The following is a 43,309-nucleotide window of genomic DNA, read 5'->3' on the forward strand; positions in this document are numbered from 1 at the left end:
CCTAGGCAGCGGAGTCGAGGAACTTCCGGGCCTGGGTGACCAGATCCCTGGTGAGCTCGTGTGGCGACGCCGACTGGCCGTCCTCGTAGAGGAGCACGGCGGTCAGCAGCGGGGTGAGCGCGTCGACGGGGCCGAGGTCGTAGAGGGGCCAGTAGAGGCGTTCGGCGGCGTCGTCCGGGGTGAGCGTGCCGTCGAGCAGCATGCCGGACCAGAGACGCAGGAGAGCCCGGTTCCGCTCGGCGGGATCGTCGGGGAGATCCCAGGTCAGACCCAGCTCGTCGGTCACCCGGCGGAACAGGGCGGTGGCTTCCGGCTTCTCCGCGCGGGTGAGACCGGCGAGCTCGGCCAGCGTGGGTGAGCCGACCCCGGCGAGCAGCGCCTCGACGCCCAGCCGGATGAGCTGATCCGAACCGGGCGCGTGCCCGGTGATCACGGCGAGCTCGGCCAGGCGGATCCGGGTGAGCACCTCGTCGCGGCTCTCCGGGCCGGTCATCAGCCCGGCCCGCGATCCTCGGCCCGCAGGAGCGTGCGGGCCTCTGCGACGAGGTGGCCGGCGAGTTCGGCCAGGTCGCGGGTGCGGTCCGCGTCCATGATGTCGAACGACGACACCCGGTCCTCGTAGCGGACGACGGCCGTCAGCAGATCGCTGAGCGACTCGGGGTGCCCCAGGGCGGAGATGGCCCAGTAGAGACGGGCGGCGGCGTCAACTGTGTCGAGCGTCCCGTCCAGCAGCAGCTGCGCCCAGAGGAGCAGAAGGGCCCGGTCGCGCCCCGCCGAGGTCACCGGAAGGCTCACCGCCAGGCCCAGCTCGTCGGCCACGCGACGGAACAGCTCGGTGGCCTCGGGTTCCTCGGCGCGGGTGAGACCCGCCAGCTCGGCCAGGGACGGCGAGTCGACGCCGGCGAGCAGCGCGTCGAGGCCCAACTCGATCAGCTGAGCCGAGTTGATCAGCTGACCCGTGCGGAAGCCGTAGCCGGTCACGATGGCTGTCTCGGTCAGCCGGATGCGCCGGAGAACGGTGTCACGGGTCTGGCCAGGGGTCACGGGATCATCGTGGCGGGTCGCGGGCCGGGGCGCATCCGGGTTTGCCGGGCCGCCGGGCCGGGTGCCTCGGGGTGCGCAGTTGCCGTTGGGTTTGACGGGGTGACCATTTACGCAGGCCGAGGGCCTGGGGAGCCCGGTCTGGCGCCGCCAGGCGCCTGGGGTCGCCGGGACCGACCTCGGCGGGAGCGGCGGTCTGTACACACCACCCGGCTACGACAGCCAGGTATTGATGTTGATCTTTCCCTGCCGCCGGATATGGGGGCGGCCCGGAGATGGTCCGGGCCGCGGCGGGTGGGAAAGGGTGCGAGAGCCAGGTTGGCAAAGTCAGGTCGGCAAAGTCAGCGCGCCATGCTGCGGCGGGACATCGACCGCCAGAGGTCGTTGCTGGGGCGCATCTGCTCGAGGAGCTCGCGCTCCCATTCGTTCTCGACCTGGACGCCGGCTGCGTCGCAGGCCTTGCGGGCCACGTCCGTGCCGCCGGCGGCGAACTGGTCGGTCCATTCACCGTCCTCGCCCACGAGGACGATGCGGGCTCCGCGCTTGCCGACGTACTCGATGACCGCCTTGGCGCCGCCGTGACCGGTGGCGAAAGACTTGATGCCCGCGCTCAGTGTCGTATCGGAACCTTCTGCCATGCCTGAAGCGTAGGCACGCTTTTGGCCGTAGCAAGTAGTGACCGGGCGCTTTTGTGATGGCTATTACCTGCGGGTTTACCAGGACGAAGCATTGTTATGACCCGATATTGCCCGGTTTCACCCTGGTCACGCTTTCCACCTATTGAGTGACGATGCGTTACCGCTACGGGGTTCAAAAACGGGCACGGTGTGCGACGTCACTCCATTGTCGTCACTCAATGTAAATCTCAGATCAGTGCGTCGACTGCCACTGCGATGAAGAGAATCGTCAGGTACGTGATGGACCAGTGGAACAGGCGCATTGCCTTGAGGGGTTCACCGCGGCGGGAACGGCCGGCCAGCCTCAGGGCCTCGAGGAGGAAGAAGGCGCCCGAGACGATGGCGGTGATGCCGTAGATCGGGCCCATGCCGTCCTTCGCGCCCAGCGGCCAGGCGGCCAGGGACGACACGAGCGTGAGGACGGTGAAGAGCAGGATCTCGGTGTTCACCCGGCGGGCCGAGCGGACCACGGGCAGCATGGGGATGCCGGCGCGGGCGTAGTCGTCCTTGTACTTGATGGCCAGCGGGTAGAAGTGCGGCATCTGCCAGAAGAAGACGACCGCGAAGAGGGCCCAGGCGACCGGGCCGACGGTGCCGGTGACGGCTGCCCAGGCGATCAGCACGGGGGCCGCGCCGCAGATGCCGCCCCAGAAGGTGTTCGCCGGGGTGCGGCGCTTCAGCCAGATGGTGTAGATCACGTCGTAGTAGAAGATGGAGGCCGCGGTCAGTCCGGTGGCGAGCCAGTTGGTGAACGTCGCCATGAGAGTGAGCGACACCACCGTGAGGATCGTGCCGAAGATCAGGACCGCGCGCGGGGTGATCGTGTGCGACGGCAGCGGGCGGCGCTTGGTGCGGCGCATGAGCTGGTCGATGTCACGGTCGATGTAGCAGTTGAATGTGCTGGCCGCGCCGGCGGCGAGACCGCCACCGATGAGGACGACCGCCATCAGGCCGAGATCCGGCCAGCCACCCGCGGCGAACATCATCGCCGGGATGGTCGTCACGAGGATCAGCTCGACGATCTGCGGCTTGGTCAGCGAGAGGTAGCCCGCGAAGAGGGCGCGGAAACCGGGGCGCGGCCTCGCCTCATCCGGGCCCGGCGGCTGCTCCTGGGCGAGTCGCTCGGTGATCATGCTCACGGACAGCCACCTTCCGGCATCGGCGAGGGGGTATTGCGTAAACCGTTGCCGGTGCGACCGGGCGGTACGTCGGGACAGACTACGCGCAGCCTGGGCAGCTCTTCGGTCGCCCCGTCGTGGGTGCACGCCGTCACAGCGCGGGGCGGGGGCTGTCCGCTCTCAGCGTATGGGCCTGCACCGTTCCGCTGACGGGGGTTTACGAGGACTGGATAGGGTCAACCTCAAAAGGGTTCCCACACCATGCCCCGAGGAGCACAGCCGACGTGGCCAAAGACGACTTCAACTGGACTGATCTCGACCGCCGTGCGGTCGACACCGTAAGGGTCCTGGCGATGGACGCCGTGGAGAAGGCCGGGAACGGCCACCCCGGTACCGCCATGAGCCTCGCCCCCGCCGCATACCTGCTGTTCAACAAGGTGATGCGGCACGACCCCACGGACCCGCACTGGGCCGGCCGGGACCGCTTCGTGCTGTCCTGTGGCCACTCCAGCCTCACCCTCTACATCCAGCTGTTCCTGAACGGCTTCGGCCTGCAGCTGGACGACCTGGCGTCGCTGCGCCAGTGGGACTCGCTCACCCCGGGTCACCCCGAGTACGGCCACACCCCCGGTGTCGAGATCACCACCGGCCCGCTGGGCCAGGGCATCGGCAACGCCGTCGGCATGGCCATGGCCGCCCGCCGCGAGCGTGGCCTGTTCGACCCGACCGCCGAGGGCGACTCGCTCTTCGACCACCAGATCTTCGCGCTGTGCTCCGATGGTGACATCGAAGAGGGCGTCAGCCACGAGTCGAGCGCGGTCGCCGCCGTGCAGAAGCTCGGCAACCTCACGGTGATCTACGACGACAACGAGATCTCCATCGAGGACGACACCCGGATCGCCAAGAACGAGGATGTCGGCGCGCGTTACGCCGCCTACGGCTGGCACGTCCAGACCGTCGACTGGCGCAAGGGCGACCCTGAGAAGGGCGAATACAACGAGGACGTCCCCGAGCTGTGGGCCGCGATCGAGGCCGCCAAGGCCGTGACGGACAAGCCGTCGTTCATCGTGCTGCGCACGATCATCGGCTACCCGGCGCCCAACAAGCAGAACACCGGCAAGATCCACGGCTCCGCGCTCGGCGCCGACGAGGTCAAGGCCACCAAGGCGATCCTCGGCTTCGACGTCGAGAAGACGTTCGACGTCGCTCCCGAGGTGCTCGAGCACGCCCGCACGGTCGTCGAGCGGGGCCGCGCGGCGCACGCCGAGTGGACCAAGTCGTTCGAGTCCTGGGCCGCGGGCAACGCCGACGGCAAGGCGCTCTTCGACCGGCTCGCCGCGAAGAAGCTGCCCGAGGGCTGGACCGAGGCGCTGCCGGTGTTCCCTGCCGACGCCAAGGGCATCGCGACCCGCGCCGCCTCCGGCAAGGTGCTCGACGCGCTCGCGCCGGTGCTGCCGGAGCTGTGGGGCGGCTCGGCCGACCTCGCGGAGAGCAACAACACCACGATGAAGGGCGAGCCGTCCTTCATCCCCGCCGAGTACGCCACGAAGGCGTTCCCCGGCAACGAGTACGGCCGCACGCTGCACTTCGGCATCCGTGAGCACGGCATGGGCTCGATCCTGAACGGCATCACCGTGCACGGCGGCACCCGCCCGTACGGTGGCACGTTCCTCGTCTTCAGCGACTACATGCGCGGCTCGGTCCGGCTGTCCGCGCTGATGAAGCTCCCGGTCACGTTCGTGTGGACGCACGACTCGATCGGCCTCGGCGAGGACGGCCCGACCCACCAGCCGATCGAGACGCTGACCGCGCTGCGCGCGATCGTCGGCCTCGACGTGGTGCGCCCGGCGGACGCCAACGAGACCGCGTGGGCCTGGCGCGGTGCGCTGGAGCACAACGACCGCCCGACCGCCCTCGCGCTGTCCCGGCAGAACCTCCCCACCATCGACCGCGAGAAGTACGCGTCGGCGGAGGGCACCCTCAAGGGCGGCTACATCCTGTCCGAGGCGACCGGCGGCGAGCCCAAGGTCATCCTCATCGGTACGGGCTCCGAGCTCCAGCTCTGCCTGACCGCTCAGGAGCGGCTCGAGGCGGAGGGCACCCCGACCCGGGTCGTGTCGATGCCGTGTCTCGAGTGGTTCTACGAGCAGGACACCGCCTACCAGCAGGAAGTCCTGCCGCGTGGTGTTAAGGCCCGCGTAACCGTCGAGGCCGGTATCCGGATGAGCTGGGACCGTATCCTCGGCGAGGCCGGCGAGGCAGTCAGCATCGAGCACTACGGCGCGAGCGCCCCCGCCAAGATTCTTTTCGAGCAGTTCGGCTTCACCGCGGACAACGTGGTGGCCAAGGCCAACGCCGCCCTGGCCAAGGTCGGCGAGATCACCGGTCACACGACCGGAAACTGAGGAGTACCGATGACTGACAGGCTGGCTGAGCTCTCCGCCGCGGGTGTAGCGGTGTGGCTCGACGACCTCTCCCGCGTCCGGCTGCAGACCGGTTCGCTCGCCAAGCTGCTCAACGAGCAGCACGTGGCGGGTGTGACCACCAACCCGAGCATCTTCGCCTCCGCGCTGGCCGACGCCACCGCGTACGACGACCAGCTCAAGGACCTCGCCGCGCAGGGCGTCACGGTCGAGGAGGCCGTGCGCCTGCTCACGTCGTACGACGTCCGCTGGGCCGCTGAGGTGCTGCGCCCGCAGTACGACGCGACCAACGGCGTCGACGGCCGGGTCTCCATCGAGGTGGACCCGCGCAGCGCGCACCTGACCGAGAAGACGCAGGCCGAGGCGAAGACGCTCTGGTGGCTCGTCGACCGGCCGAACGTCTACATCAAGATCCCGGCGACCAAGGCGGGCCTGCCGGCGATCACGGCGACCCTGGCCGAGGGCATCAGCGTCAACGTCACGCTGATCTTCTCGCTCGAGCGCTACAAGGCCGTCATGGACGCGTTCCTGGCCGGCATCGAGCAGGCCAAGGCGAACGGTCACGACCTGAGCAAGATCGGCTCCGTCGCCTCGTTCTTCGTCTCCCGCGTGGACACCGAGATCGACAAGCGCCTCGACAAGATCGGCTCGGACGAGGCCAAGGCGCTCAAGGGCAAGGCCGCCGTCGCCAACGCGCAGCTCGCGTACCAGGCGTACGAGGAGGTCTTCGCGACCGACCGCTGGAAGACGCTGGCCGCCGCCGGTGCCCTGCCGCAGCGTCCGCTGTGGGCGTCGACCGGGACCAAGAACCCGGCCTACAAGGACACCATCTACGTCGAGGAGCTCATCGCTCCCGGTGTGGTGAACACCATGCCGGAAGCGGTCATCCGCGCGTACGAGGACCACGGCGACACCCGGGGCGACACCGTCACCGGCTCGTACGCCACGGCCCAGAAGGTCATGGACGACGTCGCCGCCATCGGTGTCGACCTGGAGGACGTGTTCAAGGTCCTCGAGGACGAGGGTGTGCAGAAGTTCGAGGCCAGCTGGTCCGAGCTGCTCGAGGACGTCAAGGTGTCCCTCGAGGCCGCCGCCAAGGGTGCGAGCAACCCGAGCGACGCCGCTAAGTGATCACTGACCTGCCCGCGGCCGGGTCGCCCCGGCCGCGGGCAGGTCATGCACCACCCGGCGGCCGCACCACTTAGACGGGGCGGTCCCAACAAGTTGCGGACCCGACCCTTGCTTGTAACCCTTCGGGACGACAAAAAGCTGGCAGGATGGGACACGTGGGTAATCCGCTGCGCACAGCACAGGACCGACGGCTGCCCAGGATCCCGGAGCCGTGTGCTCTGGTGATCTTCGGAGTCACCGGTGACCTGTCACGAAAGAAACTGATCCCGGCCGTGTACGACCTCGCGAACCGGGGTCTTCTGCCGCCGGGCTTCGTCGTCCTCGGCTTCGCCCGGCGCGACTGGGGTGACGGCGACTTCGAGTCGCTCGCCTACGCCGCCGCCAAGAAGGGCGCCAGGACGCCGTGGCGGGAGGATGTCTGGCAGCGTCTCGCGAGCCAGTTCCAGTTCGTCCCCGGCTCGTTCGACGACGACGAGGCGTTCGACCACCTCGCGGAGACCCTCGACGACCTGCGCGAGCGCAACGGCATCGCGGGCAACGTCGCGTTCTACTTCTCCATCCCGCCGGCCGCGTTCCCGCTGGTGCTCAACCAGCTGAACCGCACCGGGATGGCCGACAACGCGAAATCCGGTGGCTGGCGCCGGGTCGTGGTCGAGAAGCCGTTCGGCAACGACCTCGCCACCGCCAAGTCGCTCAACCAGCTCGTCGACGAGGTGTTCACCCCGGAGGACGTCTTCCGGATCGACCACTACCTCGGCAAGGAGACGGTCCAGAACATCCTGGCGCTGCGCTTCGCCAACAGCCTGTTCGAGCCGGTCTGGAATTCCAAGTACGTCGACTCCGTGCAGATCACCATGGCCGAGGACGTCGGCATCGGCACCCGGGCAGCGTTCTACGACGCCTCCGGTGCCGCCCGCGACGTGCTGCAGAACCACCTTCTGCAGCTGCTCGCCCTGGTCGGCATGGAGGAGCCCACGAGCTTCGACTCGATCGACATCGGCGCCGAGAAGCTGAAGGTCCTCAAGGCCATCAGCCTGCCCGCCGACATCCACGAGGGCTCGGTCCGCGGGCAGTACCTCCCCGGCTGGGTCGCCGGCGAGCGCGCGGTGGGCTACCTCGAGGAGAAGGACATCCCGGCCGACTCCAAGACCGAGACGTACGTCGCGGTCCGGCTGGGCATCCAGAACCGTCGCTGGGCCGGGGTCCCGTTCTACGTCCGCGTGGGCAAGCGCATGCCGCGCCGGGTGACGGAGATCGCGATCCTGTTCAAGCAGGCGCCGCACCTGCCGTTCGACCCGGCCGACGTGGAGATGCTGGGCAACAACCAGCTCGTCATCCGCGTGCAGCCGGACGAGGGCGTCGTGCTCAAGTTCGGCTCCAAGGTCCCGGGCACCACCATGGAGGTCCGCGACATCGCGATGGACTTCCAGTACGGCGAGGCGTTCACCGAGTCGAGCCCCGAGGCGTACGAGCGGCTCGTCCTGGACGTGCTGGTCGGCGACCGGTCGCTGTTCCCGGACGCCGCCGAGATCGAGCAGAGCTGGAAGGTCATCGACCCGCTCGAGGCGGCCTGGGCGGGCACCAAGCCCGAGCCGTACCGTTCGGGCGAGTGGGGTCCGCGGGCCGCGGACGAGATGCTGGCCCGCGAGGGCCGTGCTTGGAGGCGAGCATGATCGGCTTGTGGGACACCACCGGCAACGAGGTCGTCAAGGCCCTCGCCGCCGAACGGCGCAGCGCGGGCGGTGTGGCCTCCGGGCTCGCCCTCACCCTGGTCGCCGTGGTCGAGGAGAAGCAGGTCCGCGAGGCGGAGGCAGCGGCCACCATCGCCGCCTCGGCCCACCCGTGCCGGCTGCTCATCGTGGTCCGCTCCGACCTGGAGGGCCGCAGCCGCCTCGACGCGGAGATCGTCGTCGGTGGCCGGCTCGGCCCGGCCGAGGCCGTCGTGATGCGCATGTACGGCCGGCTGGCCCTGCACGCCGAGTCGGTCGTCATGCCGCTGCTGGCCCCGGACGTCCCGGTGGTCACCTGGTGGCACAGCGCCCCGCCGGACGTCATCGCCAACGACTTCCTCGGCGTCGTCGCCGACCGCCGCATCACCGACAGCAAGCTCGCCAAGGACCCGGTCGCGGCCCTGAAGCAGCGTGCCCTCGACTACGCCCCGGGCGACACGGACCTCACCTGGACCCGGATCACCCTGTGGCGCACGCTGGTCGCCGGTGCGTTCGACACCACCGACGAGCGGGTTGTCGGTGCCACCGTCACCGCCCCCAAGGACGACCCGACGGCCGCCCTGATGTGCGGCTGGCTCAAGTCCCGCCTGGGCATCGAGCCGGTCTGGGAGCAGACCGACCGCGCGCCGCGCATGCACTCGGTCGAGCTCAGGTGCGCCAACGGCGACTGCGTCTCGGTCACCCGCGACGAGGGCACGGCGCTGTTCAGCCGCACGGGCCAGGAGCCGCGCTACATGCCGCTGCCGAAGCGCCCGGTCGGTGACGAGCTCGCGGAGGAGCTGCGCCGCCTCGACGCCGACCAGATCTACGGCGAGGCCCTGGGTGCGATGGCGAACGTCCGCAACCTCGACGCGAAGCCGCCGATGCGCGTACACGTGTGGAAGGACCCGGCCCTGGCCGCCCGCGCGGGCGACGAGGCCGCGATGGCCGGCCCTGGCGGCTCTGCCGCTTGACGTGGGCCGCCTGAAGCACCGCCGCAAACAGCGATAACTAAGATCGATAGGGCCGTTCCGCCTGGGCGGGGCGGCCCTTTCAACGTTCCGGAGGATTCTTTTATGAGCGAGACCGTTGTCGTGGTGGTTCCCGACGCCGACGTGCTGGCGTCGTCCGTGGCCGCCCGTCTGGTCACTTCCATCATCGACGCGCAGGCGGTCCGGGGCCGTGCCGACGTCGTCCTGACCGGCGGCCGGGTCGCGGCGAAGGTGCTGCGCGCCGTCAAGGAGCTGCCCGCTTCGGCCGCGATCGACTGGTCCCGGGTGGACCTGTGGTGGGGCGACGAGCGTTTCCTGCCGTCCGGCGACCCGGACCGCAACGAGACCCAGGCCCGCGAGGCCCTGCTCGACGCGCTCCCGCTCGACCCGGCCCGCGTGCACGCGATGCCCGCCTCGGACGGCCCGGACGGCGACGACGCGGAGGCCGCAGCCGCCCGTTACAGCACCGAGGCCGGCACACCCCAGTTCGACGTGCTCATGCTGGGTGTCGGCGAGGACGGCCACGTCGCGTCGCTCTTCCCCGGCCACCCGGACGCCGAGAAGGCCGGCACGGCGATCGCGGTCCACAACAGCCCGAAGCCCCCGCCGACGCGCATCTCGCTGAGCCTGGCGACGATCCGGTCGGCCAAGGAGGTCTGGCTCGTCGCGGCCGGCCCCGACAAGGCGGTCTCGGTCGGCGCGGCCCTCGGCGGCGACCAGTCCCTCCCGGCGGCCCGCGCGACAGGCACGTCCCGCACGCTCTGGCTGCTCGACACGGCAGCAGCCGCCAAGCGTTAGGGCCGGCAGCGCTCCCGGCAGCCCCTATCCTGTCGCGATGACCGACGACTTCACCGCGACGTTGCCCCGCAAACGGATGGCTGCCGGGTTGCTGCTGACGGACGACGCCGGCCGGGTGCTGCTGGTCGAGCCGGCCTACAAGGACGACTGGGAGATCCCCGGCGGCGGGGTCGAGGCCGGCGAGTCGCCGTACGCCGCGGTGGTGCGGGAGCTCCAGGAAGAGCTCGCCCTGCCGGTCAGGCCCGGCCTTCTGCTGGTCACCGACTGGGTGCCGCCACGACCGGACCGCACCGAGGGCCTGATGCTGGTGTTCGACGGCGGCGTCCTCACCGCGGAGCAGACCGCCCGGATCCAGCTGCCGCCCGAGGAGCTGCGCAGCTGGGCCTGGTGCACACAGCAGCAGGCCGCCGAGCGGCTCTCGGAGCCGATGGCCCGCCGGGTCGCCGCAGCCGTGCGAGCCAGGGCCGAGGGCATCGCGGCCTACCTGGAGAACGGGTTTGCCGTGACGCGGTAGCGCAGATGGACGTCGATCCTGGCGGGAACACCGACACACCGTTGTCGCGCCGGCGTCCGAGAGTGGATGCATGACCACGAACACGAACCCCACGACCAGCTCCACCGCCCGGCACTCGCTCGACCTGTGGCTGACGATGTGGAACACCGACGGCGACATCGCGCGGCAGATCTGCGCCGACGACTTCCGGATCCACTTCAGCATGACCGAGTCCGACGGGTCGACCCCCGCGGACGCCATCCGCACCGCCGAAGACTTCGCGCGGTATCTCGGCTGGTGGCACGAGCAGCACCCTGGTGTCGTCTTCACGAGCGTCGCCGATGCCATCGACGGCGACCGCGGGCGGCTGCTCTGGGACATGGAGGCGGACGGCAGGCGCGCGGGTGGCGTTGACGTGTTCGACTTCGCCGGGGACGGCCGGATCCGGCGTGTCTGGTCGGTGGGCGGACAGCGGAGCATGCGGAGCTCTTGACCGACGGTCTCTGCCAGACTTGAGGCATGAAGCGAGCCGAGCGGCAGTACGCCCTCGTCGACCTGCTCCGCGGAGCGCGCCGGCCCTGGTCCGCCGCTCGGCTCGCCGGCGAGTTCGGGGTGTCCTCGCGCACCATCGAGCGCGACATCGGATCGCTCCAGCTCGCCGGGGTCCCCATCTACGCGGACCACGGGGCGGCGGGCGGCTACTCGATCCTGCGTGAGTATTCGCTGCCGCCGCTGAACCTGTCCGCCGCCGAGTCACTGGCGGTGCTGGCCGGGCTCGCGCTGCTCGGGTCCTCGCCGTACCAGGGGGCCGCCCGCCGCGCCCACGCCAAGATCGCTGCCGTCATGCCGGAGGAGTATCGCGCACCTGTGCAGGAGATGCTCGGGATGATGCAGGTCATCGACGCCGTCGCCCCGGCGGACGGCGCCGTGCCGCTCGGGATGCTCTCCGACGCGATCGCCGCCCGGCGCTTGGTGCGGCTCACCTACCTGGGCGAGGATCACGCCACCAGCACCGTCCGTGACGTCGAGACGATGGGACTTCTCCGCGCGGGTGATGCGTGGCTGCTCACCGGGTGGTGTCGCCTCCGTGCTGCGATCCGCGGCTTCCGCATCGAGCGGATCACCCGGCTCGAGATCCTCGACGAGGTCCCGCCACCCCGCGACCCGGCGCTCCTCGAGGCGGACCTCGCGCGATGGCCGACGCGGCGTCTCGCATGAACTGGATTGCGCCACTCCACGCCGCGAGGCTATTCGGCCCACGCTTGACGCCTGACGCCGCAGAAGATTGCGGCACACCCGGTTTCGGCGCAACTTCGTGCCCGCGGCCGGACTCAGGACGCTAAAGGTCGATGAGCTCGACGGTGGCGTTCACCGTGTCGCCCGGGTCGAGGTGTTCGGCGGTGCGGACGGCGCGCTTGATCGGGAGCACGTAACTGCCGCGGGCCTTGTCCGGGAAGATCGACGTCTTCCAGGTGCTGGCGCCGACGGTGGCCCGCACCCGCACCGAGCCGAACCCCCGGCGCAGCCCCGACGCCCGCTCCCGGATCTCATCACCGGCCTCGACCGGCAGGCTGACAAACGTCCAGGTGTCCATCCGCCGGGCATCCCAGAGCCACAGCTCAGACTCAAAGTCCACGATCACGCCACGATTATCGCGCGCTGGCCAAACCGGTCGGCACACTCCACACTGGAGCGCATTGACGCGAGGACACGGGGAGTGGTTGACGTGCGACGGTCGGTGCTCATTGTGGGAGGCGGGATCGCGGGGCTCACCCACGCGATCGCCGCGCGGCGGGCGGGTTTCGACGTCGAGGTCGTCGAGGTCCGCCCCGACTGGGCCGTGGCCGGGTGGGGTCTCAGTCTCACCGGTCCCGCGCTGCGGGCGCTGCGGGCCGTCGATCTCGAGGATGTGTGTCTCGCGGCGGGTTACCCCATTTTCCGTACGCTCAACTGCGACGCCGCCGGCACCGTGCACAACGTCATGGAGCTGCCCAGCGTGCTCGGTCCCGGCCGGCCCGCCGAGGCCGGCATGGGCCGTCCCGTGCTGCACGAGATCCTCCGGGCGCGGGCCGCGGAGCTGGGGGCGACCCTCAGAACCGGACTTTCGGTCCAGGCCGTCGAGACCAACGCCGACCAGATTTCGGTACGCCTGGACGACGGCACCACGCGCACCACCGACTATCTCCTCGGCGCCGACGGGGTCCGCTCCCGCACCCGCGAGCAGCTGGGCCTGACCGGCGAACCCCGCTACACGGGTCAGATGGTGTGGCGGGCGCTGGTGGACCGCCCGGAGTGGGCCACGGACATCCACACGTTCGGCGGCCCGACGTTCACCGCCGGCCTGATCCCGATCTCGGCGGACAAGGGCTACGTCTTCCTGACCGAGGGCCTCGACGACCCGGAACCGCTCGCCGGCGACCTGCTGGCCGACCGGATGCGCGAGCTGCTGGCACCGTTCAGCGGCCGACTCGCGGAGGTCCGGGACACCATCACCGAGCCGGGCCAGGTGGTACGCCGCCCGGTGCACGCCCTGTTCGTCGACGGACCGTGGCACGCGGGCCGGGGCGTGCTGGCCGGTGACGCTGCCCACTCCCCCTCGCCCCAGCTGGTGAGCGGTGCGGCGCTGGCCATCGAGGATGCCGTGGTTCTGGCCGGGGAAATGGCTGCTGCCGACGATGTCGAGAAGGCACTCCTTGCGTACGGTGCACGCCGTCACGATCGCGCCCGGGCCCTGGTCGAGACGTCGGTGGCGCTGGGCCGGGCCGAGCGGGAGGGACGCCGCGACGAGTTGCACGCCCTGCAGCGCAAGGGGCACGCCGGCATGGCCGCGCCGATCTAACTCCCGCGGCTCCCGCGGCTCCCGCGGCTCCCGCGGCTCCCGCGTCAGCTTCCGATCAGCTGCGGGATCCGCTCGAAGAGCTGTGTGGTGAAGGTGACCATCTCGTGCAGCATCCAGTTGCCGCTGAACAGGATCGCCGCCCCGACACCCGCCGCCTTGGGGACGAACGACAGCGTCGCCTCCTGGATCTGGGTCACCGACTGGAAGAGCGAGATCGCGAACCCGATGGCCAGCGCCGTCAGCAACACCGGCGCGCACATCTTCGCCGCGATGGTCATCGCCTGCATGCCCAGCTCAACGATCTGCACATCGGTCATGTCCTCCCGTTCGGCCGGTCCCGCCTCCCGGCGAGTGCAGAACGGTTGCAATCAGGTTCGCGCCTCGGAAATCCTAAAGTCTCCTACCCGGATGAGGTCGCTGCCGGGACGGCGGTGCTCGGGGGTGCCTGCGTCGGCCGCGGCGACCGGGCCACGCCGGGCTCGGAGGTCGCCGGTGTCGCCCCGGCCGGCTCGGGCCTGGCCGGTGCGGTGGCGGAGGGTGACCTCGTGTAGGCCGACGGGCTGGCCCGCGTGGGCGAGGAGGACGGTTCCGGCGAGGTGGGGTCCGCGGATGGCGACGGGCTCGGGGCCGGTGGGGTGGAGGGGACGGTTACTCCTGGTGCGTCGGGGCGCTCCGGGCGTACGGGGAGGAAATGGGTGATTGTCGCACCCAGCGTGACCACCGCCAGGGTCCCCGCAGCCAGGGCGAGCAGCCAGCGGTGCCGGACCGGGCGGGCGGGTTGCAGTGTCGGGGGGCGTGCCGGTTGCAGCTGTGTGGCTGTCACCTGCATCGCCCGCGCGGCCAGGGCACCGCGGAGGCGGGCCTCAAGAGTGCTCATCGTCGGTCCCCCAGGTGATCGCGCAGGATCGTGAGGGCGCGACTGGCGGTGGACTTCACCGTGCCGCGCGACACGTGCAGCGTCTCGGCTATCTCTTGCTCGGACAGGTCTGACCAGTAGCGCAGGACCATCACCTGACGCTGGCGGGCCGTGAGCCTGCCCAGCGCGTCCAGCACCGCGCGGTCGCCCTCCCCCAGCAGGACCTGGTCCTCGGCGGCCGGGGCGGTGGCAGGCGGGGGTGGCACGTAGGCGCGGGCGGTCTTACGGCGGCGCAGTGCCGACCGGGCGGCGTTCATCACGCCGGAGGTGAGGTACGCGTCCGGGTCCGTCACAGTACGCAGTTCCGCGCCGTGACGGCGGTAGAGGGCGGCGAACACGTCCTGGACGATGTCCTCCGCGGTGGCCAGGTCGTCGACCATCAGCACCGCGAGGCGTACGAGGCCCAGGCGCCGGGCCTGGTACAGCTCGTTGATCGCGGGCGGGCCCGAACCGCCGGGGCCTGCCGTGTCCCGCACCGGCGTGCCGGATCCGGACATGACCGAGCGCAGCCACCGCACCAGCGGTTGCGGCAGGACCCCGACGAAGTGCATCAACGAGCGGTGGTCTCGACTGAGCGGCTCGGGGTGGGAGCGGCCGTCGCGGAGCGGGTCGGGCTCGGTGCAGCCGTCGCGGAGCGGGTGGGGCTGGGAGCTGCCGTTGCGGAGCGGCTCGGGGTGGGAGCGGCCGTCGCGGAGCGGGTGGGGCTGGGGGCGGCCGTGCCGGGACGGGTCGGGCTGGGAGCGGCCGTCGCGGAGCGGCTCGGGGCGGGCGTGGCCGTCGCGGAGCGGCTGGGGCTCGGCACTGGGGAGGCGGTGGCGGGCAGGGGAGACGCAGTGGCGGTCGCGGCCGTCGGCTTCGGCTTCGGGGTCGGGCCGGACGTGGTGCTCGCGTACGCGGCGGCGGAGATGCCACCAATGACGAGGAACGCGGCGGTGCCGACTGCTGCGGTGACGGTCTTGCGCATCGGGAATCTCCTGCGGGGTCGATGTCGGACTCTCGCATGGAGGGACGCGTGACGGCCAGAAAGGTTGGCGACTGGAGAGTGACGCCGATCACATGGTGGTGACGACCTAGACTCACGGCCGTGCAACCCGTGATCCGCCCCTACCGCCCTGCCGACCTCGACGCCGTCTACGACATCTGCGTGCGGACCGCTGACAGCGGCGGCGACTCCCGCGGGACGACGTCCTCCGACCGCCTCGTCGGCGACATCTTCGCGGTGCCCTACGTGACCCTCGAACCGGAGCACGCCCACGTCCTGGACGACGGCACGGGTGCGGCGGTCGGCTACGTGCTCGGCACCGCTGACACAGCCCGTTTCGCCCGGCGATACCGGGACGAGTGGCTGCCGGCGACCGCGGGACGCTACCCCGAGCCGCAGGATCCGCCCGTCACGGCCGACGACCGGTGGCTGGTGCTGCACCACCACCCGGAGCGCATGGTGATCCCCGCGCTGGCGGATTACCCGGCGCATCTGCACATCGACCTGCTGCCGGAGTGGCAGGGCAAGGGTCAGGGGCGGGGCCTGATCGGCGCGTTCCTGGCCGGGCTGCGCGAGGCGGGCGTGGCCAGGGTGCACCTCGGCATGTCACCGTCGAACACCGGGGCGCGCGCGTTCTACGACCGGCTCGGCTTCCGTGAGCTCACCGTGCCCGACGTCGGCCAGGTCACCTTTCTCGGCCGGACCACCGACCCGCTGTAAACCCGACCGGCAACGCGGCCCAATCACCGACCCGCTGTAAACGCGGCCGGATCACCGATCCGCAGCGCAGCCGGACGCAGGCCCGCCGCACGGGCACGCTGAAACCCGCAGCGGCGGCAGCCACAAGGCCGCCGCCGCCGGGATCGGAATCAGACCGGGATGGGGATCAGGATCCGCCGCGGCGGCGACGGATCTTGGCGAGGGCTTCGGCGAGGATGGCCTCGCCGTCGGCCTCGGAGCGGCGCTCCTTCACGTAGGCGAGGTGCGACTTGTAGGGCTCGTTGCGCGACTTGCCGGGCGGGTTGGCCCGGTCGAGACCGGCGGGCTGACCGCAGCGGATGCAGTCCCAGGTCTCCGGGGGGACGACGTCGGCGGCGAACCGGACCTCGACCTCGTGCCCGGCAGCGCACCAGTACGTCACCTCCCGCCGCGGTGCGGGTTCGCTGCGCTCGTCGGGGCGCATCGGGCTGGACCCGATGCGGCTGCCGCGGATCGCGCTGCCACTGGACACGGATGTCACTCCTGCCTGTCAGGGGCGTCTTCGCCGAGGGAAAGGTCCGGCGGTCGTAGGCGGTGAAAAACAGCCGCGCGGCCCGGAGGGACCGGACCGCGCGGGAGAGTCTACGACTCGCAGGGCGACTCAGGAAGAGTTACCGACACACGGTACGGAACCGTGCGTTAACAATGTGTTTCAGGACACCTGAATCACGAAAAAATGGCGTTACGGGTTCACGAGCCCGGGGTTCAGGAGCTCAGGGTTCGGGAGTTCTGAGTTCAGGAGCTTTGCGCGAGCTTCAGCCAGAGGCCGAGCCCGACGATGCAGGCGAACCAGACGATGCCCACGAGCACCGTGTAACGGTCGAGGTTCTTCTCCGCCACCGAGGAACCGGCCAGGCTGGAGGTGACGCCGCCACCGAACATGCTGGACATGCCGCCACCCTTGCCGCGGTGCAGCAGGATGAGCAGGGTCAGCAGAATGCTGGTGATGAGCAGCAACACGATCAACGTGTAGGCGAACGCGATCGGCATGGTCGGGTCAATCCTCTCGAAGGGCACGGCAGCGCCCCCACAATAGCGGGCGCGCCAAGAACCGGCCGCCCCAGGGCGACCGGTTCTTCACAATAGATCAACGCTTGACATGCTCCCGGAACCGGACGATCGACACGAACTCCTCCGCGACCAGGCTGGCGCCGCCGACGAGGGCACCGTCGACGTCCGGCTGCGCCATGATCGCGGCGATGTTGCCCGCCTTCACGGAGCCGCCGTACTGGATGCGGATCACGTCGGCCACCTCGGCGCCGTGTTTGCCGGAGATCGCGGCGCGCAGGGCGCCGCACACCTCCTGGGCGTCCTCGGGGGTTGCGGTCTTGCCGGTGCCGATGGCCCAGATCGGTTCGTAGGCCACGACGATCTTGCTGACCTGCTCGGCCTTGAGCCCGTCGAGCGCGCCGGTGAGCTGGGCGACGCAGTGCGCCACCTGCTCGCCGGCCTCGCGCACGTCCGGGCCCTCGCCCACGCAGACGATCGGGGTCAGGCCGTTCGCCAGGGCGGCTTTCGCCTTGGCGTTGACCAGGGCGTCGTCCTCGTGGTGGTGCTGGCGGCGTTCGGAGTGCCCGACGACTACGTACGAGCAGCCGAGCTTGGCCAGCATCACGCCGGAGACGTCACCGGTGTAGGCGCCGTTCTTGTGCGGCGACAGGTCCTGCGCGCCGTACTTGATCAGCAGCTTGTCGCCGTCGATCGCGGTCTGCACGGTGCGCAGATCGGTGAACGGCGGCAGGACCACCGTCTCGACATCGGTGAGCTGCTTCGGGGTGAGGCTGGCTGCCAGTTTCTGGACCAGAAGATTCGCCTCGCGGTGATCGAGGTGCATCTTCCAGTTGCCGGCCATGATCGGGGTGCGGGGAGTCGCCCCGGCCATGGTCTCAGCTCTCCAGCGCGGCCAGACCCGGCAGGGTCTTGCCCTCGAGGTATTCCAGGGACGCGCCGCCACCGGTCGAGATGTGGCCGAAGCCGGACTCGTCGATGCCGAGCGTGCGGACCGCCGCCGCCGAGTCGCCGCCGCCGACGACCGAGAAGCCGTCGATTTTGGTGATCGCCTCGGCGACGCCGCGGGTGCCGGCGGCGAACGGGGCGAGCTCGAACACGCCCATGGGCCCGTTCCAGAACACCGTCTTCGCCGTGCCGATCGCCTCCGCGAACAGCGCCACTGACTGCGGGCCGATGTCGAGGCCCAGCTGCGAAGCGGGGATGTCCGCCACGCCGACCACCTCGTGATCGGCATCGGCCGAGAACTCGGTCGCGGCGACCACGTCGACGGGCAGCACGATGCGGCCGTCCGCTTCCGCCAGCAGAGAAGCACAGGTGTCGATCATCTCGGCTTCGAGCAGCGACTTGCCGACCTCGTGGCCCTGGGCCTTGAGGAAGGTGAAGCACATGCCCCCACCGACGAGCAGCTTGTCGACCTTCGGCAGCAGCGCCTTGATGACGGCGAGCTTGTCGGAGACCTTCGAACCACCGAGGACGACGACGTACGGCTTCTCGGGGGTCTCGGTGACCTTGCGCAGCACCTCGACCTCGCGAACGACCAGGCCGCCCGCGTAGTGCGGGAGCCGGGCCGGCACGTCGAACACCGAGGCGTGCTTGCGGTGCACGGCGCCGAACGCGTCGTCGACGTACGAGTCGGCGAGCGCGGCGAGCTGGTCCGCGAAAGCGCCGCGCTCAGCGTCGTCCTTCGAGGTCTCACCGGCGTTGAAGCGCAGGTTCTCCAGCAGCAGCACCTGGCCGTCGAGCAGCGCGGCCGCGGCGGCGGTGGCCGACTCCCCCACGGTGTCCTCAGCGAACACGACGGGCGTGCCGAGCAGCTCACCGAGCCGCGTGGCGACCGGTGCGAGCGTGAACTTGGGGTCCGGCGCGCCCTTGGGACGGCCGAGGTGGGAGGCGACGATCACCTTCGCGCCCGCGTCGCGCAGGGCGACGAGGGTCGGCAGCACCGCCCGGATGCGGCCGTCGTCGCTGATGACTGTGGGATCGCTCTTGTCGAACGGGACGTTCAGGTCGGCGCGTACGAACACGCGCCGACCCGAGACACCCTCGCCGAGCAGGTCGTCGAGAGTCTTCACGTCAGCTCAGCCGACCAGCTTGACCAGGTCGACGAGGCGGTTCGAGTAGCCCCACTCGTTGTCGTACCAGCCGACGACCTTGACCTGGTTGCCGATGACCTTGGTCAGGCCGGCGTCGAAGATGCAGGAGGCCGGGTCGGTGACGATGTCCGAGGAGACGATCTCGTCCTCGGTGTAGACCAGGATGCCCTTGAGGGGGCCCTCGGCCGCGGCCTTGATGGCGGCGTTGACCTCGTCGACCGAGGTCTCCTTCTTCGCCTGGAAGGTCAGGTCGGTGGCGGAGCCGGTCGGGATCGGCACGCGCATCGCGAAGCCGTCGAGGCGGCCCTTGAGCTCCGGCAGCACCAGGCTGACGGCCTTGGCGGCACCGGTCGAGGTCGGGACCACGTTGAGGGCGGCGGCGCGGGCGCGACGCAGGTCCTTGTGCGGGCCGTCCTGCAGGTTCTGGTCCTGGGTGTAGGCGTGGATCGTGGTCATCAGGCCACGCTCGATGCCGATCGTGTCGTTCAGGACCTTCGCCATCGGCGCGAGGCAGTTCGTGGTGCACGACGCGTTGGAGATGATCGTGTGCTTCGCGGCGTCGTACTTGTCATCGTTGACACCGATGACGATGGTGATGTCCTCGTTCTTGGCCGGCGCCGAGATGATGACCTTCTTCGCGCCGTTGTCGACGTGCGCCTTCGCCTTGGTGGCGTCGGTGAAGAAGCCGGTCGACTCGATGACGACGTCGGCGCCCAGGTCGCCCCAGTGCAGGTTGGCGGGGTCGCGCTCGGCGAACGCCTTGAAGGTCTTGCCCGCGACGGTGATCTCGTCGGCGGTGGCCTTCACCTCGTAGGGCAGGCGGCCCAGGATGCTGTCGTACTTCAGCAGGTGGGCCAGCGTCGCGTTGTCGGTCAGGTCGTTGACGCCGACGATCTCGATGTCGGCGCCGGAGGCCTGCACAGCGCGGAAGAAGTTGCGGCCGATTCGGCCGAAGCCGTTGATGCCAACCCGGATGGTCACAGGTGGATCTCCTCATTTCGGTCCGCCGGAAGCGACCGGCGGAGGTCTTCGTGCCGACCCCAGAAACCCGCGTCGGCCGTCCTGCCCGGCTCCGTCGCCGTCACCAAGACCCTAGCCGAGGAGGATCGAGACGTCGCTGCTGGGGCGCTACCTGATCGTTACTTCAGGGTGACATCAAAAAAATATCCCTACGGTACGCACATACGGTTTTACGACCGCAGCGGCCCTTGCAGTAAGGACTCCAGCAAGGACAGCGACTCCTCGATGTCGACGGAGGGGTCGAGCAGCCACTGGGTCTGCAGACCGTCCGACGCCGCGATGATCAACGCGGCCGCGGCCTCCGGGGCGATGTCGGCGCGGATGTGACCGTCGCGCTGCTCCTCGCGTACGCGATCCGCCAGAAGACCACGCAGGTCGCGGAAGCGGGCCGAGAAGAAGGAGCGGGCAGCGTCATGCCCGTTCTCCAGGGCGCTGGCCACCAGGGTCGAATAGAGCTGCACCAGCCCCGGCACCCCGTGGTTGCGCCGCGCCGCATGGGTCATCAGGCCGACCGGGCCGGTCGTGCCCACCGGGGGATCACCGAGCGTGGAGCGCTCCTCGGCGGCCCGGTAGACCTCGATGAGCAGCTCCTCGCGGGAGTCGAAGTAGTGCTTGAGCGCCGCGTGCGAGACCCCGATCGCCTCCCCGATCGCGCGCAGCGACGTGCCCTGGGCGCCGCGCTCGGCGAACACCTCGATGGCCCGGTCCAGGATCTCCTGCCTGCGCCGGACACCCTTCTCGTACGAGCCGCGGCGCTGAAGTTCTTGGGTCACGCGGCCATCGTAGTTCCCGAAAACTTCCGCACGGAGGTTTTCGGCGTTACCTTGGAAACATGAGTACTGATGCCGTCCCGCAGCTGGACATCCCGACCCTGTTGACCGCTCTCACGCTGGAGGAGAAGGCCGGTCTGCTCGACGGCTCCGACTTCTGGCACACACAGGGGGTCGAGCGGCTCGGCATCCCCGCCGTGATGGTCACCGACGGGCCGCACGGGCTGCGCAAGCAGTCTGGCGAGGGCGACCATCTCGGGCTGCACAACAGCGTTCCGGCCACCTGCTTCCCGCCGGCCGCGGGGCTCGCCTCCACCTGGAACCCGGAGCTGCTGGAGCGCATCGGGGCCGCGCTGGGCCGCGAGTGCCGCGCCGAGGAGGTCGCGGTGCTGCTCGGCCCCGGCATCAACATGAAGCGCTCCCCGCTCTGCGGCCGCAACTTCGAGTATTTCTCCGAGGACCCCGCGCTCGCCGGTGTTCTCGGAACCGCGCTGGTCAACGGCGTGCAGAGCGAGGGCGTCGGCACGTCGCTGAAGCACTTCGCCGCCAACAACCAGGAGACCGACCGGATGACGGTCTCCGCCGACGTCGACGAGCGCACGCTGCGCGAGATCTACCTTCCCGCGTTCGAGCGCGTCGTCACCGGCGCCCAGCCGTGGACCGTCATGTGTTCCTACAACCGGATCAACGGGGTGTACGCGAGCGAGGACCGCTGGCTGCTCACCGACGTGCTCCGCGACGAGTGGGGATACCGGGGCCTGGTGGTCTCCGACTGGGGCGCGGTCAACGAGCGCGACGCGGGCGTGCACGCCGGGCTCGACCTGGAGATGCCCTCCTCCGGTGGTGGCGGCACGGCGACGATCCTCGCCGCGGTCAAGGCCGGCACGCTCAGCGAGAAGGACGTCGACCTCGCCGTGACCCGCGTGCTCGAGCTGGTGGACAAGGCGCTGCCCGCGCTGAGGCCCGGGCAGACCTTCGACGCCGACGCACACCACCTGCTCGCCCGCGAGGCAGCCGCCGCGAGCGCCGTCCTGCTCAAGAACGACGGCGACCTGCTCCCCCTGGCCACCCCCGGCACGATCGCCGTGATCGGGGAGTTCGCCCGGTCCCCGCGTTTCCAGGGCGCCGGCTCGTCGCAGGTCAACCCCACCCGCGTCGACACGGCGCTGGACGCTCTCCGGGCCGCCCGCGACGTCGTGTTCGCACCCGGCTTCGTCATCGAGTCCGAGGAGGCTGACCCGGCCCTGGTCGAGGAGGCCGTCGCCGCCGCCCGTGACGCCGAGATCGCCGTGGTGTTCCTGGGGCTGCCGCCGTCGTACGAGTCGGAGGGCTACGACCGCGACCACATGGACCTGCCGCAGCACCAGATCGACCTGCTGAACGCCGTGGCTGACGTCAACGACAACGTGGCCGTCGTGCTCTCCAACGGCTCGGTCGTCACCGTCGCGCCCTGGCAGGACAGGGCCGGCGCGATCCTCGAGGGCTGGCTGCTCGGCCAGGCCGGCGGCAGCGCGACCGCGGACCTGCTGCTCGGCGTGACCAACCCGGCCGGGAAGCTCGCCGAGACCGTACCCGTGCGCTACGAGGACAACCCGACCGTCGGCGCGTTCCCCGGCGAGGCGGGCCACGTCCGGTACGGCGAAGGGCTGCTCATCGGCTACCGCTGGTACGACGCGCACCGGCTCGAGGTCGCGTACCCGTTCGGGCACGGGCTCTCGTACACCTCGTTCGCGTACGGAGATCTGGAAGTGACGACCGGGACCGACACCGCGCGGGTCTCCCTCACGGTGACCAACAGCGGAGCCCGGCCCGGCACCGAGACCGTGCAGGTGTACGTCACCGACCCGCAGGCCAGCGTCTACCGGCCGGAGCAGGAGCTGCGTGGGTTCGCCCAGGTCAGCCTCGCGCCCGGGGAGAGCAGGCAGGTCACCGTGGAGCTGGACCGGCGCGCGTTCGCGTTCTGGCACCCCGCGCTGCGCGACTGGACGGTCGAGGGCGGCGAGTTCGGCATCCGCGTCGGCTCCTCGTCCCGGGACATCCGCCTGGACACCACGATCACCCTCACGGGTGACGAGGTGGTCACCCCGCTGACCGCCGAGTCGACGGTCGACGGCTGGCTCGCCCACCCCGACGCGGGCACCTGGCTGCGCGAACAGCTCGCCGACGGCCCGTTCGACGCCATGCTGTTCGACCCGAAGAACGGCCAGATGATGCGGGCCATCCCGCTGCTGCGGCTCTCCCGCTTCCCCGGCTTCCCGGTCACGGAGCCGCAGGTCGGCGAGGCGGTATCCCGCTTCTCATGACCGCTGCCGCTGTCGCTGTGCCGCTCGGGGCCCGTCGCGCCCGGGCGGCCGTCGCCGCCGTCTTCCTGACCAACGGCGCCCTGTTCGCCAACGTCGTTCCTCGCTATCCCGAGGTCAAGGAGCATCTGGACCTCAGCAACGCCCTGTTCGGCACGGCACTCGCGGCCGGACCGCTCGGTGCGCTCACCGGTGGCCTGTTCGCGCCGCTGGCGATCCGGCTGCTCGGGTCGGCGCGTACGGCGTCGTTCGGCATCCCGCTGATCGCGACGGCGTTCCTGCTGGTCGCCGTCGTTCCCAGCTGGTGGCTGCTGGCGGTGGTCCTGTTCTGCTCGGGCGCCGCGGACGCCGTCGTGGACGTCGCCCAGAACGCCCACGGCCTGCGCGTCCAGCGCATCTACGGCCGCTCGATCGTCAACTCCTTCCACGGCGTGTGGAGCATCGGCGCCGTGCTCGGTGGCCTGATGGGCTCGGCGGCTGCGGGCCTGCACGTCCCGCTTCTGATCCACCTGGTCGTCGCCGGGGTGCTGTTCAGTGGCGTGGCGCTGGCGGCGTACCGATATCTGCTGCGTGGGCCCGACGAAGCGGAACGGCCGGCAGCGACCGGTGGCAGGTCCTTCGCCCGGGCTGCGGTCTGGATGCTGGCGGCCCTCGGGCTGCTGGCGCTCTTCGGTGCGCTGGTGGAGGACGCCGGGGCATCGTGGGGCGCGCTGTTCATGACGGAGGACATCGGCGCTACCGCGGCCGTGGCGGGTCTTGCGTTCGTGGCCCTGCAGGTCGCGATGACCGCCGGGCGCCTCCTCGGCGACCGTCTCGTGGATCGCTTCGGTCAGCGCACCGTCACCCGGATCGGCGGTGCGGTGGCTGCTGCGGGGATGGGGTTCGCGCTCGCCTTCCCGTCGGTGGGGTCGGCGCTGGCGGGGTTCGCCCTGGCCGGACTGGGCACGGCGACGCTGGTCCCGGCCGCGATGCACACCGCGGATGAGCTGCCGGGGTTGCCGTCCGGGCTCGGGCTGACGGTGGTGAGCTGGGTGCTGCGGATCGGCTTCCTGGCCTCACCCCCGCTGGTCGGCCTCGTCGCCGACCATTCCAGCCTCCGCATCGGCCTGCTCAGCGTCGTCATCGCGGGCGTGGGGACACTGCTGCTCGGCCGCGTCCTGCTCAACCGGCACCCGGCGGGCGACTGACCGGTCAGCAGGCCATCATCTCGGGGGTGACCGCGGCCTCGGTGTCGGGGATGCCGAGGTCACGGGCCCGCTTGTCGGCCAGGGCGAGCAGCCGGCGGATGCGGCCCGCGATCGCGTCCTTCGTCAGCGGCGGGTCCGCGAGAGCGCCCAGCTCCTCCAGGCTCGCCTGCCGGTGCTCCAGGCGGAGCTGACCGGCGGACGTCAGGTGGTTCGGGGCCTCCTCGGCGAGGATCTCCAGTGCGCGGGTGACCCGGGCGGCGGCGGCCACGGCGGCGCGCGCGGAGCGGCGGAGGTTGGCGTCGTCGAAGTTGGCGAGGCGGTTGGCGGTGGCGCGGACCTCACGGCGTACGCGTCGCTCCTCCCAGGCGAGCACGCTGGAGTGCGCTCCTATGCGGGTGAGGAGCGCTGCGATCGCGTCTCCGTCCTTGATCACCACCCGGTCCACGCCGCGGACCTCGCGCTCCTTGGCGGTGATGCCGATGCGGCGGGCGGCGCCGCGCAGGGCCAGCGCCGCTTCGGGGCCCGGACAGGTGATCTCCAGCGCGCTGGAGCGGCCCGGCTCGGTCAGTGAGCCGTGGGCCATGAACGCGCCCCGCCACGCGGCGACCGCGCAGCAGACGTTCGCCGAGACCACGTGCGGGGGCAGGCCCCGCACCGGACGGCCGCGGACGTCGAGCAGGCCCGTCTGACGTGCCAGCGCCTCGCCGTCCTTCACGATGCGGACGATGTAGTGGCTGCCCTTGCGCAGGCCGCCCGACGCGAGGACGTGCACCTCGCTCGGGTAGCCGTACACATCGGCGATCTCCCGCCTCAGGCGCCGCGCGACCGCGCCGGTGTCCAGCTCCGCCTCGACGACCACCCGGCCGGAGACGATGTGCAGCCCGCCGGCGAAACGCAGCAGGGCGGCCATCTCCGCACGGCGGCAGCACGGCTTGGGTACGTCGACCCGGCTCAGCTCGTCCTTGACCGCTGCCGTCATCGCCATCTCGAAGTCACCTCTTGCTTGTATCGCGGTACGCCAGTTGCTTTAACGATCGACTCCGAGTACCGGCACCAGTGCTGTGCCCAACGACTCAGGATCATGCTTGGGACTGCCATCGGCCACGGCCAGTGGCGCGAGGACCAGCCGGGCCCCGAGCGCCTCGGCCGCGCGGTGCACCGGGTCCGGTTCCCCCACCCACTTGGCGTCGGCGAGGACGGTGTCCACCCGCAGCGCCGGAAGGTACCAGTGCAGCGCTGCAAGGTGGTCGGCCACCGACAAACCGGCCGTCTCGTTGTCGGCCGCGAGGTTCAGCGTCACCAGCCGCCGCGCCGGGCTCGCCACGATCGCGTCCGCCAGCTCCGGCACGAGCAGATGCGGGAGCACGCTCGTGTACCAGCTGCCCGGTCCGAAGATCAGCCAGTCGGCGTCCCGGATGGCGTCCAGCGCGTCGGGACAGGCAGGCGGAGAAGCAGGCACTATGCGTACGTTTTCCACGTGACCGTTCGTGACGGCGACCGCATGCTGACCACTCACCGTGACCACATCATCGGGCAGCGCGGGATCTCCCCCACGGACGTCGGCCTCGATCCCGACCGCGTGGCAGGCCATCGGCAGGACCTTCCCCTTGGCGCCGACCATCCACCCGGCGTGCTGCAGCGCCTCGACCGGATCGCCGGTGAGCTCCATCAGGCCGAGCAGCAGGAGGTTTCCCACGGCGTGACCGGCGAGCGGGTCGTACGAGCCGGTCCGGCGATCCACGTCGCTCTGCCGGCGGTCCGGGTTGTTGATCGGGGCGAACCGGTGCTGCATCAGCTTGACGGTGCTCTGATGGCCCGGCTCCTCGTCGGCGAGCGCCGCCAGCGCCATCCGCAGGTCACCCGGCGGGAGCTGGGCGTCCCGCTCGGCGCGCAGCCGGCCACTCGAGCCGCCGTTGTCACCGACCGTGACCACGGCGGTGATGTCGAGGTCGAGCGCCGGCTCGCAGTGACGAAGCCCGCGCAGCGAGGCCGCCAGCCCGTGCCCGCCGCCGAACGCGACCACCTTGATGGGCCTCATTCGCGGCCCAGGTCGCGGTGGGACGAGTGGGCGGACAGGCGGATGTCGCGCAGGCGGGAGGTCAACTCCTCGGCGATAGCGACGCTGCGGTGCTTCCCGCCGGTGCAGCCCACGGCGACGGTCAGGTAACGCTTACCCTCCCGCTCGAACCCGGGCGCGGTGGCGGCGATCAGGCCCGCGTAGGTGCCCACGAAGTCGTTGGCGCCTTCCTGCCCGAGGACGTAGTTGCTGACGCCCTCCTCCAGACCGGTGTGCTCCCGCAGCTCCGGCACCCAGAACGGGTTCGGGAGGAACCTGGCATCCAGCACATAATCCGCATCCGGCGGCAGCCCGTACTTGAACCCGAACGACAACACGGTGATCCGCAGCCGGCGCGCATCCTCCCCGCCGAACAACTCCTCCACCCGCCGCCGGAGCTGGTTCACGTTCAGGTGACTGGTGTCAATGATCACGTCAGCCTGCTCGCGCGCCTCCTCGAGCAGCTTCCGCTCCGCAGCGATACCGTCCGACAACCGTCCGTCACCCTGCAACGGATGCGACCGGCGCACCGACTCGAACCGGCGGATCAGCACCTCGTCATCGGCGTCGACGAACACGACCCGCGGCAGGAAACCGCGCTCTTTGAGCACCCGCACCGCCCCGGCCAGGTCGGTCGAGAAGGCCCGGCTCCGGACATCCAGCACCATGGCCGTACGCCGGGCAGCCCCACCGGCGGCGAACGCCAACTGGGCCATGTCCAGCATCAACGCCTGGGGCAGATTGTCGACGACATAGAAGCCGACGTTCTCCAGGGCACGGGCGACCGTACTACGGCCACCACCGGAAACCCCGGTCACCACCACGAGGTCGACACTCTCCTCGTCCGGCGCCGGCTCCGGAACGAACTCCGGCATCGACTCGGTCACGCACTTCCTCCTGGACAGAACTGCTACCCGCTATGACTGCCGGCCCACCCGGCCCTACTCACCCCGGCGTTTCGCACCCCGGCGTTTCGCACCCCGGCGTTTCGCACCCCGGCCCTGCTCACCCCTGCGTTGCTAACCCGGCGTTACTCACCCCGGGTCCTACTCACCCCGGCCGCGCATTCGCCGTGAGCCAACCGGAGCCTGAGCCAACCGGAGCGTGAGCCGCCCGAAGAAGGTCACCCACCGCGGGTGGACACTGCATCCTAGGCCGAAGCAACCACCCTTGGCCGCCGGACATGATGTCCGCTACCCGATCGGCCAAACCGCCCGCCCGAGATCACCCGGCCACGTTTCCCACCCACCGCCTCAACAGCAAAACCAGACATCCCTATTCCGTACGCCCAGCTCACCACCCGTATCGAACCAACGCCACACAGCAACCACAGCGACGGCCCCACCTGCACCATCAGCCCCACGTCACCCCCGAACCACGGCGCCCTCAGCCGGCAGCCTCGACGGGGCCGCCCCTCAACTCCCACCTGGGTCAGTCTTGGAGGCCGCGCCCCACCCGGCCCTCAGTCCCCGCCGCGGTCAGCCTTGACGGGCGCCGGAGCCCTCAGCCCCCGCTGCTAACAGCCTTGACGGGCGCCGGAGCCCTCAGCCCCCGCCGCTATCAGCCTTGACGGGCGCCCCGGCCCTCAGCCCCGCCGTCGTCAGGTTTTGACGGGTGCGCCCCACCCGGCCTCAGCTCCCGCCGTCGGCGGGCTCGGCGGCGCGCTGGACAGGCTGGTCCTCGGCGATCACGGGGACGGGCGTCGGCGGCGGCACCGGTGGCCGGGCAACTCTCGTCCTCGCGGCCCCCGCCTTGGTCCGCCCGGCACCACCCGCCGCATCGCCCACCGCGCCACCCGCCGCACCACCACCATCGCCGTCCGCCATCTCCCCCGCCGATGCATCCTGCATGCCACCGCCCGGCTTGGGCGCATCGCCCGCGAGCGAGGCGAGAACAGCCTCCGCGGTCCGGCGACCGATTCCGGGGACCTCGGTGATCTCCTCCGGCGTGGCCTGGCCGAGCTTCTTGAGGGAGCCGAAGTGCCGGAGCAGCGCCTTGCGCCGCGTCTCCCCCAGCCCGGGGACATTGTCCAGCGCGGAAGCCGTCATCCGCTTGGAGCGCCGCTCCCGGTGGAACGTGATGGCGAAGCGGTGCGCCTCGTCGCGTACCCGTTGGAGCAGGTAGAGGGATTCTGACGTGCGCGGGAGGATGACCGGGAAGTCCTCGCCCGGGACCCACACCTCCTCGAGCCGTTTCGCCAGGCCGCACAGCGCGACGTCGGTGATCCCCAGATCGGACAGGACCGCGGCGACCGCATTGACCTGGGGCTGCCCGCCGTCGACCACGACGAGCTGCGGCGGGTAGGCGAACCGGCGCGGCTTGCCCGTGAGCGGGTCGATGCCGGGCAGCTCGTTGGTGGCCACCTCGCCGTCGACCTCGACGGCGGCGGATTCGACGGCATCGGGCTGGGCTTTGTAGCGGCCGAAGCGGCGGCGCATGACCTCGCTCATGGCGGCGAGGTCGTCGAGGCCGGTGCCGTCGGGGTTGCCGCGGACCGAGAAGCGGCGGTATTCACTCTTGCGGGGCAGGCCGTCCTCGAAGACGACCATGCTGGCGACGACGTCGGTGCCCTGGATGTGGGAGACGTCGAAGCATTCGATGCGCAGTGGGGCGGAGTCCATGGCGAGGGCTTCGGCGATCTCGTCGAGGGCCTTGCTGCGGGTGGTGAGGTCGCCGGCGCGGCGCAGTTTGTGGCGTTGCAGGGACTCGCCGGCGTTGCGGGCGACCGTTTCGAGCAGGGAGCGTTTGTCGCCGCGTTGCGGGATGCGCAGGGAGACGCGGCTGCCGCGGTGCTCGGAGAGCCAGTTCTCCAGGGCGACGTGGTCCGGGGGGAGCTCGGGGACGAGCAGCTCGCGGGGGACGTCGTTCTCGCCGTGCTCGTCGCCGTAGACCTGGGTGCAGAAGTGGTGGACAAGATCGCCGGTGGTGAGGTCCTCGACCTTGTCGACGACCCAGCCGCGCTGGCCGCGGACCCGGCCGTCGCGGACGTGGAAGACCTGGACGGCGGCTTCGAGGGGGTCTTCGGCGAAGGCGACCACGTCGGCGTCGGTGCCGTCGCCGAGGACGACGGTCTGCTTCTCCATGGCTTTGCGCAGCGCGGCGATGTCGTCGCGCAGGCGGGCCGCTTTTTCGAACTCGAGCTGCTCGGAGGCGTCGAGCATGTCGCGCTCGAGGCGTTTGACGAAGGCGTCGGTGCGCCCGGCCATGAAGTCGCAGAAATCATCGACGATGGCGCGGTGCTGCTCGGCGCTGACCGTGCCGACGCAGGGCGCGGAGCATTTGCCGATATAGCCGAGCAGGCAGGGGCGCCCGATCTGGCCGGACCGTTTGAAGACGCCGGCCGAGCAGGTGCGGGCCGGGAAGACCCGCAGGAGGAGATCCAGGGTTTCCCGGATCGCCCAGGCATGACTGTACGGCCCGAAGTAACGGACGCCCTTACGCTTGGCGCCCCGCATGACCTGCAGGCGGGGGTATTCCTCGTTCAGCGTCACGGCGAGGAACGGGTACGACTTGTCGTCGCGGTATTTGACGTTGAACCGGGGGTCGAACTCCTTGATCCAGGAGAACTCGAGCTGCAGCGCTTCGACCTCGCTGGCGACGGTCACCCAGTCGACGGCGGAGGCCGTGGTGACCATCTGCTGGGTGCGCGCGTGCAGGGTCCACGTGTCGGCGAAGTAGGAATTCAGCCGGCTGCGGAGGCTCTTGGCCTTGCCGACGTAGATGACGCGGCCGGTCGGATCACGGAAGCGGTAGACACCGGGAGCGTCCGGAATGGTCCCGGGCGCCGGACGGTAGCTGGACGGGTCAGGCACCACTCCACACTAGTGCGACCCTCTGACATGATTTCCGGACCGGAGGCCCGTTGCCGCCGCCACGGCGTCGGGCCTCCGGCCACCGGGCGATCGCGACAGCGCCGACAGCGCGATGAGAATGGGACCGGCCACCTCGGCAGGGGTCATGGCCGGCCCCAGGTCCTCACGCCGATCGTCAGGCCGCGACGATGTTGTCGCCGTCCACCTTGACCTTGGTCTCGGGCAGCGCCTTCTTGGCCGGTCCGGCCGTCGGCGAGCCGTCTTTGATGGAGAAGAAGCTGCCGTGGCACGGGCAGGCGATCTGGCCGCCGTCGACCTTGTTGACCGGGCAGCCCTGGTGCGTACAGATCTTGCTGAAGGCCTTGAACTCGCCGGCCGTGGGTTGCGTGATGACGTAGTCACCCTTGATGATGCCGCCGCCCTCGGGCACGTCGGCGACCGCCGCGAGGGTCTCGCCGCCACCCGAGGAGTCGCCCCCGCCGGCCGGGTCCGCGGTCGCACTGCCGGCCGGTGCCGGGTTGTTGCTGAAGTCGCCGCCGTTGGAGCCGGTGGTCCCGGAGCTGGTGCTGGTGTCGGTGCCGCAGGCGGCGAGGAGGCACCCGGCGCCGAGCGCTCCGGCGCCCACGAGCACGACGCGCCGGGAGGTGGCCGTCGAGGTGCCTGCGGCCTTCTCGTCGGTGCCCGTGATCTCGGTGTCGGGCCTCGTCTGCACGTCAGTCATCTGTTCGCCAAACCCTTCGATTACCCGCTGTTCCGCGTGATGACGTCACACGGCGTTGCTTGGATATACGCGCGCTCCGGCGATGTGGTTCATGCTCCACCGAGGAAATTATCCGCCCGGATACATAGATTTCCGGCACGTTTCCCCGGTGAGGAGCGGTCAAGCACCCCGAACCAGGCCGAAAGCAGCAACGCACGTCCCTCGTGAGGAGGAACGCGCGTTGTTGCTGTGAGTTACCTGTGCTTTAAAGAAAAATCAGACGTGCCTCAAAGAACAATCAGACCGCGGCTTTGGTACGCGCCCTGGGCGCCCGCGGCTTCGTCGCCTTGGCCGGGGCCTTCTCGCCGTTGGCCTTGGCCGCCCGCGCGACGGCCGCCGGGGAGCCGGCCGGTTCGCCCTTGAGCTCGAGCATCGGGCGTAGGTACTGCCCGGTGTGACTGCCGGGAACCTCGGCGATCTCCTCGGGGGTGCCCGTGGCAAGCACGAGACCACCCTTGTTGCCGCCCTCGGGGCCCATGTCGATCAGCCAGTCGGCGTTCTTGATCACATCGAGGTTGTGCTCGATCGTGATGACCGTGTTGCCCTTGTCGACCAGTCCGTTGAGGACCAGCAGCAGCTTGCGGATGTCCTCGAAGTGCAGGCCCGTGGTCGGCTCGTCGAGCACATAGACGGTCCGGCCGGTGGAGCGTTTCTGCAACTCGGAGGCCAGCTTGACGCGCTGCGCCTCGCCGCCGGACAGCGTCGGGGCGCTCTGCCCGAGCCGCACGTAGCCGAGGCCGACGTCGACCAGCGTCTTGAGGTGCCGGTGGATGCCCGTGATGGCCTCGAAGAACCCGGCGGCCTCCTCGATCGGCATCTCCAGCACCTCGGAGATCGTCTTGCCCTTGTAGTGGACCTCGAGGGTCTCCCGGTTGTAGCGCGCCCCCTTGCAGACCTCGCAGGGGACGTACACGTCGGGCAGGAAGTTCATCTCGATCTTGATCGTGCCGTCGCCGGAGCAGTTCTCGCAGCGGCCGCCCTTGACGTTGAACGAGAACCGGCCGGGGCCGTAGCCGCGGACCTTCGCCTCGGGCGTCTCGGCGAACAGCTTGCGGACGTGGTCGAAGACGCCGGTGTAGGTAGCCGGGTTGGAGCGCGGTGTCCGGCCGATCGGGGACTGGTCCACCCCGACGACCTTGTCGACGTTCTCGAGGCCGCTGATGCGCAGGTGCCGGCCGGGGACCATCCGGGCGCCGTTGACCTGGTTGGCCAGCACCGTGTAGAGGATGTCGTTGACCAGTGTGGACTTGCCCGAACCGCTGACCCCGGTCACCGCGATGAACTGCCCGAGCGGGAACGGCACGGTGAGGTTGCGCAGGTTGTGCTCGCGGGCACCCTGCACGACCAGCTCGCGGCCCGGCTCCTGCGGGCGGCGGATGGCCGGCATCGGGATCTTCTTACGACCCGAGAGGTACGCCCCGGTCGGCGACTCCTTGTTCGCCAGCAGCCCCTTCACCGAACCGGAGTGCACGATGTGCCCGCCGTGCTCGCCCGCGCCGGGACCGATGTCGACGATCCAGTCGGCGGTGCGGATCGTGTCCTCGTCGTGCTCGACCACGATCAGGGTGTTGCCGAGCTTCTTGAGCCGCACGAGCGTCTCGATCAGCCGGTGGTTGTCGCGCTGGTGCAGGCCGATCGACGGCTCGTCCAGCACGTAGAGCACGCCGACCAGGCCTGAGCCGATCTGGGTCGCGAGCCGGATGCGCTGCGCCTCGCCGCCCGAGAGCGTGCCCGCGCCACGGTCGAGCGACAGGTAGTCGAGGCCGACGTCGACGAGGAACTGCAGCCGCGCGTTGATCTCCTTGAGCACGCGCTCGGCGATCATCTTCTGCCGGTCGTCCAGCTCGATCGAGGACAGCAGCTCGGCGCAGTCGCCGATCGACATGTTGGTGACCTCGGCGATGCTCTTGCCGTCGATCGTGACGGCCAGCACCTCGGGCTTGAGGCGGGTGCCGCCACAGGTCGGGCACGGGATGTCGCGCATGTAGCCCTCGTACTTGTCGCGCGACCAGTCACTCTCGGTGTCGTTGTGCCGGCGTTCGATCCACTGCATGACGCCTTCGAAACCGGTGTAGTAGGAGCGCTCACGCCCGTACTTGTTGCGGTAACGGACGTGGACCTGGTCGTCGGAGCCGTACAGGATGGTCTTCTGCGCGCGGGTGGGCAGTGCCCGCCACGGGGTGTCGACGCTGAAGCCCTCGGCCTTGCCCAGCGCCTCGAGCAGCCGCAGGAAGTATTCGAGGGTCGAGCCGCCGGACCAGGGCTGGATCGCGCCCTCGCGCAGGCTGCGCTCCTCGTCCGGGATGATCAGCTCGGGGTCGACCTCCTTCTTCGTGCCCAGGCCGGTGCATTCCGGGCAGGCGCCATAGGGCGCGTTGAAGGAGAAGACCCGCGGCTCGAGATCCTCGATCGCGAGGGGGTGCTCGTTGGGGCAGGCCAGGTGCTCGGAGAAGAGCCGCTCGCGGTTGGCGTCGTCCTCGGGCAGGTCGACGAAGTCGAGCAGCAGGATGCCGCCGGCCAGGCCGAGCGCGGACTCGACCGAGTCGGTCAGGCGCTGCTTGCTGGACGCCTTGACGCTGAGCCGGTCGACCACCACCTCGATGGTGTGCTTCTCCTGCTTCTTGAGCTTCGGCACCTCGGTCAGCGGGTGGACCACCCCGTCGACCCGGGCCCGCGCGTAACCCTTGGCCTGCAGCTCGGCGAAGAGATCGACGTATTCACCCTTGCGGCCGCGCACGACCGGGGCGAGCACCATGAACTTGGTGCCGTCGGGCATCGCCATGACCCGGTCGACGATCTGCTGCGGGCTCTGCTTGCTGATCAGCTCGCCGCAGACCGGGCAGTGCGGGACGCCCGTGCGCGCGAAGAGCAGCCGCAGGTAGTCGTAGACCTCGGTGATGGTGCCGACGGTGGACCGCGGGTTGCGGGAGGTCGACTTCTGGTCGATCGAGACGGCCGGGGAGAGGCCCTCGATGAAGTCGACGTCGGGCTTGTCCATCTGCCCGAGGAACTGCCTCGCGTACGACGAGAGCGACTCGACGTACCGCCGCTGCCCCTCCGCGAAGATCGTGTCGAAGGCGAGGCTGGACTTGCCCGAGCCGCTGAGCCCGGTGAACACGATCATGGCGTCACGGGGCAGGTCAAGGTTGACGTCGCGCAGGTTGTGCTCGCGCGCGCCACGAATAATCAGTCGGTCGGCCACAGCCAGCCACTCCGTTTATGTGAAGACGATGGGCGCCGCCACCCTACGTTCGGGGTACGACATTTTTCCGCCAGCGAGGTACAGCGTCACGGGTCTGCCGGTCATTCCCGTCACCCCGTCGGGTAAACGATCGTCATCCCGTGGGGTGAAGCATCCCCCGCAGGTCCCAGAGCTGCACCCCGCCGACCTCCTTGGGCGCGAACCCGAGCAGGTCGGTGAGGATCGAAGCCATCAGTTCGTGGTTCGGCGCGTCCGGGGTGAGGACCACCACGGAGGCACGCCAGTAGGTGAGGTCGGTGAACGCCGCCGCACGGTCGGCTTCGCTGATGACCGGTCTCCGACCGTACGCCCCCGCGATGCGCAGCAGGTCAGCGGTGGGTCGCGGGGCGGCGTTCCACGAGCCGGTGCGGTCGGCCTCGTTCGCCGGACCCATGAAGTATCCGCGCGGCACGGGATAGTCGAGGCCGGTGAGCGCGAACCAGCGCATCCCCGTACGCCCGGTCGTCACCTCCGGAAGCGGCACCGTGACGATGGTCTCGTCCTGATCGACGTACTCCCGCCAGATCCCCTGCGAGACGAACGGCGGCAGCGGCGGCGCGTCGACCACCGGCAACGGCTTGGGCAGCACGGGGACGACGGCGGCGACCATGCCGAGCCAGAACGCGATCCGGCGCCGGGGCCCGAGGACCGGCACCCGGTCGCAGGCCAGCGCGAGCAGGACGCCGATGATCGTGGTCGGCACCATCGCGAACCGGGTGACGCTGACCAGGTCGATGATCGGCACGTGCTGGACCAGCGCGAACGGCAGCGGGATGCCCGTGTCGACGCCGCCGGCCCGCAGCCGGGGCCCGAGAGAGGCGATCAACAGGACGAAGCCCGCGATCATCGCGGCGCGGGCGGCGAGCGTGCGCCACAGCATCACCCCGCAGACCACGAGCATGACCAGCATCGGCACGCCCCAGAACGAGTCGTCCTCGGTCGGGCTGACGCTCAGGGTCCGGGCGATGGCCCCGTTGCCGGCCAGCGACTGCCGCGCGTACGCACCGATCGCGAACAGGTCGGTGACGAACTTGCCCGGCTCGAACGGCTGCCCGCTGTAGCTCTGCGGCCCGGAGAACTGCCACCACAGCGGGTACGCGAGGAGCGCCAGCGCCGTGACACCCGCCACACCGAGCCCGAGGAGGAACCGCCGCGCCACTTCCCTGGCCTGCGCCAGGTTGAAACACGCATAGGCGACGACGAAGACGAACAGCGCCATCGCGGTGAAGAGCAGGACCTCCTCGTTGAGGAAGACCTGGACCACGACCAGCAGCCCGAGGATGACACCGCCGCGCACGATCCGCCCGGGCTCACGCAGCCGCAGCACCTGCCACACGATGAAGGGCACGACGAACTGGGCCACGAAGTTGAGGTGGCCGTTGGCGTGCGACACCATCGCCGGCGCGAAGCCGCACCACAGACCGCCGATCCAGGCCGCACGCCTGGACCGTACGAAATGGCGGGTAAAGACCCACCACCATGCCGCCGCTGTGCCCGCCAGACCGAGAGTGAGCAGCAGGACCAGCGAGAGCCCCGGGCCGAAGAAGTGGGTTATCGGGGCAAAAGGCACGGTCAGCGCCAGCACCGACGTGTTGGCCATCAGGTTGACGCCGTCCGGCACGTTCATCCGGTCGGTGAAGAACGGGTTGTCGCCGTGGAAGACGACCCGCTCGCCGTGCGCCAGCACGAACAGGAAGAAGCCGTGGTCGTCGTCGTTGGAGGCGAGCACCCGCCCGGACGGGCTGATCCACAGCTGGATCATGACGACCACAGCGAGCACCGGATAGCTGAGCAGCGCCCAGAGACTCCCGAGGCCACGACGGGTGCGTGGCTCGGGTGTCAGCTGTTCAGCGGGGGCCGGGCTGACCTCTTCCTCGATCGTGGGCATCCCGGCATCTTGCCAGAGGACCGTGTTTCCTCAGCGTCACCGTCTCGGGCGACGGCGGTTGGCACCGGCCAGCCGGACGGCCCGGCGACCGCTCTCGACGGCCACCTCGTGGTGCAGTTTGCGCCAGCTCTCCCATCGCCGGGGCGTCAGATCGCCGTCCGCGAGGGCGTCCTGGATCGCACACCCCGGCTCGCCGTCGTGACCACAGTCACTGAACCTGCAGTGCTCGGCCATCTCCGCGACATCCGCGAAGGCCCGGTCGAGACCGCCGGCCGTGTCGAGCAGCCCGACCCCACGGATGCCGGGTGTGTCCAGCACGGCACCCCCACCGGGGATCAGGACCAGATTTCTGTACGCGGTGGTGTGCCGGCCTTTACCGTCGGCGCGCCGGATCTCCTGGACGCCCATCACGTCCGTCCCCGCGAGAGCGTTGACGAGCGTCGACTTGCCCGCGCCGGAGCGCCCCAGCAGCGCCAGGGTCCGGCCCGCGGTGACGTATTCGCGCAGCTCGGCGATGCCGGCGCCGGTGCGGGTGCTGACGGGCTGGACGCGTACCCCTGAAGCGATCTTGGAAAGCTGGCGCGCGACCGCCTGCGGGTCCCCCGACGTGTCGCTCTTGGAAAGCACGATCAGTGGTTGCGCACCCGACTCGAAAGCAAGAGCGAGGAGACGTTCGACACGTGCGTCGTCGGGCATCGGATGCAGCGGTTCGACAACCGCGACGGTGTCCATGTTGGCGGCCAGGACCTGGCCACGAGAGTCTTTATCGGCCGTACGCCGGATGAGCACGGTCCGTCGTGGCAGCACCAGCTCGACGGTGGTTCGCCGGTCGGGCCAGCGCCGCAGCACCACCCAGTCACCGGCGCAGGGCAGATCGGCGGGATCACCGACCGCGCTGAGCAGCAGATTGCCGGCCAGACTGGCACGTTGGACGCCGTCGTCGGTGAGCACGGTGCAGACGCCACGGTCAGCGCGCAGAACCCGGCCCGCGCACGTGTCGGGGCGGTCGAAGGGACGATATGCGGACGCGAGAGTCGCGTCCCAACCCAGTGCGGGCAGGTCGGACATGATTAACCCTTAGTGTCGAAAAAGACCGGATCGAAGAGGGGACGCACGGACAAGCACGGGATCCCACCTCCTCCACGGGTTGTTCTCGACGCGTCTGCACTGACGGTACGTACGCCGCCACCGCCACGAAAGCGAATTCCGGCGGCCGCGGGCGCTAGGGTCTTGGCGTGACGATGGATCCCTTGGTCCTCATGACCGATGTCGATCAGGCGACCGAGCTGCTGCTCGGCACCGCGGAGCAGCTCGACCCCGGCGCGGCCTCCCTGCTGCCGGGCTGGACGGTCGGCCACGTGCTCACCCACGTCGCCCGCAACGCCGACTCCTACACCAACCTGCTGACCTGGGCGCGGACCGGCGTGGAGACACCCCAGTACGCGTCGCCGACCGCGCGCGACGAAGGAATCGAGGCGGGCCGCCGGCGCCCGCTCGCCGAGCAGCTCGACGACATCCGCGAAGCCCACGAACGATTCGCGGACGCGGCCGCCGCGATGCCCGCCGAGGCGTGGACGTTCGTCCTGCCCTCCACCGGCCAGTCCGCGGCGGCGGTCCCCTGGGCCCGGCTGCGCGAGGTCGCCGTGCACCACGTCGACCTCGGCGGCGAGTACACCCCGCAGGACTGGTCCGACGCGTTCGCGCTGCGCCTGCTCCGCGAGATTGTCACCGGCGGCGCCCATGCGAGCACCCCGATGATCCTGCGCCCGCAGGGCACCGACCATGCGCTGACCATCGGCGAGGCCACCGGCACGACCCCGGTGATCGGGGGCCCGACCCGCTCGATCACCGCCTGGCTGGCCGGCCGCGGCGACGGCGCGGACCTGACGGTCGCCCCCGACGGAGAACTGCCCGTACCAGGAAGATGGAAGTGACATGACTTACACCGGAGACGTGACCGTGGGCTCGGCTCCCGCGGTCCGCGAGCTGAACGGCCTGACGGTCACCAAGGTCGCCGTCGGCACCCACAACAACAACGCCTACCTGCTGCGCTGTGGATCCGACGGCAGCCAGCTGCTGATCGACGCGGCCAGCGAGGCCCCGGTCCTGCTCGGCCTGATCGGCGACGCCGGCCTGACCACCGTGGTGACCACCCACCAGCACTGGGACCACCACGGCGCACTGGCGGAAATCGTCAAGGCGACCGGGGCACGGTCCATCGCCGGCACGGACGACGCGGCCGCCATCCCGGTGGTCACCGAAACGGTCAACGATGGCGACACGATCACCGTCGGCGACTGCACCCTCGAAGTGATCCACGTGGTGGGGCACACTCCCGGCTCGATCGTGCTGCTCTACCGCGAGCCGGGCGGCATCGCTCACCTGTTCACCGGGGACAGCCTGTTCCCCGGCGGCGTCGGCGCCACAGGCGGGGACAAGGCAAAGTTCACGTCGCTCATCAACGACGTGTCCGCCAAGCTGTTCGACCGGCTCCCCGACGACACCTGGTTCTACCCGGGCCACGGCAACGACTCCACCCTCGGCGCCGAACGTCCCAGCCTGCCGGAGTGGCGCGCCCGCGGCTGGTAAGCCTCCGGCTGGCACACCCGGGGTCTCCGGCTCGCGCACCCGGGCCTTCGGCTCGCGCACCCGGGCCTTCGGCTCGCGCACCCGGGCCTTCGGCTCGCGCACCCGGGCCTTCGGCTGGCGCGCCCCGGGCTTGGTAAGCCTTCGGCGAAACGGTTGCCGGGGGCGGCGGGCGCGAACGTAGAGTCGGAGGACCCCGAGCCCTCCGGAGGTCGCGATGGATCCTCGCTACGACAGCCTGCGCTGGCAGCCGTCCCAGCCCGCCGCCCCCGAGCCCTGGCAGACACCCGGCCCGTGGCCCAACGGCAGCCCCGGCGGCGCGGGCCCCGGCATCCCCGGCTGGCTCGAGGAACGCCTCTTCGACCAGCGCATCGTCATGATCAGAGGCTCATTGACCGGTCACACGGCCTCCAGCACGGCGGCCGCCCTGCTCACCCTCGACGCCTCCGGCCCGGAGCCGATCCAGCTCCACGTGGCCAGCGGATCGGGCGACCTCAACGCCGCCCACGCGGTCATCGACGTGATCGACGCGATGACGGCACCGGTCCACGCCGTGGTCACGTCCGAGGCCGGAGGCGCTGTCCTCGCCGTTCTGGCCGCCGCGCAGCAGCGGTCCGCCTACAGGCATGCTCGCTTCCGCCTGGCCGAACCCCGCGCGGCCGGGGTCATGGGTACGGCCGACGAGGTCGCCGCCGCTGCCGGCCAGCACCTCAGGGAGCTGGAAGAAGTCGTCCTGCGCCTGGTCGAGGTCACCGGCCAGACCCGCAGCCGGATCGAGGACGACCTCTCCGCCGGCCGCATCCTCTCCGCCGAGGAAGCCAAGGCCTACGGCCTCATCGACACCATCGTCGGCAAAGGCGGCACCCTCGAAGAGTGACCACCCGGTGACCGCCGACCCCCGATGTCGGGCCCCCGGCGTCCGTGTGCTCCAGGGCGCGGATACGCCGACGGCGCGGCTCCCCGGAGGGAACCGCGCCGTCGGGCGAAGCTTTACTGCTCAGGCGTGCTTGCTCACGGAACCTTGACGCCCATGGAGCGCGCGGTGCCGGCCACGACCTTGATCGCGGCGTCCAGGTCGTTGGCGTTGAGGTCGGGGAGCTTGCGCTCCGCGATCGCCTTGATCTGGTCGTTGCTCAGCGTGCCCACCGTCTGCGTCAGCGGGTTGGACGCGCCCGACTGGATGCCCAGAGCCTTGCGGATCAGGAAGCTCGTCGGCGGCGTCTTGTAGGCGAGCTGGTGGCTGCGGTCCTCGAAGACGCTGACGATGACCGGGATGATCTCGCCACGGTTCTTCGACGTCGCCTCGTCGTACTCAAGCTTGACGGCACGCATGTTGGCACCGGTCGGGCCAAGCATCTTACCGAGGTCCACCATCGCGGCGTTACCCGCCTCAAGCGCGAGGGTTACCTCATGGGTCTTTTTCTTGGGCGGCATTACGCAAAGCTCCTTAGTGTGTGCTGCACGGGCCAAATTCAGGAGCTCGCCAGCATCTCGACGCACGACAACCCCGAGACTTTACTACTGCGCTCGTTCACAGGTCAAAACGCACATCGGTCCTGACACACGGACCGGTCCTGACACACGAACCATCCTGAAACGCAGAACGGTCCTGACGCAAAGAGCAGCGGCGCACAGCCTCGGGTTCACTTGACATCATACGCCGACCCCGGCCGGGCCACCGACCCGGTCCTGCGAGCAGGCGCTCCGGCCCGCGGCTGTCAGTACTTGTCGCAGTAGCAGGACAGCATCAGATAGCGGACGGTGCTGACGTATTCGGGATTGGGGAGCTTCTTGGACGCGTACGCCTCCTCGACCGGGCCCCGGCCCACGTTGTAGCCGGAGATGACCATGTTGAGCAGGCACATGTCGGATTTTGACCTGCACTTGGCGGGGCTCAGGTCATAGGTGTTCTTGAAGTAGAGCTCGCCGAAGACCTTGGTGAGCCACGCCAGGTAGTTGGCGCCGAGCACGGCGTTCTGCTTGTAGTCGTGGCTGTCGTACGTCTGCGCGAAGCGATTGTTGATGAACGCTTCCGTGTCGGGCATCACCTGCATCAGCCCCCGGCCGCCGTCGCAGTTGACGACGTCGGACTGCCAGCCGCTCTCGTGCCAGGCCGTGGCGATCACCAGGCGGCTGGGGACCTTGAGCTCGGGCGCCGAGGTCGGCCAGTAGGTCTTGGCCGCGGCCGTCTTGAGCGCCGCCTTGGCCTTGCTCTTGGAGACCAGCTTGCCCTCGTGCTTCGCGCAGGCCGGCAGCTGGAAGTTGTTGGGGTCCTCGGTCGGCGTGGCCGAGGTCTTCGACGGCTTGGGCTTCGGCTTCTTGGATTTCGACGGCGACGGTTTTGGTTCCGGCGAGGGCGACTCGGTCTTGTCGGCCGGCGAGGTCGGCGCGACCGACGCGGTCTCGGCCACGGGACCGGCGAGCGAGGAGGCCTGCCCGGTGTCGTCGCGGAACAGCCCACAGCCGCCGACCATCACTATCGCGGCAATTCCGGCGGCAACCCACGAGAGCTTGCGATCCATCGACGGGGTCCTTCCGCGGTGCCGATCCGACGGCTGAACGCTAACAGCGGAGGGGTCTCGTCGCCGCCCGGCAAACGGGACATAAAGAACAGGTGCCGCAACCGGTTCCGGCTATCCCACAGGGATCGACCCCGGGGCGACAATCGCAACCCAGACCGGGGACAATAGCTCTATGCAGACCCGCACCGACCTACGCAACGTCGCCATCATCGCCCACGTCGACCATGGCAAAACAACCCTGGTCGACGCCATGCTGCGCCAGGGGAGCCAGTCCCACGCACGGGGCGAGATGGCCGACCGCGCCATGGACTCCATGGACCTGGAGCGGGAAAAGGGCATCACCATTCTCGCCAAGAACACGGCGATCAGCTACAAGCCCGCCGACGGCGAGCCCGTCACGATCAACATCATCGACACCCCCGGCCACGCCGACTTCGGTGGTGAGGTCGAGCGCGGCCTCACCATGGTCGACGGCGTCGCCCTGCTGGTCGACGCCAGCGAGGGCCCGCTGCCGCAGACCCGGTTCGTGCTCCGCAAGGCGCTGGCGGCCAAGCTGCCGATCATCCTGATCATCAACAAGGTCGACCGCCCCGACGCCCGGATCAAGGAGGTCGTCGACGAGACCTACGAGCTCTTCCTCGACCTCGACGCCGACGAGCACCAGATCGAGTTCCCGATCGTCTACGCGTGCGCGCGCGACGGCATCGCCTCGCTGACCCAGCCCAAGGACGGCACCGTCCCCGAGGACGCGACCGACCTCGAGGTGCTGTTCAGCACGATCCTCGAGACCATCCCCGCCCCGACCTACACCGAGGGCGCCCCGCTGCAGGCACACGTCGTCAACCTCGACGCGTCCAACTTCCTCGGCCGGCTCGCGCTCTGCCGCGTCCACGAGGGCACGATCCGCAAGGGCCAGACCGTGGCCTGGTGCAAGACCGACGGCACGATCAGCAACGTGCGCATCTCCGAGCTGCTGATCACCGAGGGACTCGACCGCAAGCCGGCCGAGAGCGCCGGCCCCGGCGACATCATGGCCGTCGCCGGCATCGCCGACATCATGATCGGCGAGACCCTCGCCGACGCCGAGAACCCGATCCCCCTGCCGCTGATCAGCGTCGACGAGCCGGCCATCTCGATGGTCCTGGGCACCAACACCTCGCCGCTGGTCGGCAAGGTCAAGGGCGCCAAGGTCACCGCCCGCATGGTCAAGGACCGCCTCGACAAGGAGCTGATCGGTAACGTCTCGCTCCGCATCCTCAACACCGAGCGCCCCGACGCGTGGGAGGTCCAGGGCCGTGGTGAGCTCGCCCTCGCCATCCTGGTCGAGCAGATGCGCCGCGAGTCCTACGAGCTGACCGTCGGCAAGCCCCAGGTGGTCACCAAGACCATCGACGGCAAGGTCCACGAGCCGGTCGAGCGTCTCACCATCGACGCCCCCGACGAATACATGGGCGCCATCACCACGCTGCTCTCCACCCGCAAGGGCCGTATGGAGGAGCTCATCAACCACGGCACCGGCTGGCTCCGCATGGAGTGGCTGGTCCCGGCGCGCGGCCTGATCGGCTTCCGCACCGAGTTCCTCACCGAGACCCGCGGCACAGGCATCATGCACCACCTGTTCGAGGCCTACGAGCCCTGGTTCGGCGAGTTGCGCACCCGCCAGAACGGCTCCCTGGTTGCCGACCGCGCCGGCGTGGTCACCCCGTTCGCCATGATCAACATCCAGGAGCGCGGCCAGCTCTTCGTCGAGCCGACCACCGAGGTCTACGAAGGCATGATCATCGGTGAGAACAGCCGCGAGGACGACATGGACGTCAACATCACCAAGGAGAAGAAGCTCACCAACATGCGCGCCGCCAGCGCGGACAACACCGAAAAGGTGATCCCGCCGCGCAAGCTGTCGCTGGAGCAGTCCCTCGAGTTCTGCCGCGAGGACGAATGCGTCGAGGTCACACCGACCGCGATCCGCATCCGCAAGGTCGTCCTCGACCAGCAGACCCGCGGCCGCGCCGCTTCCCGCCGCAAGAACCAAGGCTGACAAACCAAAACCGCCGCTCTGGGTACGCCTACCAGAGCGGCGGTTTTCGTTTACGCCCGCAACCCGGCCCACAGCAACCCGGCCCACAGCAACCCGGCCCACAGCAACCCGGCCCACAGCAACCCGGCCCACAGCAACCCGGCCCAC

41 protein-coding genes are annotated in these 43,309 nt (G+C 69.8%); 17 read left to right on the plus strand and 24 right to left on the minus strand.

Features of this window, described 5'->3' with window-relative positions; translation table 11 throughout:
* Position 1 precedes the first annotated feature (1 nt).
* The 4 genes from Ahu01nite_RS01760 to Ahu01nite_RS01775 form a co-directional block, all read right to left on the minus strand.
* Entirely contained in the window at positions 2-493 is a 492-nt protein-coding gene (locus Ahu01nite_RS01760; protein ID WP_203834565.1) for a hypothetical protein, read from the minus strand.
* A complete protein-coding gene (locus Ahu01nite_RS01765) occupies positions 493-1,044 on the minus strand; it encodes a hypothetical protein (protein WP_203834566.1) in 552 nt (183 codons plus the stop codon). The genes Ahu01nite_RS01760 and Ahu01nite_RS01765 overlap by 1 nt, the downstream gene beginning before the upstream one ends.
* A gap of 338 nt (positions 1,045-1,382) precedes the next feature.
* Entirely contained in the window at positions 1,383-1,679 is a 297-nt protein-coding gene (locus tag Ahu01nite_RS01770) for a hypothetical protein (protein ID WP_203834567.1), read from the minus strand.
* 227 nt (positions 1,680-1,906) lie between these two features.
* A complete protein-coding gene (locus tag Ahu01nite_RS01775; protein ID WP_239158557.1) occupies positions 1,907-2,851 on the minus strand; it encodes a heme o synthase in 945 nt (314 codons plus the stop codon).
* Positions 2,852-3,189: 338 nt separating this feature from the next.
* Between Ahu01nite_RS01775 and tkt the strand changes: the two genes are divergently transcribed.
* The 8 genes from tkt (at position 3,190) to Ahu01nite_RS01815 (ending at position 11,600) form a co-directional block, all read left to right on the plus strand.
* A complete protein-coding gene (tkt, locus tag Ahu01nite_RS01780) occupies positions 3,190-5,241 on the plus strand; it encodes a transketolase (RefSeq protein WP_239158558.1) in 2,052 nt (683 codons plus the stop codon).
* 9 nt (positions 5,242-5,250) lie between these two features.
* Entirely contained in the window at positions 5,251-6,390 is a 1,140-nt protein-coding gene (tal, locus tag Ahu01nite_RS01785) for a transaldolase (protein WP_203834569.1), read from the plus strand.
* Between the two features lie 155 nt (positions 6,391-6,545).
* Positions 6,546-8,063 (plus strand): glucose-6-phosphate dehydrogenase, encoded by a 1,518-nt coding sequence (gene zwf / locus Ahu01nite_RS01790; protein ID WP_203834602.1) that lies wholly within the window; start codon positions 6,546-6,548, stop codon positions 8,061-8,063.
* Positions 8,060-9,073 carry a glucose-6-phosphate dehydrogenase assembly protein OpcA gene (locus Ahu01nite_RS01795; RefSeq protein WP_203834570.1) on the plus strand — a complete coding sequence of 338 codons (1,014 nt, stop codon included), beginning with the start codon at positions 8,060-8,062 and terminating at the stop codon, positions 9,071-9,073. The genes zwf and Ahu01nite_RS01795 overlap by 4 nt, the downstream gene beginning before the upstream one ends.
* 102 nt (positions 9,074-9,175) lie before the next feature.
* Complete coding sequence (gene pgl / locus Ahu01nite_RS01800; protein ID WP_203834571.1) at positions 9,176-9,889, plus strand: 6-phosphogluconolactonase; 714 nt, start codon at positions 9,176-9,178, stop codon at positions 9,887-9,889.
* 37 nt (positions 9,890-9,926) lie between these two features.
* Positions 9,927-10,403 (plus strand): NUDIX domain-containing protein, encoded by a 477-nt coding sequence (locus tag Ahu01nite_RS01805; RefSeq protein ID WP_307794506.1) that lies wholly within the window; start codon positions 9,927-9,929, stop codon positions 10,401-10,403.
* Positions 10,404-10,473: 70 nt separating this feature from the next.
* A complete protein-coding gene (locus Ahu01nite_RS01810; protein WP_203834572.1) occupies positions 10,474-10,875 on the plus strand; it encodes a nuclear transport factor 2 family protein in 402 nt (133 codons plus the stop codon).
* Positions 10,876-10,901: 26 nt separating this feature from the next.
* Complete coding sequence (locus tag Ahu01nite_RS01815; RefSeq protein WP_203834573.1) at positions 10,902-11,600, plus strand: helix-turn-helix transcriptional regulator; 699 nt, start codon at positions 10,902-10,904, stop codon at positions 11,598-11,600.
* A gap of 121 nt (positions 11,601-11,721) precedes the next feature.
* On the opposite strand, the gene Ahu01nite_RS01820 is transcribed toward Ahu01nite_RS01815, so the two are convergent.
* Positions 11,722-12,024: a DUF1905 domain-containing protein gene (locus Ahu01nite_RS01820; protein WP_203834574.1), complete on the minus strand. Its 303-nt coding sequence runs from the start codon at positions 12,022-12,024 to the stop codon at positions 11,722-11,724.
* Positions 12,025-12,120: 96 nt separating this feature from the next.
* Between Ahu01nite_RS01820 and Ahu01nite_RS01825 the strand changes: the two genes are divergently transcribed.
* Positions 12,121-13,221 carry an FAD-dependent monooxygenase gene (locus Ahu01nite_RS01825; protein ID WP_203834575.1) on the plus strand — a complete coding sequence of 367 codons (1,101 nt, stop codon included), beginning with the start codon at positions 12,121-12,123 and terminating at the stop codon, positions 13,219-13,221.
* Between the two features lie 44 nt (positions 13,222-13,265).
* Here the strand turns inward: Ahu01nite_RS01825 and fliQ are convergent, their stop codons facing one another.
* From fliQ to Ahu01nite_RS01840, 3 genes are all read right to left on the minus strand, one after another.
* Positions 13,266-13,538 carry a flagellar biosynthesis protein FliQ gene (fliQ, locus tag Ahu01nite_RS01830; RefSeq protein ID WP_203834576.1) on the minus strand — a complete coding sequence of 91 codons (273 nt, stop codon included), beginning with the start codon at positions 13,536-13,538 and terminating at the stop codon, positions 13,266-13,268.
* A gap of 83 nt (positions 13,539-13,621) precedes the next feature.
* Positions 13,622-14,098, minus strand: a complete 477-nt coding sequence (locus tag Ahu01nite_RS01835; RefSeq protein WP_203834577.1) for a hypothetical protein — start codon at positions 14,096-14,098, stop codon at positions 13,622-13,624.
* The gene (locus Ahu01nite_RS01840) at positions 14,095-14,688 is read right to left on the minus strand and encodes an RNA polymerase sigma factor (protein ID WP_203834578.1); all 594 of its coding nucleotides are present in this window, start codon (positions 14,686-14,688) and stop codon (positions 14,095-14,097) included. Before Ahu01nite_RS01840 ends, Ahu01nite_RS01835 begins: the two co-directional genes overlap by 4 nt.
* A 9-nt stretch (positions 14,689-14,697) precedes the next feature.
* Here Ahu01nite_RS01840 and Ahu01nite_RS01845 point away from each other — a divergent pair, with 9 nt between their 5' ends.
* Positions 14,698-15,153, plus strand: a complete 456-nt coding sequence (locus tag Ahu01nite_RS01845; RefSeq protein ID WP_203834579.1) for a hypothetical protein — start codon at positions 14,698-14,700, stop codon at positions 15,151-15,153.
* Positions 15,154-15,221: 68 nt separating this feature from the next.
* Positions 15,222-15,839: a GNAT family N-acetyltransferase gene (locus Ahu01nite_RS01850; protein WP_203834580.1), complete on the plus strand. Its 618-nt coding sequence runs from the start codon at positions 15,222-15,224 to the stop codon at positions 15,837-15,839.
* 166 nt (positions 15,840-16,005) lie between these two features.
* Here Ahu01nite_RS01850 and Ahu01nite_RS01855 read toward each other — a convergent pair whose 3' ends face one another.
* The 6 genes from Ahu01nite_RS01855 to Ahu01nite_RS01880 all read right to left on the minus strand — a co-directional run bounded on the left by Ahu01nite_RS01855 (position 16,006) and on the right by Ahu01nite_RS01880 (position 20,775).
* The gene (locus Ahu01nite_RS01855) at positions 16,006-16,350 is read right to left on the minus strand and encodes an RNA polymerase-binding protein RbpA (protein WP_203834581.1); all 345 of its coding nucleotides are present in this window, start codon (positions 16,348-16,350) and stop codon (positions 16,006-16,008) included.
* A 263-nt stretch (positions 16,351-16,613) separates the two neighbouring features.
* Positions 16,614-16,868, minus strand: a complete 255-nt coding sequence (secG, locus tag Ahu01nite_RS01860) for a preprotein translocase subunit SecG (RefSeq protein ID WP_203834582.1) — start codon at positions 16,866-16,868, stop codon at positions 16,614-16,616.
* Positions 16,869-16,965: 97 nt separating this feature from the next.
* Positions 16,966-17,760 carry a triose-phosphate isomerase gene (gene tpiA / locus Ahu01nite_RS01865; RefSeq protein WP_203834583.1) on the minus strand — a complete coding sequence of 265 codons (795 nt, stop codon included), beginning with the start codon at positions 17,758-17,760 and terminating at the stop codon, positions 16,966-16,968.
* A 4-nt stretch (positions 17,761-17,764) separates the two neighbouring features.
* Positions 17,765-18,961 (minus strand): phosphoglycerate kinase, encoded by a 1,197-nt coding sequence (locus tag Ahu01nite_RS01870; RefSeq protein WP_203834584.1) that lies wholly within the window; start codon positions 18,959-18,961, stop codon positions 17,765-17,767.
* 6 nt (positions 18,962-18,967) lie between these two features.
* On the minus strand, positions 18,968-19,963 hold the full coding sequence (gap, locus tag Ahu01nite_RS01875) for a type I glyceraldehyde-3-phosphate dehydrogenase (RefSeq protein WP_203834585.1): 996 nt from the start codon (positions 19,961-19,963) through the stop codon (positions 18,968-18,970).
* 209 nt (positions 19,964-20,172) lie between these two features.
* On the minus strand, positions 20,173-20,775 hold the full coding sequence (locus tag Ahu01nite_RS01880) for a TetR/AcrR family transcriptional regulator (RefSeq protein WP_203834586.1): 603 nt from the start codon (positions 20,773-20,775) through the stop codon (positions 20,173-20,175).
* A gap of 59 nt (positions 20,776-20,834) precedes the next feature.
* Between Ahu01nite_RS01880 and Ahu01nite_RS01885 the strand changes: the two genes are divergently transcribed.
* Together Ahu01nite_RS01885 and Ahu01nite_RS01890 are read left to right on the plus strand one after the other, a co-directional pair.
* Complete coding sequence (locus Ahu01nite_RS01885) at positions 20,835-23,075, plus strand: glycoside hydrolase family 3 C-terminal domain-containing protein (RefSeq protein WP_203834587.1); 2,241 nt, start codon at positions 20,835-20,837, stop codon at positions 23,073-23,075.
* Positions 23,072-24,259 carry an MFS transporter gene (locus Ahu01nite_RS01890; protein ID WP_203834588.1) on the plus strand — a complete coding sequence of 396 codons (1,188 nt, stop codon included), beginning with the start codon at positions 23,072-23,074 and terminating at the stop codon, positions 24,257-24,259. The genes Ahu01nite_RS01885 and Ahu01nite_RS01890 overlap by 4 nt, the downstream gene beginning before the upstream one ends.
* 4 nt (positions 24,260-24,263) lie before the next feature.
* Here Ahu01nite_RS01890 and whiA read toward each other — a convergent pair whose 3' ends face one another.
* The 8 genes from whiA to rsgA form a co-directional block, all read right to left on the minus strand.
* Positions 24,264-25,244, minus strand: a complete 981-nt coding sequence (gene whiA, locus Ahu01nite_RS01895; protein ID WP_203834589.1) for a DNA-binding protein WhiA — start codon at positions 25,242-25,244, stop codon at positions 24,264-24,266.
* 42 nt (positions 25,245-25,286) lie between these two features.
* On the minus strand, positions 25,287-26,297 hold the full coding sequence (locus Ahu01nite_RS01900; protein WP_203834590.1) for a gluconeogenesis factor YvcK family protein: 1,011 nt from the start codon (positions 26,295-26,297) through the stop codon (positions 25,287-25,289).
* Complete coding sequence (gene rapZ / locus Ahu01nite_RS01905) at positions 26,294-27,190, minus strand: RNase adapter RapZ (protein ID WP_203834604.1); 897 nt, start codon at positions 27,188-27,190, stop codon at positions 26,294-26,296. Before rapZ ends, Ahu01nite_RS01900 begins: the two co-directional genes overlap by 4 nt.
* A gap of 756 nt (positions 27,191-27,946) precedes the next feature.
* Positions 27,947-30,127 carry an excinuclease ABC subunit UvrC gene (uvrC, locus tag Ahu01nite_RS01910; RefSeq protein ID WP_239158556.1) on the minus strand — a complete coding sequence of 727 codons (2,181 nt, stop codon included), beginning with the start codon at positions 30,125-30,127 and terminating at the stop codon, positions 27,947-27,949.
* Positions 30,128-30,302: 175 nt separating this feature from the next.
* A complete protein-coding gene (locus Ahu01nite_RS01915; RefSeq protein WP_203834591.1) occupies positions 30,303-30,848 on the minus strand; it encodes a Rieske (2Fe-2S) protein in 546 nt (181 codons plus the stop codon).
* A 277-nt stretch (positions 30,849-31,125) separates the two neighbouring features.
* Positions 31,126-34,089, minus strand: coding sequence for an excinuclease ABC subunit UvrA (gene uvrA, locus Ahu01nite_RS01920; protein WP_203834592.1), 2,964 nt, complete (start codon positions 34,087-34,089; stop codon positions 31,126-31,128).
* A gap of 133 nt (positions 34,090-34,222) precedes the next feature.
* On the minus strand, positions 34,223-36,016 hold the full coding sequence (locus tag Ahu01nite_RS01925) for a hypothetical protein (protein ID WP_203834593.1): 1,794 nt from the start codon (positions 36,014-36,016) through the stop codon (positions 34,223-34,225).
* A gap of 36 nt (positions 36,017-36,052) precedes the next feature.
* Positions 36,053-37,084: a ribosome small subunit-dependent GTPase A gene (rsgA, locus tag Ahu01nite_RS01930; RefSeq protein ID WP_203834594.1), complete on the minus strand. Its 1,032-nt coding sequence runs from the start codon at positions 37,082-37,084 to the stop codon at positions 36,053-36,055.
* A gap of 167 nt (positions 37,085-37,251) precedes the next feature.
* On the opposite strand from rsgA, the gene Ahu01nite_RS01935 reads away from it, so the two are divergent.
* The 3 genes from Ahu01nite_RS01935 (at position 37,252) to Ahu01nite_RS01945 (ending at position 39,479) form a co-directional block, all read left to right on the plus strand.
* Positions 37,252-37,950: a maleylpyruvate isomerase N-terminal domain-containing protein gene (locus tag Ahu01nite_RS01935; RefSeq protein ID WP_203834595.1), complete on the plus strand. Its 699-nt coding sequence runs from the start codon at positions 37,252-37,254 to the stop codon at positions 37,948-37,950.
* Position 37,951: 1 nt separating this feature from the next.
* Positions 37,952-38,605, plus strand: coding sequence for an MBL fold metallo-hydrolase (locus tag Ahu01nite_RS01940; protein WP_203834596.1), 654 nt, complete (start codon positions 37,952-37,954; stop codon positions 38,603-38,605).
* A gap of 214 nt (positions 38,606-38,819) precedes the next feature.
* Complete coding sequence (locus tag Ahu01nite_RS01945) at positions 38,820-39,479, plus strand: ATP-dependent Clp protease proteolytic subunit (protein WP_203834597.1); 660 nt, start codon at positions 38,820-38,822, stop codon at positions 39,477-39,479.
* A 134-nt stretch (positions 39,480-39,613) separates the two neighbouring features.
* On the opposite strand, the gene Ahu01nite_RS01950 is transcribed toward Ahu01nite_RS01945, so the two are convergent.
* Both Ahu01nite_RS01950 and Ahu01nite_RS01955 read right to left on the minus strand, forming a co-directional pair.
* Positions 39,614-40,036, minus strand: coding sequence for an uL11 family ribosomal protein (locus Ahu01nite_RS01950; protein ID WP_203834598.1), 423 nt, complete (start codon positions 40,034-40,036; stop codon positions 39,614-39,616).
* A gap of 284 nt (positions 40,037-40,320) precedes the next feature.
* Positions 40,321-41,124: a lytic transglycosylase domain-containing protein gene (locus Ahu01nite_RS01955; protein ID WP_203834599.1), complete on the minus strand. Its 804-nt coding sequence runs from the start codon at positions 41,122-41,124 to the stop codon at positions 40,321-40,323.
* Positions 41,125-41,296: 172 nt separating this feature from the next.
* On the opposite strand from Ahu01nite_RS01955, the gene typA reads away from it, so the two are divergent.
* Complete coding sequence (gene typA / locus Ahu01nite_RS01960) at positions 41,297-43,162, plus strand: translational GTPase TypA (protein ID WP_203834600.1); 1,866 nt, start codon at positions 41,297-41,299, stop codon at positions 43,160-43,162.
* Positions 43,163-43,309 lie beyond the last annotated feature (147 nt).

Source organism: Winogradskya humida (assembly GCF_016862215.1).
Taxonomy (GTDB): Bacteria; Actinomycetota; Actinomycetes; order Mycobacteriales; family Micromonosporaceae; genus Actinoplanes; species Actinoplanes humidus.

Excerpts from the sequence above, each read along its gene's own strand:
- Ahu01nite_RS01760 (WP_203834565.1), bottom strand. The coding sequence starts at position 493 with ATGACCGGCCCGGAGAGCCGCGACGAGGTGCTCACCCGGATCCGCCTG.
- Ahu01nite_RS01770 (WP_203834567.1), bottom strand. The coding sequence starts at position 1,679 with ATGGCAGAAGGTTCCGATACGACACTGAGCGCGGGCATCAAGTCTTTC.
- Ahu01nite_RS01775 (WP_239158557.1), bottom strand. The coding sequence starts at position 2,851 with ATGATCACCGAGCGACTCGCCCAGGAGCAGCCGCCGGGCCCGGATGAG.
- tkt (WP_239158558.1), top strand. The coding sequence starts at position 3,190 with ATGGACGCCGTGGAGAAGGCCGGGAACGGCCACCCCGGTACCGCCATG.
- tal (WP_203834569.1), top strand. The coding sequence starts at position 5,251 with ATGACTGACAGGCTGGCTGAGCTCTCCGCCGCGGGTGTAGCGGTGTGG.
- Ahu01nite_RS01795 (WP_203834570.1), top strand. The coding sequence starts at position 8,060 with ATGATCGGCTTGTGGGACACCACCGGCAACGAGGTCGTCAAGGCCCTC.
- pgl (WP_203834571.1), top strand. The coding sequence starts at position 9,176 with ATGAGCGAGACCGTTGTCGTGGTGGTTCCCGACGCCGACGTGCTGGCG.
- Ahu01nite_RS01805 (WP_307794506.1), top strand. The coding sequence starts at position 9,927 with ATGACCGACGACTTCACCGCGACGTTGCCCCGCAAACGGATGGCTGCC.
- Ahu01nite_RS01810 (WP_203834572.1), top strand. The coding sequence starts at position 10,474 with ATGACCACGAACACGAACCCCACGACCAGCTCCACCGCCCGGCACTCG.
- Ahu01nite_RS01815 (WP_203834573.1), top strand. The coding sequence starts at position 10,902 with ATGAAGCGAGCCGAGCGGCAGTACGCCCTCGTCGACCTGCTCCGCGGA.
- fliQ (WP_203834576.1), bottom strand. The coding sequence starts at position 13,538 with ATGACCGATGTGCAGATCGTTGAGCTGGGCATGCAGGCGATGACCATC.
- Ahu01nite_RS01835 (WP_203834577.1), bottom strand. The coding sequence starts at position 14,098 with ATGAGCACTCTTGAGGCCCGCCTCCGCGGTGCCCTGGCCGCGCGGGCG.
- Ahu01nite_RS01840 (WP_203834578.1), bottom strand. The coding sequence starts at position 14,688 with ATGCACTTCGTCGGGGTCCTGCCGCAACCGCTGGTGCGGTGGCTGCGC.
- secG (WP_203834582.1), bottom strand. The coding sequence starts at position 16,868 with ATGCCGATCGCGTTCGCCTACACGTTGATCGTGTTGCTGCTCATCACC.
- tpiA (WP_203834583.1), bottom strand. The coding sequence starts at position 17,760 with ATGGCCGGGGCGACTCCCCGCACCCCGATCATGGCCGGCAACTGGAAG.
- Ahu01nite_RS01885 (WP_203834587.1), top strand. The coding sequence starts at position 20,835 with ATGAGTACTGATGCCGTCCCGCAGCTGGACATCCCGACCCTGTTGACC.
- Ahu01nite_RS01890 (WP_203834588.1), top strand. The coding sequence starts at position 23,072 with ATGACCGCTGCCGCTGTCGCTGTGCCGCTCGGGGCCCGTCGCGCCCGG.
- whiA (WP_203834589.1), bottom strand. The coding sequence starts at position 25,244 with ATGGCGATGACGGCAGCGGTCAAGGACGAGCTGAGCCGGGTCGACGTA.
- Ahu01nite_RS01900 (WP_203834590.1), bottom strand. The coding sequence starts at position 26,297 with ATGAGGCCCATCAAGGTGGTCGCGTTCGGCGGCGGGCACGGGCTGGCG.
- rapZ (WP_203834604.1), bottom strand. The coding sequence starts at position 27,190 with ATGCCGGAGTTCGTTCCGGAGCCGGCGCCGGACGAGGAGAGTGTCGAC.
- Ahu01nite_RS01915 (WP_203834591.1), bottom strand. The coding sequence starts at position 30,848 with ATGACTGACGTGCAGACGAGGCCCGACACCGAGATCACGGGCACCGAC.
- Ahu01nite_RS01925 (WP_203834593.1), bottom strand. The coding sequence starts at position 36,016 with ATGCCCACGATCGAGGAAGAGGTCAGCCCGGCCCCCGCTGAACAGCTG.
- rsgA (WP_203834594.1), bottom strand. The coding sequence starts at position 37,084 with ATGTCCGACCTGCCCGCACTGGGTTGGGACGCGACTCTCGCGTCCGCA.
- Ahu01nite_RS01940 (WP_203834596.1), top strand. The coding sequence starts at position 37,952 with ATGACTTACACCGGAGACGTGACCGTGGGCTCGGCTCCCGCGGTCCGC.
- Ahu01nite_RS01945 (WP_203834597.1), top strand. The coding sequence starts at position 38,820 with ATGGATCCTCGCTACGACAGCCTGCGCTGGCAGCCGTCCCAGCCCGCC.
- Ahu01nite_RS01950 (WP_203834598.1), bottom strand. The coding sequence starts at position 40,036 with ATGCCGCCCAAGAAAAAGACCCATGAGGTAACCCTCGCGCTTGAGGCG.
- Ahu01nite_RS01955 (WP_203834599.1), bottom strand. The coding sequence starts at position 41,124 with ATGGATCGCAAGCTCTCGTGGGTTGCCGCCGGAATTGCCGCGATAGTG.
- typA (WP_203834600.1), top strand. The coding sequence starts at position 41,297 with ATGCAGACCCGCACCGACCTACGCAACGTCGCCATCATCGCCCACGTC.